Below are 56001 nucleotides of genomic sequence, written 5' to 3' on the forward strand. Positions count from 1 at the left end.
ATCACGCGGGACACGACGACCTGCGGGCGGCTGGTCTCCTCCGCGTACACCGGGGCCTGCTCGAAGCCGACGAACGCGGCGATGCAGAAGCAGAGCGCGGTGCCGAGGCCCGCCCCGGTGAGCGTCTCGGGGTTGAAGGCGTGCAGGGACAGGCCTTCCGGGCCCGGCTCGGCGACGGCGGCGATGTCGAAGATCACGACGAGGGCGCACTCGACGACGAGCAGCACGCCGAGGACCTTGGCGTTGAGGTCGATCTTCAGCCAGCCCAGTACGCCGACGAGGGCCACGGCGAACAGGGCCGGGATCCACCACGGGAGGTCGATGCCGAGGTAGGTGGCGAAGAGGCCCGACACCTCGAAGCCGAGGATGCCGTAGATGCCGACCTGCATGGCGCTGTAGGCGACCAGCGCGACGAGCGAGGCGCCGGCGCCGGCCGTGGGACCGAGGCCGCGGGCGATGTACGCGTAGAAGGCACCGGCGTTGTGGACGTGCCGGCTCATCTCCGCGTAGCCCACACCGAACAGCATGAGCACGATGCCGAGGATGACGTAGAGCAGGGGCTGTCCGACGATGCCCATCACGCCGAAGACCGTGGGCATCACGCCTGCGACGACCATCAGGGGGGCACTGGCGGCGAGGACGGACAGGAGCAGCCCCGGGGTGCCGAGCCGGTCGGCGCGCAGCGCGCGTTCCTCGCCCTTGTAGGTGTTGATCCCGCCGGTGTCGCCGGGCGTCCTGATCGTGCCGGTCCGGCTCGTGTCTGTTCTGCCCGTCGACATGGCGGGGGTGGTCCCTTCGTCGATAACAACGTGCTCAGGGGGCACCGAGCGCGAGGGTGCGCGCGGCGACGAATTCGGGGTACGGGTCACGGCCGGCGTACGACCACGGGGTCTCGGTGGCGTGGGGGCCGATGCGGTGGAAGAGCGCGGCGGCCTCGGCGGGGCGGCCTTCACAGATCTTGGCGTGGGCCAGGAAGTTCAGGTCGGCGCGGTGGCGGGGGTGGTCCTCGCGTTCCCATTCGAGCCACCAGTCGAAGGCGGCCTTCATCACCTGTCTCGCCCGGCGCCCCGACCAGTGCCCCGAGGCCGCCGGGTCGTCCGGCACGGCACCGGACGCGGCCAGGACGCGGTAGCGCTCGGCGTGGGCGACGACGGGGAGCACGGCGAGCGGCGAGTCGGCCGGCGCCTGTTCGGCGGCCCACGCGGCGAAGTCGTACACCTCGTGGAGCGGGTCGCTCTCGGGGTGCGTCTCGGCGAGTCCCGCTGTCATGAGGTGGTGGGCGTGGTGGTGCTCGGGATGGCGGGCGCGGATCTCCTCGAAGTGCCTGGCGGTCTCCTCCTGGGTTCCGTGCGTGCGCTCCAGCGCCATCAGGCCGAGCCAGGGGGTGGGATCGGCCGGGTCGAGTGCTGCTGCCGCCAGACACGCCTGACGTGCCCGGCCGGGTTCGCCGGCGTCGGCCTTGGGGCGCTGGGCACGGGCGACGGTGGCACAGGCGAGCAGAGTCGTGGCGTCGGAGCTGTCCGGTTCCGCGAGGAGCCAGTCGCGTGCCCAGCCGGCGGCGGAGGGGACGGCGGCGAGCGCGAGGAGACGATGGCCGCGACGGTCCCAGTCACTGCCTGTCGCTACGAGCAGGGAGCGGGCCCGGGTCCAGCGCCCCTGGGCGAACTGGCTCCGTACGTCGATGAGTTCACTGTCGTCGAGCGCCGGGTCGAAGGCGTGGTCCGAGCGTCCGGCTCTGCGGCGGGAACGCCCCAGGGGCGGCGGAGGCGGAGACATCCGCAGGTTTCCTTTTCGACTTCGACATGACACCAGCACATTCGGCTGCTGTGTGCGAGCAGACGATCGCGCACAGCAAAGCGGTAGGCAAGGCTCGCAGTCAAGGGCACCCCTGCCCCAACTGCGTTCATGCGCGACGGAGTTGGAAGTCGTCGCGGCATGGACTGAACCATTCACGCAGTTCGAGGGCCGCCTGCGGATGTGACTGATGAGGAAGAGGTGACGCGTGCCACACTGCAGCCATGGAGACCTCCGAGCCGCTCAAGCCCTTCCTCCTCGCGTTCCCCGGGCCGTTGCGCGACCGGCTGGTGGCCGCCGTCCTGTCGGGCGAGAAGGTCATGACGTCCGGACTGCTCATGGAGTACGAGGTGGAGCGAGAAGAGCTCCCGCCCGTGGGGGAACGCTCCGCGCTCATCGACTCGCACGGCCAGGAGGTCGCCGTGGTCGAACTGACGGAGGTACGGGTGCTTCCGCTGGGGTCGGTGGGGCTGCGGCACGTGCTCGACGAGGGGGAGGGTCACACGTCGGTGGCCGAATGGCGGGCGGGCCACGAGGCGTTCTGGCACAGCGAGGAGATGCGGGAGGCCCTGGGGGACCCGTCGTTCACCGTGGACGACGGCACGATGATCGTGGCGGAGCGCTTCCGGGTCGTGGAGCGGCTCGTCTGACACCGGACACCGGCCTGGAGCGGCCCGTCCGACACCGGCCTGGAGCGGCCCGTCCGACACCGGGCGCGGCGCGTCGACCTACGCCGCACGGGCCGCCTGACCCGGCCGGCCGCGCTCAGCCGATCGCCCTCGCCGCCGCGCGGCCCGCTGTCCGGCCCGAGAAGATGCACCCCCCGAGGAACGTTCCTTCCAGGGCACGGTATCCGTGGACCCCGCCGCCGCCGAAGCCCGCCGCCTCCCCCGCCGCGTACACCCCGGGCAGCGGGGCGCCGTCGTCGGTCAGGACACGGGAGGACAGGTCCGTCTCCAGCCCTCCGAGCGACTTGCGGGTCAGGATGTTCAGCCGTACGGCGATGAGGGGGCCCGCGGCCGGGTCGAGGATGCGGTGCGGCTTCGCCGTGCGGATCAGCTTGTCGCCCAGGTAGGAACGGGCGCCGTTGATCGCCGTGATCTGGAGGTCCTTGGTGAAGGGGTTGGCGATCTCACGGTCGCGCGCCGTGATCTCGCGGCGCAGGGCCTCCTCGTCGATGAGCCCTTCGCCGGTGAGGGCGTTCATCCCCCGCACGAGCGCGCCGAGGTCCTTCTCGACGACGAAGTCCACACCCTTGTCCATGAACGCCTTCACGGGTCCGGGGACGTCGGCCCGCGCCCTGCCGATCACGTCGCGCACCGACTTCCCCGTCAGGTCCGGGTTCTGCTCGGACCCGGAGAGCGCGAACTCCTTGCCGATGATCTTCTGGTCGAGGACGAACCACGTGTAGCCGTAGCCGGATCCCATGATGTGTTCGAGGGTGCCCAGCGTGTCGAAGCCCGGGAAGAGCGGGACCGGCAGCCGCTTGCCACGGGCGTCCAGCCAGAGCGAGGAGGGGCCGGGCAGGATCCTGATGCCGTGCTTGTCCCAGATCGGGTTCCAGTTCTCGATGCCCTCGGTGTAGTGCCACATCCGGTCGCGGTTGATGTGGTGGGCGCCGGCCTTCTCGGCGATGCCCAGCATCAGTCCGTCGACGTGCGCGGGGACCCCGGAGAGCATCTTCTCCGGCGGCGTGCCCAGCCGCTCGGGCCACTGGGCACGTACGAGGTCGTGGTTGCCTCCGATGCCTCCGGAGGTGACGACCACTGCTTGGGCCCTGAGCTCGAAGGCACCTGTCACCTCGCGGCTGCTCGCGGTGCCGCGCTCGGCCCCGCTCTCCTCGAGGATCTCACCCGTGACCGTGTCGACCGCTCCGGCCGAGCGGGCCAGGCCGGTCACCCGGTGCCGGAAGCGCGCCTGGACGAGGCCCTTCGCCATCCCTTCGCGGACCCGCCGTTCGAACGGGGCGACGACGCCTGGTCCGGTGCCCCAGGTGATGTGGAAGCGGGGGACGGAGTTGCCGTGGCCGTTCGCGTCGTAGCCGCCGCGTTCGGCCCAGCCGACGACGGGGAAGAACCGCATCCCCTGGGAACGCAGCCAGGACCGCTTCTCCCCTGCCGCGAAGTCGACGTACGCCTCCGCCCACTGCCGAGGCCAGTGGTCCTCGTCGCGGTCGAAGCCCGCCGTGCCGTACCAGTCCTGGAGGGCCAGGTCGTGGCTGTCCTTGATCCGCATACGGCGCTGCTCGGGCGAGTCGACGAGGAAGAGCCCGCCGAAGGACCAGTGCGCCTGGCCCCCCATGGACTGCTCGGGTTCCTGGTCGAGCAGGATCACCGTGCGGCCCGCGTCGACGAGCTCGGCGGTGGCCACCAGCCCCGCGAGCCCTGCCCCGATCACGATCACATCAGCGTCGTACGCCATGGGTTCCATCCTTCGGGGCGGTGCGGGCAGCGGCGGGCGGGGGCGGGCGAAGTTACTTGTCGGTCAGATCTTCGGTACGGGCCGCCCCCACGTCAACCGTCCGGTCGGTGGCGCCCTCACCGATCCCGGACGGCTGCCGGGCTATCGTCGGACCGTGTCGGTGCTGGTACTCCTGCTGTCCGTGGGCGCCGCCTGCTGCCTGGGCTTCGGATTCGTCCTCCAGCAGGACGCCGCCCGCCGCGCGCCCCTGAGCGATTTCCTCTCGCCCCGGCTGCTGCTCGACCTGATGCGGGTGCCGAGCTGGCTGGCCGGGCTCGGCCTGATGGTCTGCGGCATGGCCCTGGGGGCCCTGGCTCTCGGCCAGGGCGAGGTGTCGGTGGTGGAGCCGCTCCTGGCGACCAATCTGCTCTTCGCCATGGCACTTTCACGCCACCGCACGGGCCAGCGGCTGGGCCGGCAGGGCTGGGGAGGGCTCTGTCTGCTGGCGGGCGGCGTCACCGCGTTCCTGCTGGCCGGCGAGCCTCGCGGCGGTGAGGCGGTGACGGCGTCCCTGCGGCAGTGGCTGGTGATCGGTGTGGTGGCGGGACTCGCCGTGATCCTGACCGCGTCCGCCAGACACCCGCGGACCCGGGGGACCCCGGTACTGCTCGGTCTGGCGGCGGGGCTGCTCTACGGTCTGCAGGACGCTCTGACCAGGGTAAGCGGGGAGCGGCTGGCCGACCACGGCTGGGCGGCGCTGATGGCGAGCTGGCAGCCGTACACCGTCCTCGTCCTCGGAGTGACCGGGCTGCTTCTCGTCCAGAGCGCGTTCGAGGCGGGGCCGCTGCGGATGTCCCTGCCGGCGCTGACCGCCGCACAGCCGCTGGCGGGCATCGTGTGCGGGATCGGATTCCTCGGCGACCAGGTTCGCACCGACGCGGGCGCCCTGGCCTGGCAGAGCGTGGGGCTGGCGGCGATCGTGGCCGGAATCGTGCTGCTGGGGCTGCACCCGGCGATGCCGGAGGGGAAGGAACGACACGGATCCACGGCTGCCGACCGGTTGATGTTGGATGGGCCCCATGACTCCGGCTGACGAGATCCTGGACATCGTCGACGAGAACGACACGGTCGTCGGACAGGCACCCCGTGGCGAGGCCACCGCGCGCGGCCTGCGCCACCGCTGTGTCTTCATCGAGGCGAGGGATGCCGCCGGCCGGGTCTTCGTGCACCGCAGGACGGCCACGAAGCTGGTCTTCCCCTCGCACTACGACATGTTCGTCGGCGGGGTCGTGGGCACGGGCGAGTCGTACGACGAGGCCGCGCTGCGGGAGGCCGAGGAGGAGCTGGGTGTCTCCGGCCTCCCCCGCCCCACACCGCTCTTCAAGTTCCTCTACGAAGGTCCTGGGCACAGCTGGTGGTCGTACGTGTACGAGGTGCGCTGCGAACTGCCCGTACGGCCGCAGGCGGAGGAGGTCGACCGGCACGCCTTCCTGACCGGCGCCGAGCTGGAGGGGCGTCTGGCCGACTGGACGTGGGTGCCGGACGGCCTGGAGGCGTACCACCGGCTGCGGCAGTTCCGGGCGGGCCGTGGCACAGGGAGCGGCGCGTGAGCGAGTTCGTGCGCGGGCTGCGGCTGTGGTTCGCCCCGGAGCGGATACGCGAGGAGGGCGACACCCCGGACTACCGCTTCTCCCTCGCCAACGAGCGCACCTTCCTGGCCTGGATCCGGACGGCTCTCGCGCTCATCGGCGGCGGTTTCGCCGTCGACCAGTTCCTGCCGGGACTGGCCTGGGGCATCCGCGCCGGCCTGGCGCTCGGGCTGCTGGCGGCCGGGGTGCTCTGCGCGCTGCGAGCCGTCAACCACTGGGTGCGCTGCGAGCGTGCGATGCGGCGCGGGGAGGATCTGCCGTCGTCGCGCTTCCCCGCGCTGCTCAGCCTCGTGGTCGCCCTGGTGGCGCTCGCCATGGTGGTGGTGGTCCTGTTCGGCTGGGAGGGCCGGTGAGCGCCGCGGAGCGCGATCCCGGTCTCCAGCCCGAGCGGACACGGCTGGCCTGGCGCCGCACGACCCTGGCGTGCACGGTGGTGGCCCTGCTGGCGGTACGGCAGGCGCTCCACGGCGGGTCGACGGGGGCGGGGGTGCTCGCGGTGGCCCTGAGCCTGCTGGCCTGGCTGGGCTTCCTCGGGGTGGCCCACCGCCGGGTGACGGGCATGGGGGCCGCACGGCCCGACCCGCTGTCGCCGCGCCATGCTCTGACAGCTGCCGCGTGCACCGTCTTGCTCGCGGTGTTCGCCGTCGCGACGCTGTTCTGACCGGGCGTACGCCGTCAGTCCTGCCAGTCCACGGTGACGACGATCTTGCCCCGGGTGCGCCCCTCCTCGTTGAGCCGGTAGGCGTCGGCGGCCTGCTCCAGGGTGAAGACCCGGTCCACGTGGACGGAGACGATGCCTCGCTCGGCGAGTTCGGCGAGGTGGGCGAGGTCCGCGGCGTCGGGCCGCACGAATGCGTAGCGCCCGCCGTAGGAGAAGACCTCGGCGTCGGCGATGGACGCGAGCCGGCCGTCGGGCGCGAGTGTGTCGGCGGAGGCCCTGAGCGCTTCCCCGCCCACGGTGTCGAACGCCGCGTCGAAGCCGTCGGGGACCAGGGCTCGGAGCCGGGCGGCCAGCCCGTCGCCGTACTCCACGGGTTCGCCGCCCAGTTGGCGGACGTATTCGTGGTTGTGGGGCCCGGCCGTGCCGACGACCCGGCAGCCGGCGTGCCTGGCGAGCTGGACGGCGAGCGACCCGACCCCTCCGGCCGCCGCGTGGACGAGCACGGTCTCACCCTCCTGGACCTTCAGGGTGCGGTACAGCACCTGGTGTGCGGTGAGGCCGCACAGCGGGAGGCCCGCCGCCTCCTCGAAGCTCAGGCTCAGAGGCTTGCGGGCGAGGGTGCGCACGGGCGCTGCGACGTACTCGGCGAAGGTGCCGCGCGAGAGGAAGTCCTCGCGCACGTAGCCGATGACCTCGTCCCCCACCGCGAACTCGTCCACGGCGGCGCCGGGCTGGACCACGACACCGGAGACGTCCCAGCCGGGGATCACGGGGAACACGGCCTCCAGCCCCGCCTGGAGATAGCCCTCCCGGGCCTTCCAGTCGACGGGGTTCACCGCCGCGGCCCGCACCTTCACCAGGACCGAGTCCGGCCCGACCTTCGGGTCGGGCCGCTCGCCGTACTCCAGTACGTCGGCCGAGCCGTACCTGCTGTAGCTGATCGCCTTCATCCTCCGACGATCGGGGCGGTCGCGGGTCCCCGCAACTCAGGCCGTGACCACCTCGAAGGGCGGCAGCAGGGTCCTCGGGTCGTGCCCGGAGTGCCAGAGCCCGATGAGGAACGCGGTGGCCGCCGCCAGATAGGCGGCCCGGTCCAGCCCGCCCACCGTCAGCGGTACGCAGCCGAGGTCCCTCACCAGGGCGCCGACCGTGTCGAGCGCCGCCTCCTCGTCCCCGCACAGCGGGACGGCGACCGGACCGTCGGCGAAGGCGGGCGGGGTGAGCCGCCACACGGAATCGGGCAGGTGGTTGAAGGCCTTGACGACCCGTGCGCCGGTGGCATCGGCGATCGTACGGGCGGCTCCCGGGCCCGTCCCGGTGGTGAGCCGGAAGCCAGGCCCTACCGCGTTGGTGCAGTCCACGACGAGCCTGCCGCGCAGCGCCCCGTCCGCCGCACCGAGTGCCGCGAGGACTCCCGCCACGGCGTCGTACGGCACGGCGAGCAGGACCGCGTCGCCGAAGGCCGCCGCTTCCTGGAGCGTGCCGGCGCTCTGGCCGGTGCGGTCCGCGAGGGCCCCGGCCCTTTCCGGGGACCGGCCTCCGAAGAGGACGCGGTGCCCGGCTGCCGCCCACCGGCCGCCCAGTGCGTCCGCCATGTTCCCGGTCCCGATGATGCCGATGCGCATGTCTCTCCCCTGAACGCCCGTCACGTAGCGTCGTGCTGAAGGGGACGTTAGGGGACCCGTTACGCACCGTTCGGTGCCTGACGGACGGGAGAAGGGGAACTCATGGACCGGCTGCTCGCCGACTGCCGTGCACGGCTCGGCTTCGACCTGCTGGGGAACACGTGGAACCCCGTGGTCCTCTACGCACTCGGGCCGGGCCCGCGCCGGCCGGGCGATCTCCGGACGGAGATCGGCGGTATCAGCGCCAAGGTCCTGACCGAGACGCTGCGCAGGCTGGAGGCGTACGCGCTGGTGGAGCGCCGCGCGTACGCCGAGGCGCCGCCTCGCGTGGAGTACGCCCTGACCGGGCTCGGCCGGACACTGCTGGAACCGATCGAGGCGCTGGGGCGCTGGTCGGCCACGTACGGGGACGCGTTCGTGGAGGCGCAGGGGTGGCACGACTGACCGGGAGGCCGGGCGGGGACCAGGGGCACGGGGGCACGGGCGGCGAGCCCGAGATCACTTCTCGGATTCCGGAAGGACACTGGACGACATACCGACTGGTCGGCATCATGGTCCCGACCGTTCAACGCCCCGGAGGTGCGCCCCATGAGCCCAGTCCACCCGCCAGGTCTCGATCTCGACCTGCTGCGCGGCCATCTCGACCGGGAGCGGCCGGGGCTGGTGAACGGACCGCTCGACGCCCGGGTGATCGAGGGCGGCCGCTCGAACCTCACCTACATCGTCACCGACGGCTCCGGACAGTGGGTCGTGCGCAGGCCTCCGCTGGGCCACGTGCTCGCCACCGCGCACGACATGAAGCGCGAGCACCGGGTGATCAGCGCCCTGCACCCCACGGCGGTCCCGGTGCCGGAGACCCTCCTGCTCTGCGAGGACGAGGCGGTCGTCGGCTCGCCGTTCTACGTCATGGAGTACGTCGAGGGAACGCCGTACCGCACCGCCGAGCAGCTCGCCCCGCTCGGAGCCGAGCGCACCAGGGCGGTCGTCCTGGGCCTCGTGGACACCCTGGTGGACCTGCACGCCGTGGACCCCGCGACCGTCGGCCTCGGTGACTTCGGGCGCCCGGACGGCTTCCTGGACCGGCAGCTGCGGCGCTGGGGCAAGCAGCTGGACGCCTCCCGCAACCGTGAGCTCGCCGGCATCGACGAGCTGCACGCCGCGCTCGGCCGGGAGCTCCCCGTCTCCCCCGCGCCCACCGTCGTGCACGGCGACTACCGCTTGGACAACGTGCTGATCGGCCGGGACGACCGGATCAAGGCGGTCCTGGACTGGGAGATGTCCACGCTCGGCGACCCGCTCACCGACCTCGGTCTGCTCGTGATGTACAGCTCCGACCTGGACCTGCCCGAGTCTCCCGTCTCCACGACCAGCGGCGCCGCGGGCCACCCCAGCCCCGCCGAGCTCATCGAGCGCTACGCCGCCCGCTCCGGCCGCGACACCTCCGCCATCTCCTGGTACACGGCCTTCGCGTGGTTCAAGCTCGCCGTGATCCTCGAGGGCATCCACTACCGCTACACCCTGGGCCAGACCGTCGGCGCCGGCTTCGACCGCATCGGCGACCTGGTCCCCGTCTTCATCTCGCACGGCCTCACCACCCTCCAGGAAGGCTGATCACCCCGTGGACTTCGCATTCGACGCACGTACCGAAGAGCTGCGCACCAGGCTGCTCACGTTCATGGACGAGCACGTGTACCCCGCCGAGGCGGTCGCCGAGGAGCAGCGCGCGCAGCTGGCGTCCCCCTGGGACACCCCGCAGATCGTGGAGGACCTCAAGGCGGAGGCGAGCAGGCAGGGCCTGTGGAACCTCTTCCTCCCCGACGCCGAGTACGGCGCGGGACTGACCAACCTCCAGTACGCCCCGCTGGCCGAGATCACCGGCCGCAGCCCGCACCTGGCGCCGACCGCGCTGAACTGCGCGGCCCCGGACACCGGGAACATGGAGGTGCTCTCGCAGTTCGGGTCGGACGAGCAGAAGAAGCAGTGGCTCGAGCCGCTGCTGGCCGGGGAGATCCGCTCGGCCTTCGCGATGACGGAGCCCGAGGTGGCCTCGTCGGACGCGACGAACATCGAGACCCGGATCGCGAAGGACGGCGACTCCTACGTCGTCAACGGGCGCAAGTGGTACATCTCCGGGGCGATGAACCCGGACTGCGCGGTGTTCATCGTGATGGGCAAGACGGACCCGGACAGCGAGGACATCCGCCGCCAGCAGTCCATGATCCTGGTCCCGCGTGACACCCCCGGGGTGGAGGTGCGCCGGGCGATGCAGGTGTACGGCTACGAGGACCACTCCCACGGCGGCCACGCCGAGGTCGTCTTCCACGACGTCCGCGTGCCCGCTTCGCATCTGATCGGCGAGGAGGGCGGCGGCTTCGCCATCGCGCAGGCGCGTCTGGGACCGGGCCGGATCCACCACTGCATGCGGCTGATCGGGATGGCGGAGCGGGCGATCGAGCTGATGTGCAGGCGGGCCGTGGCCCGTACGGCCTTCGGCAAGCCGCTGGCCCAGCAGGGCGTCGTCCAGAACTGGATCGCGGACGCCCGGGTGACGGTGGAGCAGCTGCGGCTGCTGGTGCTGAAGACCGCCTGGCTGATGGACACGGTGGGCAACCGGGGGGCGCACACCGAGATCCAGTCGATCAAGATCGCGACTCCGCGCGCGGTGGTCGGCATCCTCGACCAGGCGGTGCAGCTGTACGGCGCCGGCGGCGTCAGCCAGGACTTCCCGCTGGCCGAACTCTGGTCGTCGGCGCGGACGCTGCGGCTGGCGGACGGTCCGGACGAGGTGCACCAGCGGTCGCTGGCACGGCGGGAGATCAAGAAGTACCTCTGAGCACCCGATACGGGGAGGCGTCCGGGCGGCCGCCTCCCCGGCGGGGTCAGAAGGTGAGCTGCCAGCTGTCGATGTAGCCGGTGTCCTGCGCGGCGACGTCCCGCACCTGGAGCTTCCAGGTGCCGTTGGCGGTCTCGCTCGACGCGTTGACCGTGTAGGTCGCGATCACGTTGTCCGCGGAGTCGCTGCTGCTGGAGTTCTTCAGGCGGTAGGCGGTGCCGTCGGGGGCGAGCAGGTCGACGACGAGGTCGCCGCGGTAGGTGTGCTTGATGTCGACCCCCACCTTGAGCGCGGACGGGGCGTTGCCCGTGCGGCCGGTGACCGGGACCGAGGAGGTCACCGCGGCGCCGCTGTCGGGCACGGAGACGTTGTCGGCGTTGCTGAAGACGGTCCCGGTGGGCGGGGTGACCGTCCCGGCGGACAGCGTCCAGACGGCGTGGGCGACGGCGTCGCTGTTGCGGTCCAGGGCCGTGTCGTTGATGTTCGCCGTCGTGTCGCACGACGAGTGGTAGCAGCGGTCGAAGGACTGGCCCGCCGTGCCGCCCCACTTCTGTGCCTGGGCGCTGGACTTGGTGTTGCTCGCCCCCGTGAACAGGCCGCCGACGGGCACGCCCGCGCTCTTGAAGGGGGCGTGGTCGGAGCGGCCGTCACCCTCGGTCTCTATCTCGGTGGGTACCGACAGACCCGCGAAGTAGTTCTTGAAGGTCTGCTCGATGACCGGGTCGTCGTCGTAGACGAAGTAGCCGGCGTTCGGCGAGCCGATCATGTCGAAGTTGAGGTACCCGGCGAGCTTGGAACGTTCGGCCGTGGCCAGGTTGTTGACGTAGTACTTCGAGCCGACGAGACCCAGTTCCTCGGCCCCCCACCAGGCGAAGCGCAGGTGCTTGTCCGGTGCGAGCTGCGCCCGTGAGACCGCGAGGGCGGTCTCCAGCACGGCGGCCGATCCTGAGCCGTTGTCGTTGATGCCCGCGCCGGAGCTCACCGAGTCGAGATGGGAGCCGGCCATGAGCACCTGGTTGGGGTCGCCGCCCGGCCAGTCGGCGATCAGGTTGTACCCGGTGGCACCGCCGGAGGTGAACTGCTGGAGCGTGGTGGTGTATCCGGCCGCGTCCAGCTTGGCCTTCACGTAGTCGACGGATGCCTTGTAACCGGCCCTGCCGTGGGCCCGGTTGCCTCCGTTGGCGGTGGCTATCGACTGGAGCTGGGTGAGGTGCGCCCTGACGTTGGCGAGCGGGATGTCGGGGGCCGCGGCGGCTGCTGTGGGCGCGGCCTGGACGGCGGGTGCGGCGGTCGCCAGCAGGGCTGCGACGGCGAGCGCGGCGGCGGGCAGGAGTCTGCGTCGGGCAGGTCTCATGAGGGGCTCCGGATTCCGTTCGGGGACTGACGGAACGTGCGGGGGTCCCGAGGGCCGTGCCCGGCCCTGGGCCTGGAGCGGTGGGGCTGGAAGTGCGCCCCCGATGCTCGGGTAGATGACTGAGTACCGTCAAGAGTGGAATCCGGACAGGCGTGTTCGCTGACCGGACGGCCAGGAGGAGGGGCAGGTCCCATGCGCCCAGGGAGCCGTCCCCTTTCCGCAGCACAGCGGCCGGCACCGCCGGGGAGCCTGCTTCCGCGTGTGCCGGAGCACAGGGTGGCCGGCCGCACGCCGGGGGCGCCCGTTCGCGGCGTTCTGCCTGTTCAGCGCACCTCGCGCGCCGTGGTCCGGCCTCTTGGCGGGGTGCCCCGGGCGCCGCACACTCCCAGTGGGCTCCCGGCCGGGAGCCCCGCCCTTGGCGTCACGTGCACCGAGAGGTCCTCCATGCGCCCGCTCCGCCGGCCCGCCGCCCTGTCCGCCGCCGCCCTCTCCACCGCGGCCCTCCTGCTGACCGCCCCTTCCACCGCTTCGGCCCACCCGCACGACGCGACGCACACCACCCCGGCCATCGCCGACGGAGGCTTCGAGACGCCGGTCGTCCCGGTGCCGGCCCCCTTCACCACCTACCTCGGCGGGCAGACCGCGGGACCCTGGGCGGTCGGCGGCGACAGCGTCGACGTGACCTCCGACCGCCTCTGGGACACGGCTGAGGGCAGCCAGTCGCTGGATCTGAACGGCACCACGTCCGGCAGCGTCTCGCAGGAGATATCGACGCACCCCCTGACCTCGTACGTCGTCAGCTTCGAACTGGCCGGCAACCCGGCCTGGGCCCCCGCCCTGAAGACGGGTGAGCTCAGAGTCGACGGCGTCCCCGTGAAGACCTTCAGCTTCGACGTCACCGGCCGCGGTTTCCGGAACATGGGCTACACCCGGCAGACCGCCGTCTTCTCCAGCCTGCTGAAGAACAGCGTCACCCTCACCTTCGCCAGCACCAGCCCCGGCCCCGGCGGCCCGGTCATCGACGACGTCCGGATCCGGAGCTGCCTGCTGGTGCTCTGCCCGCCCGCCTGAACCGGCGGGTGACCGGGGAGGCCGTCAGGGGCGCAGGGCCCTCAGCAGCAGGTCCGCCAGGTGGTCGGCGACCTCCTGCTGACTGAGCGGGCCGTCCGGGCTGTACCACGTGGACAGGTGGTGGACCGAGCCGAAGTGGTAGTCGACGACCAGGTCGGCCGGGGTCGCCACGGAGAACACCCCGGCCCGCTGGCCCTCCTCGATGAGCGCCCGGAAGCGCTCGTGGTACCGGCGGCGCTCGATCCGTACCTGCTTGTTCTTCTCCGGGCTCAGGTGATGCATGGAGCGGAAGAAGATCGAGGCGTCGTCGAGGTTCTCGATGGTCGTGACGACCACGTCCGCCGCAGCGTCACGCAGCCGCCGCTCGACCGGCGCCTCCGCGTCCGCGAAGGCGTCGAGACGCTCCTGCTGGAGGCGCAGCACCCGGGCGTAGACCTCCTGGAGGAGGTCCTCCTTGGACCCGAAGTAGTGGTACAGCGCCCCCTTCGTGACACCCGCGGCCTCGACGATCTCCTGGACGGAGGTGCGGTCGTAGCCGCGCTCCGCGAAGAGCCGGGTGGCGGCGGCCAGCAGCCTCTGGGGGACGGGCGTACCGTCCCCGTCCGTAGCCTTGGCCATTGCCGCCACCTGCCCTCTCGTACCACGCGTGAACTGTTCTAACGGGGGGAACGCAGTTCCCGCCTGAGGATCTTCCCACTCGCCGTCTTCGGGAGTTCGGTCAGGATCTCCACTTCGCGGGGGTACTTGTAGGCGGCCAGCCGCTCCTTGCAGTACGCGCTGAGCTCGCCCGGTTCCGTCTCGGCACCCGGCCGCAGGCTCACGTAGGCCCGGACGGTCTCCCCGCGGTAGGCGTCGGGGACGCCCACCACGGCCGCCTCACGGACGGCGGGGTGGGTGTAGAGGACGTCCTCCACCTCCCGGGGCCAGACCTTGAAGCCGGAGGCGTTGATCATGTCCTTCTTGCGGTCCACGACGTAGAGCCAGCCGGCGGTGTCCATGAAGCCGATGTCCCCGGTGCGCAGCTCCCCGTCGGGGAAGGCCGCCTCGGTGGCCTCGGGCAGATTCCAGTACCCGGAGACGACCTGCGGTCCGCGTACGGCGATCTCACCCTGGTCGCCGAAGGGGACGTCGTCGCCCTTCTCGTCGATGATCCGGACCACGGTGTCGGGGCCGGGCAGACCGACCGAGAGGGTGCCGGAGACGGGGTCGACGGGCGCCTCGTGCTCCGGCGGTACGGACGCGCAGGGCGCGGTGCACTCGGTGAGTCCGTAGCCGTTGCGGATGTACGGGCCGAAGCCGTCGCGGAACTTCTCGACCAGCGCGGGCGGCAGCGGCGCGCCGCCCGAGGAGATCACCTTGAAGGAGGAGAAGTGGTCCCGGGTGACCTCCGGGTGCGCGGCGAGCGCCATGAAGGCGGTCGACGGGCCCACGGTGTAGGCGGGGCGGTGCTCGGCGAAGGCCTCCAGCACGACGCTCGCCTCGAAGCGGTAGGCGAGGACCAGGGTGCCTGCGTTGGCGATACAGGCGGCGAGCTGGCACACCATGCCGGTGATGTGGAAGAGCGGGGCGAGCGCGAAGTAGGCCGCACCCTCGTCGATGGGGTGGCCGGCGCGCTGCCGCTCGGCGTTGACCATGATGTTGCCATGGGAGTTCATGGCTCCCTTGGGGCTCCCGCTCGTCCCGGAGGTGTAGCTGATCAGCGCGGTGTCCGCAGCACTGAGCTCCCGGCCGTCGGGGGCGGCCAGGCCTCGGCGGGCCACGGCCACCAGGTCGGATGCCCGGTCGTCGGCGCCGGGGGCGGGGAGGCGCTCGAAGCCGAGCACGCGCGGGTCGTCGGCCGACTGGAGGTCGAGCTCGCAGGCCGTGACGGCGATCCGTACGCTCGGGGCGGCCTCGGCGGTGGCCCGGAGATAGGACTCCCAGGCACGGTCGGAGCAGATCAGCGCGGTCACCTCCGCGTCCTTCAGCACATGCCCGACCTCGCCGGACTTGTACATCGGGTTGAGCGGGACGACGGTCGCGCCGGCCTTCCAGGCCCCGAGCAGCGCGAGGACGAAGTGCGGGGTGTTCTGCAGCATGATCGCGACCCGGTCGCCGTGCTCCAACCCCTCGGCGGCGAGGTGCCCCGCCACGGAGTCGGACAGCTCGTCGGCCTCCCGGTAGCTGAGGCGTCCGTCGAAGTAGGCGAGGGCGGTGTGGTCCGGGGCCCGCCCGGCGGCCGCACGGAAGGCGTGCACCATGGTCTCGGCCGGATGGACGGGGGCGAGCTGGGCCTCGCTGAGCAGGGCGGTCCACGGCTTCGCCGCGTAGATCGACTCGGTCATGCGCCGGCGCCCTCCCACTTCTGCTGCAGGTGGTTCATGTTCCCGATCCACTGGTCGGGGTCCTTGGCGCGGGCGCGGTAGTAACCGGCCACCTCGGGGTGCGGCAGCACCAGGAAGCGGTCCTGCTCCATGGCGTCGAACAGGGCGTCGGCGACGGCCTCCGGCTCGATCGCGGTGGGCGCGAGCACGAGGTCGCCCGCGGATCCGGCAGCCGTGAGCATGTCCGTGCGTACGCCCTGGGGGCAGATCGTGTGGACCTTGACGCCCCGGTGCCGGTAGGTCAGCGACAGCCATTCGGCGAAGGCGACGGCACCGTGCTTGGTCACGCTGTACGGGGCGGCGCCGATCATCGTCAGCAGGCCCGCCGCCGACGCGGTGGACACGAAGCGGCCGCTGCCGCGCTCCAGCCAGTCCGGGAGCAGCGCCTTGGCCGCGCGGACGTGCGCCATCACGTTGACGTCCCAGGCCCGGGCCCAGACGTCCTCCTCGGCGAAGGCGTCGCCGCCCGAGGCGAGGCCGGCGTTGGCGCAGTAGACGTCCACCGTGCCGTCGAGCGCGTCGCGCGCGGCGTCCACGATGCCGGAGGCGTCGCCTGCCACCACGGTGCCGCCGATCTCCTCGGCGAGCGCCTTGATCCGGTCGGCATCGAGGTCGTTGACGACGACCCGCGCGCCCTCCGCGGCGAATCTGCGGGCAAGGGCGGCCCCGATGCCGCCTCCGGCTCCCGTCACCACTACGCCAGCGCCCTGCACCGTACTCATCGGTCCCGCCTCTCTCAGCCGTCTTCCCCGGCAGACTAACCAGTCGGTATGTGATCGGGGAAGGGGTTCGGGGCAGGACTGGGAATCTGCCCAGTCGTGGCCGTTCCGTGTGGCCCGCACCCGCGCTAGCGTGCGTGGCCATGACAGTCGACGCGATCACGGAGGTAGCCCGATGACCCTGTCCAGGCGTGGATTGCTGGCTGTCGGCGGAGCGGTGGGAGCCCTCGCGACGACCGCCGCCGGACCGGGGACGGCCCTGGCCGCCGGCCGGGAGCACGGGACCGGGCGGGCCGGCGTCCGCACCGGTTTCGAGCGGCTGGCCGCCGACGGGTACCGGCTGCTGGCCGGGCAGAAGGTGGGTGTCGTCACCAACCCGACGGGGATCACGGCCGACGTACGGCACATCGTCGACGTGATGCACCCCGACGACCGGGTGAACCTGACCGCCGTCTTCGGCCCCGAGCACGGCTTCCGGGGGACCGCGCAGGCGGGCGGCTCGGAGGGGCGGTACGAGGACCCCGCCACCGGCCTTCCGGTCTACGACACGTACCTGAAGAGCGGGCAGCCGCTGGCCGACGTCTTCACGGCGTCGGGCGTCGACACGGTGGTCTTCGACATCCAGGACGCGGGCGCCCGGTTCTACACGTACATCTGGACCCTGTACGACTGCATGGAGGCGGCCGCGCTCGCCGGCAAGCGGCTCGTCGTCCTGGACCGGCCGAATCCGGTCACCGGGAGGGCGGCACTGGGGCCCGTGCTCGACCCGGCGTTCGCGACCTTCGTGGGACGCAGGGAGATCGCGCAGGCGCACGGGATGACGGTGGCGGAGCTCGCGCTGCTCTTCAACTCCGAGTTCCTGGCGGCCGGGCCGGTGGAGCTGGACGTCGTGAAGATGTCCGGGTGGCGCCGCAAGGACTTCTTCGACGTGACGGGCCTTCCGTGGGTGCCGCCGAGCCCCAACATGCCGACGCCGGAGACCGCGGTGGTCTACTCCGGGACGTGCCTGTTCGAGGGGACGAACCTCTCCGAGGGCCGGGGGACGACACGGCCGTTCGAGCTGCTGGGAGCGGAGGGGATCGACCACCGCTGGGCGGCCGCCGCGAACGGTCTGGAGCTGCCCGGGGTCGCCTTCCGTGAGGCGTACTTCGCGCCGACGTTCTCCAAGTTCCAGGGGAGGACGGTGGGCGGGGTGCAGGTGCACGTCCAGGACCGGGACGCCTTCGACCCCGTACGCACCGGCATCGCGCTGCTGGTCACGGCGAAGCGGACGTGGAGCGGGTTCGCGTGGCGGCCCGACAACTGGATCGACAAGCTCACGGGTAACACCCGGGTCCGCACGATGATCGACGCCGGGGCGGACACGGACGAGGTGGCTGGTGCCTGGGCGGCCGACCTCGCCGCCTTCCGGAAGGTGCGGCGGGAGTACCTGCTGTACCGGTGACCGCCGGGACGCCGTGAGCCCGTTCCCCGTCCGGCCGGACGGGGAACGGGCCCGGTCACGTCCTCGCGCGCGTTCAGCGGTGCGAGGGGAACTCCACGACCAGCTGGTAGGTCGGCCGGTTCTGCCAGTGGACCGACTTCTGGGAGATCCCGCCCAGCGGGCGGTGGATGATCGCGTCGGTGCACCACTGCTCACCGGCCTTGCAGCTGTCGTCACCCGGGTAGACCTCGGCGGCCGGCACCGCCGCCGCCTCCTTCAGGGTGCTGAGCAGCGCGGACCGGCAGGCGCTCAGGTCGCCGTCGCCGCAGTACGTCTTCGCCAGCGGCCCCTTGACGGGCTGTCCGAGGACCTGGCGCAGGTCCTTGTCGGCGAAGCCCCACCAGCCGTACTGGAAGGCGCTGCCGCTGTGCGCACCGCTCGGCCCGTGGCTGGCGGCCGGGGACTCGTCCGTGGCCAGGCTCGCGGTCAGTGCCGTGTAGAGGCCGTCACCCAGCCCGGGGCGGAACTCCGCCTCGACCAGCCTCGGCCACCACGCGTCCATGATCCGTACCGCGTCCGCGTGCGTGTACGTGTGCGATCCCGGAGCGGTCTCCTTGCGCTGTGCGCCTGCCGCCCGCCAGGAATCCAGCTGCTGCACCACCGCGTCGAGCGCCGGGTCCGTGACCGGCTGGGAGCGCAGCACCTTCAGGAGCTCCGGCAGCAGCTGCTCGCCCCGGAGGTCGGTGAGGGCCGCCTCCTCCATGGCGCGGGTGAGGGAGGCCCGGGTCACCCCGCCCTCCTCGACGAGGTCGGACACCCGGTCGTCGAGCAGGTCACCCCGGTGCACCGCGCCGAAGCCGAACGCGGCGGTGGAGTAGTCCTCGGCCTGGCGGTTGTTCCAGGAGATGTAGTAGTCCTGGCCGCTGGAGTGCGGGTGCTCGGCGAACGGGGTGTAGTCGGTGGTGTTGGCCGCCGGGTCGTACCCCTGCCACTCGTACGCCTTCTCGGCCTTGACCGGCAGCGCCGCGTCCACCCCGGCCGCGCGCACGGGGTTCATCCCGCTGTTGTAGTAGGCCGTGGTGCGAGAGTCCGCGTAGAACCAGTTGAAGGCGTAGTCGATGTGGCTCGCCGCCTGCTGGAAGGAGGCCGCGTCCGTCACGTACGCCGGGTCGTTGAGCAGCTGGAAGCCGATGATCGAGTCGGCCTCGTGCCGGTAGGTGGTGCGCAGCGAGGTGTAGGCGACGGGCTTGCCGTCCATCGTCGCGCGGTGGGTGACGATGCCGTAGTCCGTGCGCCACACCTGCATCCGGTAGGAGCCCTTGGCGGTGGAGTCGGCGACGGTGGGCTTCCAGGCGTTGGTGCGCTCCAGCTTCTCCATGGCCGTGCAGGCGCCGTCGTTGCGGTAGTGCGTGGAGTCCTTGGTGGGCGCGGAGCCGTCGGGTTCGCAGAGTTCGACGGCGTACGTGTCGGTGATGTCCTGGGCCGCCGAGGTGGCGCTCCAGGCGTAGTCCTGGCCACGCCCCATCTGGATGTACATGCCGACTCCGGCGAAGGAGACGCCTCGGGCGCTGATGCCGGGGCCCTGGAGTTCCTGGAGCATCATCAGCTGCGGCGCGAAGTAGCCGGTCTGCGGGCCCATGACGGCGACCGGGTTCCCGCTCGCGGTGTGCTTGCCGGACACCAGGAGGGCGTTGGACATCCCGCGCTTCTGGGCGCCGTCACCGGATCCGGGCAGCGAGCCCTCCGGTATGACCCCGTCGTCGTACATGCCCTGCAGCGGCTCGAGCGCGGCCGGCGCCTTCACCGGAGCCTTCCTGTTCGTGCCCGCCGAACCGGTGCGGTCGTATATCAGCGGTTCCGGGGTGACGGAGCCCGCGTCGGGAAGGGCGGTACCCCGGGCCTTGTCGGGCTTGCCGGCGTACGGGAACGAGGTGCCGTCGTGGACGGTGAGGACCGCTTCGGGGTCGTTGCGCTGCCGGAAGGACTCCCAGACCCGGGTGCCCTCCTCGACGCCGTACTTCTGCTGGGCGGCGAGCAGCGAGAGCGCGGCCTGGACCTCACCCCCTCCTCCCCCGCCGAACTGGCCGCCGACGACCGAGGCGATCGAGATCAGGTCGGTCAGCTTGAACGGCTGGATCTCGCCGATGTTCGTGATGGAGTCGATCTTCCCGGTGAGGACGTACTCGCCCGGGAAGTAGCGGCCCTTCTTCGACTTCACCCGGTAGGCGTTGATCCCGTCGACGTAGGCCTGTGCGTCGGCCATCGCCTGCTCGCCGCGTGCACCCTCGGTAGTCCTGATGCGTTCGACCTGGGCCTCGAGATCCGCCTCGGTGTACGGGGCCTGCGGCCAGAACTGCTGTTCCAGGCCCTGGTTGGCCAGTGCGCCACCTGCGAAGGAGGTGAGCTCGCCACGCCCGATGTGGCGGAAGAGGTCCATCAGCCACAGCCGGTCCTGTCCGGCGGCGAAGCCGGCGCCGAACTCGGTGCCGTAGCGGGTGGTGCCCTTGATGTGAGGGACACCGCTCTTCTTGTCCCGGGTGATCGTGACGTCCTCGCGCGGTTTCGTCACGGACTCCACCTGGTCGGCGGCGACCCCGAAGGAGGCGTCGTTGAAGAAGTCCGTCAGCTTCTGGTCGGTGAGGCTCGTATGACCCGCGACCAGGCCGTTGTAGCGGTCCAGCTGGTCGTCGCTGTGCGCGGGGTGCGTACCGAACGCCTTGTTGCCGAGAATCTCGACGAGCGTGGCGTTGCCGTTCGCACCGGGCGGCAGGATGTCCGCGCATTGGTTGTGGCAGTGGTCGGTGACGGCGACGGGTTCCGGTTCCGCCGCTCCGGCGCCGGGAGCCGAGAGCAGGGACGTGCCGAGAGCGAGAACGGCCGCGACTGTGGCGGCTCCGAGCGTGCGGGTGCGTGGGGGCATGCGTGCTCCTCCGGGTGGCCGATGGGCCGGAGGTTACTTGCGGTACCCCCCGCCGGTAAGGTGAACATCAGTCACTTTTTCTGAATCACCACACGCCTGCACGTGACCTCACGTGGACCGTCTCGATCCGTGGACGCTTTTCGCCTTTCGATGGAGCCGAATCGGGCACTCGTACGTCCATCCCTTGACGCCGAAGTACGAGTGACGGAGGTGGCAGTGCAATGGCCGGTTTCCGGAGTCTTGCGAGACAGGTCCGCGATCCGCGGGGCGATCTGGCTCTGCGGCGGTACTCGCTGCGCAAGTGCCTGGAACGATTCGCCCCCTATGGTCACCGGGCGACCTGGGATCATCTGTGCGCCCGGCACGGGATCGAGCCCGAGGACAGGGCCCCCGAACCGGTGCGCCTGATGCGCGCGCTGGAGGAACTGGAGGAGGCGCGGGCCGTGTGGCTCGCGTACGAGGCGGGCTTCGCCGAACGGCGGCGCCGCGAGAAACACGACGGGCTGCGGCGGCCCGGCGCATTCGACGACTGGCACCGGCGGACCTGGGGCGGCTACGGGATCGCCCACTGCGAGGATCCGGAGGTCCACCCCGGCGCACCCCTGGCCGAGGTCCTGGGGCGGCTGATCGCGGCCCTGGGCACGAAACCCGGCGCCGCCTGCCCGGTGTGCGCGGGGACCGGGATCATCTGGCGGCAGGACCTGGACCGCGAACCGTGGTCCGGTCCGGTCTGCACGGCGTGCGGCATCGTGGTCCCCCGGCCCGTCCTGACGGCGGGCGCGCTGGCCAGGGCCAGGGGAGCACGGACGAGGGACCTGACGGCGTCGGCCGCCTGAGGCGGACGTGACATCTGGGGACCCGCCGGAGCGGGAGCGCGTTCAGGAACGCCTGGCCGCGCCCCGCTCGGGCATGAGCCGCGAACCGGCCATCCGGTCACCGATGACGTCGTCAGGGTTGGACAGCACGCAGGTCTCCAGCGACAGGCAGCCGCAGCCGATGCAGTCGGTGAGATGGTCACGCAGCCGTCCCAGCTGCTTGATCCGCTCGTCGAGTTCCGAGCGCCACGCCCGGGAGAGCCGGGCCCAGTCCTCGTGGGTCGGCGTGCGCTCCTCCGGCAGCTCGGCGAGCGCGTCCCGGATCGTGGCGAGCGGGATACCCACGCGCTGGGCGGCGCGTACGAACGCGACCCGGCGCAGCGCGTCCCTGGTGTAGCGGCGCTGATTGCCACTCGTGCGACTGCTGCTGATCAGGCCCTTGGACTCGTAGAAGTGCAGGGCGGACACCGCGGCGCCGCTACGGGCGGAGAGCTGGCCGACGGTGAGTTCTTGGCATGACTGCGGGATCTGTGGCACTCCTCGAACCCTAATGGGCGCACCTCCGCCTCCGCCCCCGCTTCGAAAACCCGGCCGGTCCGTCGTTGACAGGGAGGCGCGCCCCAACCATGCTGAGCAAGCGCTTAGACACCGCCCGGGGAGGGCGACCGACAGCCGGAAGGCAGGGACCAGGAACATGGCAGAGCCGAAGATCTTCACGTCCGCGCAGGAGCTGCGGGACGCCGTGGGCGAGGAGCTCGGGCACAGCGACTGGCTGGAGGTCGACCAGAAGAGGATCGACCTGTTCGCCGAGGCCACGGGCGACCACCAGTGGATCCATGTGGACCCGGAGCGCTCGGCGACCGGCCCCTTCGGGACGACGATCGCGCACGGCTACCTCACGCTGTCGCTGCTGCCGGTGCTCGTGCCGCAGATCCTGCGGGTCGAGGGCGCCAAGATGGGCATCAACTACGGCACCAACAAGGTCCGCTTCCCCTCGACCGTCCCGGTGGGCTCACGGCTGCGTGCCACCGCCGTGCTCAAGAGCGTCGAGGAGGCGGGCGGCGGCGTACAGGTGACCGCCCTCGTCACGGTCGAGCGCGAGGGCGGCGACAAGCCGGCCTGCGTCGCCGAGTCGGTGTCGCGCTACTACTTCTGAGCCGCGCCGCGGCTTCCGGTCGGTGCGGAGTCCGCCGGGCCCTGCGCACGCCGCGTCCGCCCGGTCCCGTCCGGGGGGCGTGGCCCGCTCGCCGCCGCGGGCGCGGTCGTCACTTCCGGGCGCCCACCATGCGCAGGACGAGGTCGGCGTAGAGGGTGCCGACCTCCTCCGGCGTCCGGCTGCCCTGTGCGTTGAACCAGCGCGCCACGTCGATGCAGAGGGACAGCACGGCGAGCGTGGTGCCCGGAACGTCCGGGACGTCGAACTCACCCGCCCGGACACCGTCGCCGATGATCCGGCGCACCACGGCGTCGGTCCGCCTCCGCAGGGCGACGATCTCCACGCGGTGCTCGTCGCCGAGGGCCTCCAGCTCGTACTGCACGACCCGGGCCGTGGTGTGCCGCTCGGCGTGCCAGCTGACGAAGGACCGGACCGCGTCGGCGAGCCGCTCGGCCGCCGTGCCGTCCCTGCCGGCCGCCGTCTCCAGGAGGAGCAGGGCCCGGTCGTGGCCGATCCTGCTGATCCTGTGGAGCAGCTCTTCCTTCGTCTTGTAGTGGATGTAGAGCGCGGCCGGGCTCATACCGGCCCGTCCGGCGATGTCCCGGGTGGTGGTCGCGTGGTAGCCGCGCTCGGCGAAGGCCTCGACGGCCGCGACGAGCAGCCGCCTCGCCGCCTCGGGCGTGACCTCACCCCACGGCGTGCTGTCGCCGTCGGTCTCCTCCGCCGTGCTCATCGCCACGTGCCCCTTTCCGCTGGCAGGACGAACACCATACCGCGAACCTGAGCAAGCGCTTAGAGCGCTCGGGAGGTGAGATCGTCAGAGCTTCTGGAAGGGATCGTGCTCGGCGAGGATCTTCTCCAGCCTGGCCTGGTCCACCCGGCTGACGATCTGCCCCGCCTCCTGCCGGTCCCTGATGACCTTGGCGAGGGTGAAGCAGGAGGTGACGAGATAGAGGACGCCGATGGCGAGGAAGGCCCGCACCCAGGCGTCGGCGTCGAGGAAGAAGATGCCGAGGGCCACCGCGCCCATCGCCACCCCGAAGGAGAGGACGGCCTGTCCGTAGAAGGCGGCGGTGTTCTGCTGCTTGACCGATGTTGTCTCACTCATGTCGCACAGCATCCGGCGCGGTCGCGTACGCCGGTATCCGTCGGCGTACTCACCCGGTACTCAGACGGCGGTGCGGTCAGGGCACGGGACACAGCGGCGCGTCCGCCGAACTCCAGTGCGGCGCCGTCGAAGAACTCCCCGGCCTCCTCCGCCGCCAGGGGTCCCCGGCGGGTGCCGGCGGGGACCTCGCCCGAGTCGTCGCGCCCGGGACCGAACCCCCATGCCGGCCCGCCGGCCGCGAGCGCCAGGACGGGCGCTCCCGCGGTTGCCTTGCTCCCTCGACGCCCCCGTGGCCTCTCCCCCGCCGTGCCGGCCGAGGACGCCATCGGAGCGGGAACGCTCCGGTGCCGCCTCCCCCGGCGGGCGGAGTCCGCCGGGAGGGTGCTAGAAGGCGGAGACTCCCGTCAGTGCGCGGCCGATGATCAGCTTCTGGATCTGGCTGGTGCCCTCGTACAGGGTCATCACCCGGGCGTCCCTGACCAGCTTGCCGACGGGGTACTCGTCGATGTAGCCGTAGCCGCCGAACACCTGCAGGGCGTTGTTCGCGGCACGGACCGCGGCCTCGGAGGCGAAGAGCTTCGCCGTCGACGCGGCGGTGGCGAAGTCCTGTCCGCGGTCGATGAGATCGGCGACGCGCCAGGTCAGCATGCGGGCGGCGTCGACGTCCACGGAGATGTCGCTGATGAGTTCCTGGACGAGCTGGTAGCCCGCGATGGACTTGCCGAACTGCTCACGCTCGCCCGCGTAGCGCACGGCGGCGTCCAGCGCGGCCTGCGCGATGCCGACGCAGCCGGCCGCGACCGACATCCGGCCCTTGGCCAGGGCGGACATGGCGATGGAGAAGCCCTTGCCTTCCGGGCCCATGAGGGTGGAGGCGGGGACCCGGACGTCCTCCAGCACCAGTTCGGCCGTGGCCTGGCCGCGCAGCCCCAGCTTGCCGTGGACGGTGCGCCGGGTCAGGCCGGGGGCGTCGGCGGGTACCAGGAAGGCGGAGACGCCCCGGTGACCCGGGGTGTCGTTCGTGCGGGCGAACAGCAGGACCACATCGGCCCAGGTTCCGTTGGTGATGAACATCTTGGAGCCGTTGATGACGTAGTCTCCCCCACTCTCGGCTCCGCTCGAGCGGGAGGTGCCCCCACCGTCCCGCACGGCCCTGGTGGTCAGGTTTCCGGCGTCGGAGCCGGTACCCGGCTCGGTGAGGCCGAAGCAGCCGACGGCCTCGCCCGCGGTGAGGTCCGGCAGCCACTGCCGCTTCTGCTCCTCGCTCCCCCAGGACGCGATCGTCTTGGCGACCAGGCCGAGCGAGACGGACACGATGCCCCGCACCGAGGAGTCGCCGCGGCCGAGCTCCTCGGTCACCAGGCAGTACGCGAGGTGGTCCCCGCCGGATCCGCCGTACTCCTCCGGGATCGTCAGCCCGAGGAACCCGAGGGCACCCAGCTTCTTCACGATCGACTTGTCGACACTCTCGGCACGGTCCCACTCGACCACGTGCGGGGTGATCTCCCGCGCGACGAAGTCCTCGGCGAGCTGCCGGACGGCGTCCTGCTCCTCGCTCAGCTCCAGGTTCATCCTGCGACACCCCACTTTTAATTAGCACTGCTAGTTTTCCGCTTGCAGGCCCTACTATGTGCCGCATGGCCCGACCGCGCAAGCCCCTCCTCAGCAGAGACCGCATCGTCGAGGCGGCGGGCGTGCTCGTCGACGCCGAAGGGCTGGCCGCCGTCTCCACCCGCCGCCTCGCCGCCGAGCTGGGGGTGAGCGGACCCTCGCTCTACAACCACTTCCGGAACAAGGACGAGATTCTCGACGCGGTCGCCGACGCCGTGTCCGCACAGGTCGACCTGTCGATGTTCGAGGAGGCCGACCCGCGCGACTGGCCCGCCGCCCTGCACGACTGGGCCGTCTCCTACCGCGCGGCGCTCGCCGCGCACCCGCACATCGTGCCCGTGCTGGCCCAGGGGCCCGGCCGGCGTCCGGCCGGCCTGCGCGTCGCCGACGCGGTCTTCGGCGCCATGGTCCGGGCCGGCTGGCCCCCCGCCCAGGCCACCTACATCGGCGCACTGATGCGCTACTTCATCACCGGGTCGGCGCTCGGTTCCTTCGCCCGCGGCTTCGTCGACGACGAGACGGCGTACGACCCCGCCGACTACCCCCACCTCGGCCAGGCCCACCTGCTGGCCGACCGTCGGCAGCAGGTCGACGAGGGGGCCTTCGAGACCGGGCTGCGCGCCCTGCTGGACGGCCTCACGCTCCAGTACGAGCAGACGGTCACCGGACGCACGGTTCGGCCCGCGCCGAACGGTGCCTGACGCATCCTGGACGCATGGCCCGTACGACACCCCGTGACCCGGCCGCGCCCCGGCTCGCCGCGCTGGCGGCCCTGCTCGCCGACGAGACCCGCGCCTCCTTCTGCCTGGCCCTGCTCGACGGCAGGGCGTGGACGGCGGGTGAGCTGGCTCGCGCCGCCGGAGTCGCCGCCTCGACGGCCAGTGAGCATCTGGACAGGCTGGTCGAGGGCGGGCTGCTGGCCGAGGAGCGCCAGGGCCGCCACCGCTATCTGCGGCTGGCCGACGGGCGGATCGCCCAGCTGGTCGAGGAGCTGGCCGCGCACGCCCACCCCGGCGCCCCGGTACCGCCGCGAACCCTGCGCGAGTCGAGCCTCCACCACGCACTGGCCCGTGGGCGCACCTGCTACGACCATCTCGCCGGGCGGCTCGGCATCCGGATCACCGACGCGATGACCGAGCGCGGGCTCCTGCGGCAGGACACCGGTTTCGCGCTGACCGACGCAGGCCTGGAATGGTTCGGCGCGCTGGGTGTCCCCCTCGACACCGCCTCGCGGAGACCCCTGGCGCGGGGCTGCCTGGACTGGACCGAGCGGCGGCCGCATCTGGCGGGCACCTCGGGCGCCGCCCTGTGCCGCCACGTGCTGGACGCCGGATGGTGCGAACGGGTCGGGACGGGCAGAGCGGTCCGGACGACCTCCGCCGGACTGCGGGCCCTGTCCGAGCACCTGGGCATCGAGCCCGCGACCGTCGACACGGCCGGCGGTTCGGCGGGACCCGAAGGGTCCGCGGCCTAACGTCGTGGCCATGACGACGACACCGACAGCGCACGACACAGCGCCGGCCGCATCCGGAGGCGGCTGGCGCGCTCCCGCCGCCGCGGGCACCACGGTCATCCTGTGGGCCTCCGCATTCGTCTCCATCCGCAGCGCGGGCGAGGCGTACTCTCCCGGGGCGCTGGCGCTGGGCCGCCTCCTCGCGGGCACCCTGACGCTCGGCGCGATCCTGCTCGTGCGTCGCGAGGGGCTGCCCTCCCGGGCCGCGTGGCCGGGCGTCATCGGGTCCGGGCTCCTCTGGTTCGGGCTCTACATGGTCGTGCTCAACTGGGGTGAGCAGCAGGTCGACGCGGGAACGGCGGCCATGATCGTCAATGTCGGGCCGATCCTCATGGCGCTGCTGGGTGCCTGGCTGCTCGGGGAAGGGCTGCCGCGCCGGCTCCTGACGGGCATGGCGGTCTCGTTCGCGGGCGCCGTCGTCGTCGGTCTCTCCATGTCGGGCCACGGAAGTTCCTCGGTGCTCGGTGTGCTCCTGTGCCTGCTGGCCGCACTGGCGTACGCCGGTGGGGTGGTCATCCAGAAGCCCGCCCTGCGGCACGGATCCCCGCTCCAGATCACCACGTTCGGCTGTCTCATCGGCACGGTCGCCTGCCTGCCGTTCACCGGCGTGCTGGTCTCCGAGGCGGCCGACGCTCCCGTTTCCGCCACCCTGAACATGATCTATCTCGGTGTGTTCCCCACGGCCCTGGCCTTCACCACCTGGGCCTACGCGCTGGCCCGGACCACCGCGGGCCGGATGGGAGCGACGACGTACGCGGTCCCCGCGGTGGTGGTGCTGATGTCCTGGCTGCTGCTCGACGAGGTGCCGGCGCCGCTCACCGTCGTGGGCGGGCTGATCTGCCTGGCCGGGGTCGCGGTCTCGCGGACCCGCGCCCGGAGCCGTGGCGCGGTCGACGGCCCGGCGGTGGCGGCGGACCCGCCCGAGGGAGGCCTCCGGTGAATCCCGCCCGGCCCTGAGCAGCGCGCGTCCGCACCGCTGCCGTACCGGGCGCCTGGGTGCCGGCCCGCCTCCCGGCGCCGGTCCGGGGCGGGGCCGCTGCGGCCGGGTGGCGGGGCCGTGCCCCGCACGGCCCCGCACCTGCGCGCCGGCCCTAGAACACCACCAGCGCGCGTCCGCCCTTGCCCGCGATCATGTTGTCGAAGGCCGCCGGGATGCCGTCCAGCCCGATCCGCTCCGTCACCAGCATGGAGAGGTCGAACCGCCCTGCGCGGATGTGTTCGGCGAGCACCGGCAGGTCGCGTGCCGGGTCACTGTTCCCGTAGACGCAGCCGGTGAGGGAGCGGCCCCAGTGGAAGATCTCCAGGGCGTTGAAGGTCACCTGCTGGTCCTTGCCGCCGATGCCCACGACCGTGGTGCGGCCTCCGCGGCGGGTGGACTCCCACGCCCCGCGGATCGTGGCGGGGCGGCCCACGCACTCCACGGCGACGTCCGCGCCCTGGCCGCCGGTGAGCTTGCGGATGGCGCGCGGCGTGGTGTCGGACGCGACGACGTAGTCGGTGGCACCCGCCCGGCGGGCGAGTTCCTCCTTCTCCGGTGAGACGTCCACGGCGATGATCTTCGATGCTCCGGCGATGCGGGCGGCCTGCAGGACGGCGAGACCGACCCCGCCGATCCCGAAGACGACGACGCTCTCGCCCTCGCGCACCCGGGCGGAGTGGTGGATCGCTCCGTACCCGGTCAGGACAGCGCAGCCGAGCAGGGCCGCGTCGTCGAGCGGGATGCCGGCCGGGGCGGGCAGCACGCAGTTCGCGGCGACGACGGTCTCCTGGGCGAAGGCCGCGACGTTCAGGCCCGGGTGGAGTTCGGTGCCGTCGGCCGTACGGGCGTGGATGTTCGCCGCACCCTTGAGGGCGTCGGCGCAGAGCCAGACCTCACCGATGCCGCAGTGGAAGCACGCTCCGCAGGACGGCGCCCAGTTGAGGACGACGGGGTCGCCCGCGGCGACGTGGGTGACGCCCTCGCCGACGGCGCGGACCGTACCGGCGCCCTCGTGGCCGAGGACGGCGGGGACGGGCAACCGCATGGTGCCGTTGGACAGGGACAGGTCGGAGTGACAGACACCGGCGGCGGCGAGAGAGACGCTCACCTGGCCGGGGCCCGGCTCCGGGAGTTCGATGTCGGTGATCTCCAGCGGAGCTCCGACGGCGGGAAGTACAGCGGCGCGGACCACGAACAGACTCCTCGGTGGATCGGCGTGGGGATCAGAACTGGAGGGACTTGGTCTGGAGGTACTCGGAGAGGCCGTGCGGACCGAGCTCGCGTCCCACGCCCGACTGCTTGTAACCGCCGAAGGGAGCGAGCGGGTTGAAGCGTCCGCCGTTGATGTCGACCTGTCCGGTGTCCATGCGGCGGGCGAAGGCCACGGCCTCCTCGTCGTCCGCGCCCCAGACCGCTCCGGCCAGCCCGTACACGGTGTCGTTGGCGATCCGCAGGGCGTCGTCCACGTCCTCGTAGCGCAGGATCGAGAGCACCGGGCCGAAGATCTCCTCCTGGGCGATGGTCATTTCCGGCGTCACGTCGGCGAACACGGTGGGGCTGACGTAGTAGCCCTGGTCCTTGGGCGCCTCGGGGCCTCCCGCGACGAGGCGGGCGCCCTCTTCGATGCCCTTCTCGATGTAACCCCGCACCCGGGCCTGCTGCTTGGCGTTGACGACCGGGCCGACCCGCTCGCCGGGCACGTACTTGGCGACGGCCGTGGCGGCGAGGCTCACGGCCTCCTCGTACCGCTCGGCGTCGACCAGCATCCGGGTCCAGGCGCTGCACGTCTGGCCGGAGTTGGACATCACGTTGGCGACACCGACGTTGACGGCCTTGGCGAGGTCCGCGCCCGGGAGGATCACGTTGGCGGACTTGCCGCCGAGCTCCAGGGCGAGGCGCTTGACGGCCGCCCCCGCCGTGGCACCGATCTGCTTGCCGACGGCCGTGGATCCGGTGAAGGAGACCAGGTCGACGTCCTCGTGCTCGGCGAGGGCCTGCCCGGCGACCGTCCCGATACCGGTGACCAGGTTGAAGACGCCGGCCGGCAGGCCCGCCTCCTGGGTGGCCTCGGCGAAGAGCTGCGCGGTGAGCGGGGTGTCCTCGGCGGGCTTCAGGACCACGGTGCAGCCGGCGGCCAGCGCCGGGGCGACCTTGGCGACGATCTGGTGGAGCGGGTAGTTCCAGGGCGTGATCGCGCCGACGACCCCGACGGGCTCCAGCAGGACGGTGGAGTTTCCGAGCTTCTCCTCGAAGGAGTACGAGGCGGCCAGCTCGGCGTACGAACCGGCGACCAGCACCGGCACACCCGCGTGCACCATCTGGGACAGTGGCAGCGGGGAGCCGAGCTCGGCGGTGACCGTCTCGGCGATCTCGTCCTTGCGGGCGGCGAGCACGTCACGCAGCGCGGCGATCCTCGCGGCGCGCTCGGCGGGCGGGGTGGCCGCCCAGCCGGGGAACGCGGCGCGTGCGGCGCGCACCGCCGCGTCGACGTCCTCCGCGGTGCCCGCCGGGACGTGGTCGATGACCTGCTCGTCCGCCGGGTTCACGACCGCGATCGTGTCCTGGCCCGAGGCGGGCCGCCACTCCCCGCCGATGTACATCCCGTCATGCGCCTTCATGGCTGTTCCTCCCGGGCTCGCTGTGCCTGCCGCCGAAGCCGTGCGTCGTACGGACGGATGCCGTCCCGGCCCCAAACTAGCGCTGTTAGTTTTTCGGCGCCAGGGAACCGCTGGAGACACAGGTCACGCACGGCCGGTGCCACACTCGCACGCCGGGGCGGGGAATGCCCCGGGCAGGGGCGGTCACTGCGCGCGCGGTGGCCGGGGAGCGCCGCCGTCCGGCCGCGTCAGGTGGAGTTCCGCCTGGCGCGAGGGCGTTCGCGCCGGGGTGTGCGTGCCGCGGGCGCCGGTCCGGCACCCGCCGTCCCGGCCCCGGCTCCGCCGCCCCTGAGTCCGAGCCCCGCCGCCCCCACGAGCAGGACCCCCAGCATCACGAACGGCGCGCCGGTGCCCGCGACTCCCGCGGTCAGTCCTGCCGAGGCGGGGGCCGCGACCTGGCCGAGCCGGTTGCCGGTGAGCCTGAGGGCGAGGGCGGTGGAGCGGGCCGCCGCGGGGGCCGCCTGGACGACGGTGGTCATCGACAGCGGTTGGCCGAACCCCAGGCAGAAGCCCAGCACGGCGAGCATCACGGCGAGCCCCCACACCGGGACGGGCAGGGCGACGGCCGCACAGAGGAGGCCGCCGAGCAGACAGGTCGTGGAGAGCAGAGCGGCTCGGCCGACGATGCGCAGCACGGGTGACATGACGAGCCGGCAGGCGATGGTCGCGGCGGCCCGCAGGCTGAGCAGCAGGCCGACGGTGGCGGGTGGGATGCCCCGGTCCTCGCCGACCACCGGCAGGTAGGCGGTGAGGATGTCGGTGGCGCTGAGCACGGCGAGGCTGATGAAGATGCCGGCCGGGACTCCCCGGGCGCGCAGGATGCTGCCCACCGGCACCTTCTCGGCTGCCTGCCGGTGCGCACCAGGGGTCCTGGGGTGCTCGATGCGCCACAGCGAGGTGAAGGAGACGGCGGCGACGGCCGCCGAGACGAGCAGGGCGAGGGTGCTCGTACGGGCCATCTCGCCGTCCTGCTCGGAGATGAGGTAGCCCGCGGCGATCGGTCCGACGAGCTGGCCGAGGGAGGCGCCGATGGTGAAGTGGCCGAAATTGCGGTCCTGCTCGGCGGGCGGCGACTGCCGGGCGACGAGCGACTGGGCGCCGATCACGAAGCAGAGGTGGCCGAGACCCATGAGCCCGCTCCAGGCGGCCAGCACCGGGAGGGAGCCCGAGGTGCCGCTGAGCGCGCAGCCGCCGCCGATCAGGACGACCCCGACGGGCAGCAGCGGTGCGCAGCGGCCGTGATCGGTCCGCCGGCCCAGCGGTACGGCGGCGAAGAGCGGCAGCAGCGCGTACACACCGGCTATGACACCGATCGCGCGCTCGTCGGCACCCAGCGAGAGAGCCCGGTAGGAGACGGCTGGCCGCGCCATCGACACCGCCCCCTGCGCGAAGGCGAAGGCGATGACGAGGCGCAGCAGCCAGCCCCTGCCGGGCCGTGGTTCCGGAGGCATCAGATGATTCCGAAGAGGATCCCGGCGCCGAGGACCACCAGGGAGGTGAGCACGGCCCACTTGACCGTGAAGCGGGTGTGGTCGCCGAACTCGACCTTGGCCATGCCGACCAGGACGTAGACGGCGGGCACGAGCGGGGACGACATGTGCAGCGGCTGCCCCACGATGGAGGCACGCGCGATCTCCAGGGGGGAGACGCCGTGGGCGGCGCCGGCCTCGGCGAGCACGGGCAGCACTCCGAAGTAGAAGCCGTCGTTGGACATGAAGTAGGTGAGGGGGAGGCTCAGCAGGCCGGTGACGAGGGCCATGTGCGGACCCATCGCCTCGGGAATCGCCCCGACGAGCCAGTCCGCCATGTGTTCGACCATGCCGGTGCCGGTGAGTACGCCGGTGAAGACGGCTGCGGCGAAGACCATGCCGGAGACGTTGAGCACGTTGTCGGCGTGGGCCGCGATCCTGGCCCGCTGGTCGGGCATGTGGGGGAAGTTGACGGTGAGGGCGAGGGCCGCGCCGAGCAGGAAGAGCACCGGGATCGGCATGAGTTCCATGATCATGGCGGTCAGCAGGGCGATGGTGAGGCCGGCGTTGAACCAGTACAGCCGGGGACGCAGCGTCGGCCTGTCGGGGTCGAGCCCCTTGAACTCCTCCTCCGCGTCACCGTCCTGCGCGTCGCCGTCCTCGGCGGCGTCCGCACCGCCCGCACCACCGGCGCCGGCACCCTTCGGGCCCTTCGTGAGCCTGTCACCGCCGCCCGCACCGACGAGCACGGTCTCGGGCTCGGTCACCAGCACCTCGTCGAGGGTGAGCACGCCGAGCCGCTTGCGCTCACGGCGGCCCAGGACGCAGGCGAGGAGGATGACGGCGAGCAGTCCGACGGCCAGGGCCGGGATCATCGGGACGAAGATGTCGGCCGCGTCCACCTTGAGCGCGGTGGCCGCCCGGGCGGTGGGACCGCCCCAGGGCAGGGTGTTCATGACCCCGTTCGCGGTGGCCGCGACACCGGTCATGACGACCAGGCTCATCTTCAGCCGCTTGTAGAGCGGATACATCGCCGAGACGGTGATCATGAAGGTGGTGGAACCGTCGCCGTCCAGCGAGACGATCGCGGCGAGCAGGGCCGTACCGATGACGATCCGCATCGGGTCGGCCTTGCAGAAACGCAGGATGGCCCGGACGATCGGGTCGAAGAGACCGACGTCGATCATCACGCCGAAGTAGACGATGGCGAACATGAGCATCGCCGCGGTCGGCGCGAGGGTGCCGACCCCTTCGATGACGTAGTCACCGAGGTTCGCGCCCTGTCCGACGGCCACGCAGAACAGGGCGGGGATCAGGACCAGCGCCGCGATCGGCGACATCTTCTTCGTCATGATCAGGACCAGGAAGGTCGCGATCATGGCGAAGCCGAGGATTGTCAACATATGGGATACCTAACGTTCACCTTTGAACTTCACCGGTGCCGGCGGTCCGGACGACGTTAGGGGCCCCGAAGCAGCGTTAACAAGATGTTGACGTGTGAGCAATACGAGCAAAACCCCAGGTCAGCGAGTCGGTGTTACGGAGACAGGGACGGCGTTGAGCACCGCGGTACCGGACAGCGGGTCCAGGAGGGTGCCGTCCAGGAGCTGGTTCACGTTGACGCCGGGCTCCGCCCCGGCGACCGACATGCGGGTGCCCGGGCGGCTGTGGCCCCATCCGTGCGGGAGGCTCACGACCCCGGGCCGCACGGAGTCGGTGATCTCGGCGGGCGCGTCGACCTCACCGCCCGCCGCGGTGATCCGGGCCGTCTCGCCTTCGGCGAGTCCGATCCGGGCCGCGTCGTCGGGGTGGATCTGCAGGGTGCAGACGTTCGAGCCGCCGCGCAGCGCGGCGACGTTGTGCATCCAGCTGTTGTTGGACCGCAGGTGGCGGCGGCCGACGAGGACGAGTCCAGCGGGCCGCGCGCCGATCGACGCGCGGAGCCGGGGCAGGTCGGCGGCGATCGGCGCCGGGAACAGCTCGATGCGGCCGCTGCGGGTCCTGAGCACCTGCGGGATGCGCGGCTTCAGCGGGCCGAGGTCTATCCCGTGCGGACGCGCGAGGAGCTGCTCCAGCGTGAGGTCGTACGGGCCGAGCCGCAGCATCAGGTCGAGACGGCGCTCGGCGCCGGTGCGGCCGGTCAGGTTGCCGGCGAGCTCCTCGGGGAGTCCGGCCCTGGCGAGCGTCGTCGTGATGACCAGGTCGTCGACCGTCTCGGGCGGAGCACCGTGGTTGCCGCCGACGGCGAGGACCAGCCGGGCGAGGATCTCGCCCTCGTCCATCCGGCCCTCCTGCAGCGGCACGGCCGGGCGGCTGTACCGGACCTGGTTGCGGACGGCGAAGGAGTTGAACGCGAAGTCGAAGTGGGCGCTCTGCGAGGGCGGGGGCGGGGGCAGTACGACGTCCGCGTGGCGCGCGGTCTCGTTGAGATACGGATCGACGCTGACCATGAAGTCGAGGCCGTGCGCGAGCGCCCGGTCCAGGCGGTCCCCGTCGGGCGCGGAGAGCACCGGGTTGCCCGCGATGACGATCAGCGCCCGGATCCGGCCCTCCCCCGGTGTCTCGATCTCCTCGGCGAGTGCGGCGGCGGGCAGTTCGCCCTTGGCCTCGGGATGCCCGGAGACCCGGCTCCTCCAGCGGCCGAGGTCGAAGCCCTTGCCCGGCGCGGCGGCGCGCGGTGCGCGGGCGGTCGCGGAGAGGGGGAAGAGCGCACCGCCGGGCCGGTCGAGGTTGCCGGTCAGGATGTTGAGTACGTCGATGAGCCAGCTGGCCAGGGTTCCGTGCTCGACGGTGCAGCTGCCGATGCGCCCGTAGACGGCGGCGGCGGGGGCGGCGGCCAGCTCGCGGGCGATCTCCCGGATGGTGTCCGCGTCCACGTCACAGGCCGCGGCCACCGCCTCGGGGGTGAAGTCCGCAATGGCTTCGGCCAGTTCGTCGTATCCGTCCAGGTGCCCGGCGAGCGCGCCGGGGTCGGCGAGCTTCTCCTCGACGACGACCTGGGTGAGTGCGGCGAGCAGCAGGGCGTCGGTGCCGGGCCTGATGGCGGCGTGCCGGTCGGCCAGCCGCGCGGTGCGGGTGCGGCGCGGGTCGATGACGGTGAGGGTGCCACCGCGCCGCCTGAGCGCCTTGAGCTTCCCCGGGAAGTCGGGGGCGGTGCACAGGCTGCCGTTGGACTCCAGCGGGTTGGCGCCGATCAGCAGCAGATGAGCGGTGTGGTCGAGGTCGGGTACGGGGATGGCGTGGGCGTCGCCGAAGAGCAGTCCGCTGGAGACGTGCTTGGGCATCTGGTCGAGGGTGCCGGCGGTGAAGACGTTGCGGGTGCCGAGCGCGGACAGCAGCAGCGGCGGATAGAGCCCGCCGGCCATCGTGTGCACGTTGGGGTTGCCGAGGAACACCCCGACGGCCTGCTTGCCGTGCTCCTCGATCAGGGCCGGGATCTTCGCCGCGATCGCGTCGAACGCCTCGGTCCAGGTCGCCTCGCGCAGGACGCCGTCCTTGCGGACGAGCGGTGTGCGCAGCCGGTCCGGGTCGGCGTCGAGGCCCCCGAAGGAGGCGCCCTTGGGGCAGATGAAGCCCCGGCTGAAGACGTCCTCGCGGTCACCCCGGGCACCGGTGACCGAAGTCCCCTCGATGGTGAGGGTGAGTCCGCAGGTGGCTTCGCAGAGCGGGCAGACACGCAGAGCGGTACGGGTTTCGTGGGACACGGGCCCTCCCCGGGGCGGCGGCAGCGGTGGCGCGCGGGCGTGATCCGGCGTCCCACGGCGCGCTCGGCGGGCGTGGACTCCCGGCGGACCGAGCATACCGACCGGTACGGATGGTGGCGAGGTCTCGGCGCGACCGGTTGTCCCGTCCGCCCCGGCCCCTTCAGTCGAGGATCCGCGAGAGATAGGCCTGGAGCAGGACCCTGGTCTCCGCTATCAGGTCCGGGTCGCCCGCCGGGTCGGCACGGAAGGCGAGCTGGAGGAGGGCGTCGGCGGCCTGCACGCAGACCAGGACCGTACGGAGCAGCCGGGCATCGGCGGGGGCGCCGTCGCGCCCCCGGCCGAGATGGCCGGAGAGGAGCTCCGTCAGGCGTCCCGCGACCAGCCGGTTCACCTCCTCGTCGAGCGGACCCGCGGCCGGCACGGGCGGGCCGAAGTCGACGAGGGCGAAGCCGGGGACGGAGCGCTTCATCGCCAGGTACTCGTCGAGCACCGCGTCGATGGCCGCACGCCATTCCCGCTCCGGTATCCCCTCGAGCCTGGCGACCACCCGCCGGGCGTAGGCCTCCAGGTTGCGCTCGGCCAGGGCGTCGACCAGCGCCCTCTTGTTGGGGAAGAAGCGGTAGACGGAACCTATGGGCACTCCGGCCCTGTCGGCCACCGCCCGGGTGGAGAGCTGCTCGTAACCGGCCTCGTCGAGCAGGGCGGCACCGGCGTCGAGGATGCGGGCGAGACGGTCGGCGCTCCGTTGCTGCACGGGGACGCGTCGGAGGTTCGTATGAGCGTGGGACACGGTCCCATCATGCCCGTATGCCGTTGACGGGCCACGTTTCGATTCCTACGGTGATGCATAGGATTCTTCGTCAGGGGATCCACGGGATTCCTCATCCACCGGGAGCGCAAGATGAGCGGCATCGAACAGGCGAGGAAAGCGGCGGAGAATCCGGGCCACAGTTCCGGCTTCGGCAACGAGCACAGCTCGGAGGCCGTCCCGGGCGCCCTGCCGCACGGCCGCAACTCGCCCCAGCGTGCCCCCCTCGGGCTGTACGCCGAGCAGCTCAGCGGCTCGGCCTTCACCGAACCCCGCGCCCGCAACCGCCGGTCCTGGCTCTACCGGATCCGCCCCTCGGCCGCCCATCCCGCCTTCGTCCGCATCGACAACGGCACCTTGCGCACCGCCCCCTTCACCGAGACCGCCCCCGACCCCAACCGGCTTCGCTGGGACCCGCTCCCCGACCCGGCACCCGGTACGGACTTCCTCGACGGCCTGTGGACGCTGGGCGGCAACGGAGACGCCACGCAGCGCACCGGCATGGCGGTGCACCTGTACAGCGCGAACTCCTCCATGACGGACCGCGTGTTCAGCGACTCCGACGGCGAGCTCCTGATCGTTCCCGAGCGCGGCGGCCTGCTGCTCCGCACGGAACTGGGGCTGCTGGCGGCCCGGCCGGGCCAGATCGCGCTGATCCCCCGGGGGGTGCGCTTCCGCGTCGAGCTGCTGGACCCCACGGCCCGGGGCTACGTCTGCGAGAACTACGGCCAGCCCTTCGTCCTGCCCGACCTGGGTCCGATCGGTGCCAACGGCCTGGCGAACGCGCGGGACTTCCTGGCTCCCGTCGCGGCGTTCGAGGACCACGAAGGCCCGGTCGAGGTGGTCAACAAGTTCTGCGGGAACCTCTGGTCGGCGACGTACGGGCACTCGCCCCTCGACGTGGTCGCCTGGCACGGCAACCACACGCCGTACGTCTACGACCTGCGCCGCTTCAACGTCCTCGGCACGATCAGCTACGACCACCCGGACCCGTCGATCTTCACCGTGCTGACCTCGCCGTCCGACACCCCGGGGCTGGCGGGCGTCGACTTCGTCGTCTTCGCCCCGCGCTGGCTGGTCGGCGAGGACACCTTCCGCCCGCCCTACTTCCACCGCAACGTGATGAGCGAGTACATGGGGCTGATCGAGGGCGCGTACGACGCCAAGGCGGGCGGCTTCGTGCCGGGCGGCGGCTCGCTGCACAACATGATGTCGGCGCACGGCCCGGACCGTGAGACCTTCGACCGGGCGAGCGCGGCGGAGCTGAAGCCGCAGAGGATCGACGACGGTCTGGCGTTCATGTTCGAGACCCGCTGGCCGGTCACGGCGACCGCGCAGGCGGCGGGCGCGGGCCATCTCCAGCGCGGGTACGACGACGTGTGGCAGGGTCTGAGCCGCAACTTCCGGCCGTGAGACCGCACCGCCGGCCGCACCGCAGAGAGATCGGGTGAACCGGATGAATCAGGTGAACGAGGCGGGCCGGACGCCCGGGTTCGCCCCCGACTCCCTGCTGCTGAACCGGAAGCTGCCCCTCTGGTACCAGGTGTCGCAGTCCCTGCGGGCCTCCATACTGGGCCGCCCCCAGGACGCCTCGACGCGGCTGCCCACGGAGGAACAGCTCGCCGTGCACTACGGCGTCAGCGTCCTCACCATGCGCCAGGCCCTGAAGGAGCTGGAGGGCGAAGGGCTGATCAGCAGGCACCGGCGGCGCGGCACGTTCATCGAACCGCGCGCCCGGCGGGTGTCGCCGGTCCGGCTGCTGGGCTCGATCGACGCGATCGTCGCCCAGCAGTCGGGCGAGCGGACGACGGTTCTCGGCCACGGCCGGGCGCCCGTCCCCGGTGATCTCTCGGAGTTCTTCCCGGACTGCTCCGAGGTGGTCAGCTACCGGCGGCTCCGCTGCGACGACGGCACGGGCGAGCCCACCAACTGGGCGGAGAACGCGGTACGCCCGGAGATCGCGGCCCGGCTCGACGTGGCCGATCTGGAACGGTGGCCGATGACCAAGGTGCTGCGCGACGCCGTCGGCGTACGGATCTCCCGGATCACGGACACCGTCGAGGCACGCCTCGCCGACCCCGGCACGGCCGAGCTGCTCCAGGTCCCGTTGCTCAGCCCGATCCTGCACTACACCGGCGTGACGTACGACGAGGACGGCACGGTGGTGGACGTGGCGCGCATCCGCTACCGGGGAGACCGCTTCTCCTTCTCCGTGACCGTCGACGCGCACTGACGGCGGGGCCGCGGACGGACGGTCGCGGCGATAGTCCGGCAGACGGTCGTCACGCGGGCGGGCGGACGGTCGTCACGCGGGCGGGCGGTCGTTACGATGCCGGAAGTGGCGGACGTGCCGACGGGGAGGACCGACACGGTGGCAGCACGGGTGGCGGCCGGATCCGGCGGAGGCGATGCGCTTCCGCTCCTGGACGACCTCATGCCCTGGTCGGTGCGGCCCTTGAGGACGGGGCGCCCCTGGGTGACGGCCCCCGACGCCTCCTCGCTCCGGACCCGCTGGGACCTGCTGGTCCGCGCCGAGGGCGACGAGCAGGAACGGCTGTTCCGGCCCAGCCGCTCCCGGACACCGCTGACCCCGGCCTCGGCCCTGCCGGGCAGGTCCACCGGAACGAGCGCGTTCGCCCGGGACCCGGGCCCGTACCCCGAACCGGTCCGCGTCCTGCACGGGCCCTTCGACGAACAGTGGCTGATTCCCGACCACAGGCTGCTCGACGCGGCACGCCCCGAGCTCTGGCGGGTCGCCGACGGGCACCAGCTCTTCGCCGTCGAGCACGGATACGTACCCCAGGACAGAGGTCCCGCCCTGTCGGCGACCGCACTGCTGCCCGACGGACACTCACCGGCCGGCCGGCCCGGCCGGATACGCCCGCTCTACCGGCGGCCCGGCGGACGGGAGCCCAATCTCGCACCGGGTCTGGCCGCTCTGCTGGCTGCCCGGTACGGTGCGCCGGCCACCGTCGAATCCGTCCTGGCGTGGGCCCTCGCCACCGCTTCCCCCTCCCCCGGCGGGCCCCGCGTGCCGCTGCCCGCCGACGGCGCCCTGTGGGCGGAGGGTGTGGAACTCGGCCGGGAACTGCTGCGCGTCCAGCTGCGCGGGGCCCGAGGCGGAGGACGTCCGCGGCTGCCCGGCGGGCGGCGGCCGTACGTGAGGGCCGCGATCCCTCCCCGGCCCGACGCCCTGAGCTACGACGCCGACGACGAGACGGTCGCTCTCGGTGCGGGACGTGTCTCGCCCGTTCCCGTCGGTGCCTGGGACTTCCGGGTCTGCGGGGTGCGAGTGCTGGAGCTCTGGTTCGAGCGCCGCACGGCGACGGCGGAGGGGCTGGCGGGCGTAGGGCCGCGTGCCTGGCCGCAGGAGCGGACCTCGGAACTGCTGGAGCTGATCACCGTCCTGGCGCTGCTCGCAGAACTGCGGCCCCGGCAGCAGGCACTGCGGGAACGGCTCGAGCACGCGGAGACCCTGGCCCGGGACGGCCTGTGCTCGGCCGGGGTGCTTCCCGTCCCCGCCTCGGCCCGGCGCCCCGCGTCCGTACTGGATCACCAGGAGGAGGGCCCGGAAGGGCAGTTCGCGCTGCTGTGAGGCGCGATGCGCCGGCACGCGGGAGAGCCGCCGGTGGGTGAGGGTGTTCTTCCGCACTGCTCGCCGTCGGACGGGGTACGCCGCAGCCGAGGCGCGGGAGACGTCCTGGCGCGGGACCGGCGGCGGGAAGCGGCCATCCGTGTCGGGCCTGTGTGCGGGTCCTGCTGTGGGGCGCGCTGCCGGGCGGGGCGTCGGCGGGGGTGGGTGCCGTGCCGGCGCCGGGGAACACACCGACGCAACGCTGCCGGCCCTGGGGATGACGGATGGGCGGACAGCAGCACTGCGCCGGGACGGAGTGATCGTGGCACGGCCCTGAGCGGAGGGCCGGTACCGGTCGTGACAGCCGTCGGTCAGCGGCGGCTGCCGAAGAGCGAGCGCCGCAGCCGCCGCAGCGGGGCGAAGAGCGAGACACGCGCGCTCCTGCTCCTGCGGGTGTGCGCGGCGTCGCGCGAGGTGAGCTCGAGCATCAGCAGCGTCGCTTCCGCCGACTCGCGCTGCGGGACGGCGGGGCCGCCCAGCACTGCGAGATGGCGGTCGAGGCGCGAACTGGTCGCTCCGCTCCCACATGTAATGGCAGGCACACGCGGCCTGCTGCGCATCGTTATCTGTTCCATGTCACTCCCCACCCGTACGAGGGCACCCGGCCCGGGCAGGTTAACCCTATCGTCCCGCGGTCACACCCGTGTATCCCGGCCGCAGGATTGCACACCTGTGTACGGGGGTTGACGTGCCGTTACCGGATCCTGTCGGTTCCTGGACGGGTTGGGTTAGCTTGGAGGGGATTCGTCCGTACTGCGCAACGCTGCTGATGGAGGGTCACCGATGAGCGAAGTCCCGGACACCGGTCGTGTGGTCGCGGATCGTTACCGCCTCCTGGACCCTCTGGGCGAGGGAACGGCGAGCATCGTGTGGCGAGCCCGCGACGAGGTGCTGGGGCGCGAGGTGGCCGTGAAGGAGGTGCGGCCCCCGGCGGCCCTGCCCGCCGCCGACGCCCAGTGGCTGCACTCCCGCCTGGAGCGGGAGGCCTGGGCGGCGGCCCGCGTCTCGCACCGCAACGTCGTCGCCGTCCACGACGTGGTCACCGAGGATTCCCGGCCCTGGATCGTGATGGAGCTGATCCGCGGGCTCGCCCTGTCCGACGTGCTGGACGCCGATGGCACGCTGCCCCCTCGGCGTGCGGCACGGATCGGCGCGGAGGTGCTCACGGCCCTGCGCGGCGGCCACGGAGCGGGCCTGCTGCACCGCGACGTGAAGCCGGGCAACGTGCTGATGGCCAACGACGGGAGGGTGATGCTGAAGGACTTCGGCCTCACCACGCCCGAGGGGTCCTCCGCACTCACCGTGGCAGGTGAGGCGATCGGCTCGCCCGAATACCTCGCGCCCGAGCGTGTGCTGGGGCGTACACCTGGGCCCGAATCCGACCTCTGGTCGCTCGGAGTGCTTCTGTACACCGCCACCGAGGGGCGGTCACCGTTCGGCCGCCGCACTCCGGCGGACACCCTCCGGGCGGTGGTCGAAGAGGAGTTGCCACCACTTCGACGGGCCGGCGTGCTCACGCCCGTCGTCGAGGGGCTGCTCCGCAAGGACCCGGCCGAGCGGCTCACCTCCGGGGAGGCGGAACGCCGGCTGCGCATCCTGGCCGCGGGCGGGACCGGAGCGGCCCTCGGCGGCCCAGCAGGACCGCAGCTCAAGCCGCCGACGGACGACACCGGCGCGACGGCCGGAGAAGCGGGGGCCGGGGAAGCGGGGGCCGGGGAAGCGGGGGCCGCCACGGGCCCGCCGGAACCCGTCGGCCGCACGAAGCGCACCGGCGTCCTGGTGGCCGTCGGGGCGATCCTCGCGCTGCTCATCGCGGGAGGCCTCGCATGGGCGCTGTCGGACGACGACGACACCGACCGGGGAGGCGGCGGGAAGGCCTCGGCGGGGACGTCGGCGAGCGCACCGGCCGCGGGACCGGCGGAGGCCACGCCCGGAGCCACCGGGCACAGGCCGGTGGACGTGGTGGGACCGGCGTGACGCACGGGGAGGGGACTCCGCGGGGCGGAGCCCCCTCCTCGGCGGACGGCCGGGCCGACAAGCCACGCCGAAGCGGTGCGGTCAGGCCTTGGAGCTGAGGACGGGCAGGTAGCCACCGGACTGTCCGGCGGCGGTCGGGTGGTACGACTCGCCGATGTTGAGCCAGTTCACGCTGTGCAGCCAGGCACTGCCCGAGCAGATCTCGTGGCCGGTGAAGGTCGAGGTGACGTCGCCGAAGGTGAAGCCGTGATCGGCCGCACGCTTGGCGGTGGCGTCGTTGAGGTAGTCGGCGGCGCCGTTGATGGCTGCGCGTTCCTTCTCGCTCAGGCCGGCGATGCAGTTGCCGCCGAGCTTGTAGAAGCGGGGGTAGCCCAGGACGACGACGCGGGCCGAGGGTGCTTTGGCAGTGATCGCCGCGTACACGGAGTCCAGTCTGCCGGGGAGGGTCGAGTCGACGTAGGCGCGGGCGGTGGTGATCCGGCTGAGACAGGTGGCCTCGGACTGCAGGACACAGGTGGTCATGACGTCGGCGAAGCCCGCGTCGTTGCCGCCCACGGAGATCGAGACGAGGTCGGTCGCGGAGCTGAGAGGGCCGAGCTGACCGGCCGTGACATCGCTGGTCCGGGCACCCGAGCACGCGGTGAAGGCGAACGAGGCGGGGTTGTTGGCGGCCTTCCAGAGGGCGGGGTAGGCGCGGGTGCTCCGCTTGCAGTTGCCGCTCGCACTGTCGTAGCTGCCGGCACCGACACCCGACGAGTACGAGTCACCCAGGGCGACGTAGTCGACGGCCTCGACGGACTGTGCGGATTCCTGGGCCTGGGCGACTCCCGCGCCGGTCAGCGCGAGAACGGTGCCGAGCAGGAGAGAGGACGAGAACGCCACGAGTCTGGACATTTTCATGGGACCTCCTTGGGCAGGATCTCTGCCTGCTCCGTGGTAGCAGTACCGATGGGAATCGCGGTAGTGGGCATGCCAAAAAAGCTTCGCCACGGTCCCTCTGCCGGCCCCCTGGCGCCGCGTCACATCGAAGTCCACCGTCCGGCGCCCAGGAGGACGAAATCGCCGGTGCGCCCACCGGCGCCGAGACAGGCGCAGCCGGGGCCGCACGCGCCGCCCGTTCCGGCGGGCAGCGGGTCCGCGACTGCGGGGGCGGTCGTCAACTCCGTTGCACACGGGCTCAGTTCACCTCTACGCGCCCCGTTCGCACCCTTTCACCTCTTCGCGACTCCGGCCACCGCGTTCACCCCTTCGCAACCCGGACCGCCGTGTTCACCTCTTCGCAACCCGGCCGCCGCATTCCACTCCCGGCAGCCGGAGCCGCCACGACCGTGCGGCCACCGCCCCGGCCACCGGAGAGCGCACAGCCGGACGTCCGGCGGCATGCGCGCCGCCGGCACCGGACAGCAGGTCAGCGCGGAATTGCGCTCTGATCATTTCTGCCGCGGTGCTGATCCATTTCCGTCGGCACCTCCCCCTGGAGCAGGAACGCGCCGGAGAATAGGAGGTGTCAATTCCGCAGCCGAATATGACAGTTCCGCCGAAGTCTGAAAAGGGCGAGACGTCCATGCATGTCTTGCCATACAGTTCCAACCGCTAATACCGTCGTAGATCAACCCGCAACGGCCCATCACGCAGGCGGCTCCAGGGGAGGGCTCAGGCAGCCGCGGTGGACACCGGAGCGGGGCGCGGTAGGGGGGTGCCGTGCCCAGCGGCCGTACTCGGACGAGTCGGTCGCCGTGCGGCCAGTTGTGCCAGCTCATCCAGCCAGCTCGGAGTGGTATGCCGTCATGGCCGGGGTGAGAGCCCCCCTTTCGAACCGGACCTTTATCCGGACAGCCCGGGGGCGGGCCGTCCACCGGACGAGAGGGAAAGACTCATGAGTTCAGTTCTGCCTTCCTCGATCAGACCTGCCGTCGAAGAGACCGAAGCCGCTCGAATGAAGAGCGAATACCGTCCGATCTCTTCCCACCTCGCGATAGCGCCGCCGGTAAGTGTCGTGATCCCCGCCATGAACGAGGCGGAGAATCTTCCCCACGTGTTCAGGACGCTGCCCGACTGGATTCATGAAGTCGTCCTCGTCGACGGGAATTCGACCGACGAGACCGTCCGTGTCGCCCGTGAGCTACGGCCGGACGTCGTGGTCGTCAGGCAGGTCGGCAAGGGCAAGGGGGACGCCCTGATCAGTGGGTTCGCCGCCTGCACCGGCGAGATCATCGTGATGGTCGACGCGGACGGCTCGGCGGACGGCGAGGAGATCGTCAGCTACGTCTCCGCGCTGGTGGGCGGCGCCGACTTCGCCAAGGGTTCGCGCTTCGCCAACGGCGGCGGCACGGACGACATGACGCCCGTCCGCAAGCTCGGCAACCGGGCGTTGTGCACCGTGGTCAACCGCAAGTTCGGAGCCCGCTACACCGACCTCTGCTACGGCTACAACGCCTTCTGGAAGCACTGCCTGGACAGGATCACCCTGGACTGCACCGGCTTCGAGATAGAGACCCTGATGAACATCCGGGTGGTCAAGGCCGGCCTCCGGGTCCAGGAGGTACCGAGCCACGAGTACAACCGCATCCACGGCGTCAGCAATCTCAGCGCCGTGCGGGACGGGCTCCGGGTGCTGAGAGTGATCCTCAAGGAGAAGCGCGTGCGCCGCGGCGGTCGACGGCCGGCCGCCGTCCCCGCCGTCATCGGCCAGGGGCGGGGGCTGTGAGCCTCCGCGACTTCTCCGTCGTCATCTGCGTCTACACCGAGGAGCGCTGGGAGGACATCCTCGAGGCCGTCGCCTCGGTCCGCGCGCAGTCCCTGCCGGCGGAGGAGGTCCTCCTGGTGGTCGACCACAATCCCGCGCTGCTGCGTCGCCTGGCCGGGGAGTACACGGACTGCCCGGGTGTGCGGGTGCTCGCGAACGGCGGCCCCCGTGGTCTGTCCGCGGGCCGGAACACGGGCATCTCCGCCGCCCGTGGCTCGATAGTGGCCTTCCTCGACGACGACGCGGTGGCCGAGCCGGACTGGCTGCGCCACTTCGACAAGGGTTACGACGATCCGGCGGTGATGGCCGTCGGCGGCCGGACCCTGCCGTCGTGGGCCTCCGGCCGCAGGCCGGTCTGGTTCCCCGAGGAGTTCGACTGGGTCGTCGGATGCACCTACCTGGGGCTGCCACCCGGGCGGGTCCGGGTCCGCAACGTCCTCGGCGGCAACGCCTCGTTCCGCCGTGCGGCGTTCGACGCGGCGGGCGGCTTCGCCACCGGGATCGGGCGGGACGGCGACAGGCGCCCCCTGGGCGGCGAGGAGACCGAGCTGTGCATCCGGCTGAGCCGGGCACTCCCCCGGGCCGTCCTGCTGATCGACGACCGGGCCGTGATCCACCACAAGGTCACCGAGGCACGGGAGCGATTCGGCTACTTCCGGACCCGCACGTACGCCGAGGGGCTCTCCAAGGCGCTCGTCGCCCGGAGTGTCGGGGCGCACAGGGGCCTGGAGTCCGAGCGCCGCTACACCACCCGGGTGCTCCCGGCCGGGGTGCTGCGGGGACTACGGGACTTCCTCCTCGGCCGCCCCGGCGGAGCGGGACGCGCCGGCGCCGTCGTGACGGGGGCACTGGCGGCCGCGGCCGGCTACGCGGTGGGGAGCGTGCGGGTCCGGCGCGACGCATCGTCCTTCGCCGTACCGTCGGTCGAACCCGTGGCGGGCGCGCGTGAGGAGGTGCGGTGAGCGACGGGGGTGCGGCGAGCGGTGCCGTGCCGATCCTGATGTACCACGCTGTAGGCGACCGTCCGGCCGACGGTGTGTACGGCCTCTCCGTGTCGCCGGCCTCGTTCCGTACGCAGATGGAGATCCTCGCCCGGCGCGGCTTCACCCCGCTCACCACGGCCGCGCTCGGCGAGAGCTGGCGGACGGGGCGGCCGCTGCCGCCCCGTCCGGTGCTGATCACCTTCGACGACGGCTACGAGGGAGTGCACCGGCATGCCCTGCCGGTACTGGCCGAGTACGGATTCGCGGCCACCGTGTTCGTCACCACCGGCTGGCTGCGGGGAGCGCACGACGAGGGCGGCGCCCTGGACACGATGCTCGACTGGAGCCAGGTCCGCGAACTCGCCGCCACGGGTGTGGAGATAGGCGGCCACAGCCACACCCACCCGCAACTGGACCAGCTCGACGCGGCGGCGATGCGGGCCGAGACCGTGCGCTGCCGGGAGATCGTCACCGCTGAACTGGACACTCCTCCGGTGTCCTTCGCCTATCCCTACGGCTACTCCACCCGCCGGGTCCGGCAGTCGGTGCGGGCGGCGGGCTTCGCGCAGTCCCTCGCCGTGGGCAACGCTCTGGCGCGCCGCCGCCAGGGGCCGTACGCCCTGGAGCGGGTGACCGTCCGCCGGGGCACCGGCGCCGCCGAGTTCGCCCGGCTGGCCGACGGCAGGGCGGTCGCCCGGACGTTCGCGGTGGACCGGGCGCTCACCAAGGGGTTCGCCGTCGTACGCGGCGCACGACGGGCCCGCCGCCGGCTCGGGCGTCCGGGGCCGGCCGGCGCACCGGACTGAACCGGGTGCCCCCGGGTGGCCGCGCTTGGGCGCCGCCACCCGGGGGCAGCTGCCGAAACCTGGGTGCGCGGGATGCCACCGTGCCAGATCATGGGCGCATGTCTGCCAACCCCGAGTCCGCCCTGCCGATCCGGCTCAACGTCGACGACAGCGATTCGCCGTCCGACGTCGTGGACGCGCTGTTCCTGGGCCGCTTCGCGACGGGCGAGCAGCCTTACTCGCACAGTTCCTCCCTTGACCGGGTGAAGTCGGGGGCGACCCTGCTCCCCCCGGCGGCCAAGGTGCTGAGGGCCGCCCGTGACGACGACCGCAGTGCGACCCTCGCCGAGGGCGACGGGTGGACGCTGCTGGTCTCGCGGTGGAACCGGGGTGCCGACGTCACGGTCACGGCCACCTCCGCCGAGCTGGCCCGGAAGATCCTCTCCGAGGCGACCGACGGGGCCGAGGACGAGCCGGAGCCGCAGCCCGAGCACGTGACCATGGGCTTCTGGTACGTGTCCCCGCGCCGCGGCCCGCACCGGACCACCCGGCAGATCGCCGCCGGCACCTGGGACGAGGTCCGGGCCAACTACACGGCCCCCGTGGCCGACGCGATGGACCGGCTGATGAAGGTGACGCCCGACGACATCGCCGGCCGGCTGCTCCTGCTGCACGGCCCGCCCGGCACCGGCAAGACATCGGCGCTGCGCACCCTCGCCCGTTCCTGGCGCGACTGGTGCCAGGTCGACTGCGTGCTGGATCCGGAGCGGCTCTTCAACGATGTCGGCTATCTGATGGACATCGCCATCGGTGAGGACGACGGTTCGGCGAAGGGCCGGTGGCGGCTGCTGCTCCTGGAGGACTGCGACGAGCTGATTCGCGGAGAGGCGAAGCACACGGCGGGGCAGGCGCTGTCCCGACTGCTCAACCTGACGGACGGTCTCCTGGGACAGGGCCGCAACGTCCTGGTGGGGGTGACGACCAACGAGGACCTGGAGCGGCTGCACCCGGCGGTCGTCAGGCCGGGCCGCTGTCTGGCACGCATCGAGGTGGGCTCGCTGACCCGTGCGGAGTCGGTGGCCTGGCTGGGCACGGAGGAAGGGCTGGGCCGCGAGGGCACGACGCTCGCCGAGCTGTACGCCCTGCGACGGGGCAGCGGCCCCGCGTCCGTGCCGAAGCAGGACGCGGGGGCGGACGCGGGGCTGTACCTCTGAGCGGCCGGTTTCCCGTGCGCTACCGCGTGTACGCCGCCCGCACCGCGTCCTCGGCCAGGGCCAGGGCGTCGGCCCGGGACAGGCCGAGGCGCTGCGCCTGCTCGGCGTACTCCCGCGCCGCCGTCGCCGCGTGGCGGGTCGCCGCGTCGCCCGCGGCGGCGACGAACGTCCCGTTGCGGCCCCGGGTCTCGATCACCCCGTCGGTCTCCAGCGCGCGGTAGGCCTTGGCCACGGTGTTGGCGGCGAGGCCCAGCTCCCCGGCCAGGCCGCGTACGGTCGGGAGCCGGTAGCCGACGGGCAGGGCCCCGGACCGGGCCTGCTCCGACAGCTGGGCGCGCAGCTGCTCGTACGGGGCGGTGGCGGAGTCCGGGTCAACGGCGATCTTCAGGGTCACGCGCCGATTCTCCCGCACCCCGGGTCCCGTCACCGACGACAGCGCGGGGAAATTCGCAAGCGGCCGTGCCGGGCTCCGCGTTAGCGTCCGCCCATGACAGTTCTCGTACGCGACTTCCTGCCCGCCGACGCCGACGCCTGGGTACGGGTGCGGCGGGCCGCGCTGCCGTACATGGTGACGACTCCGGAGCAGGTCCTGAGCGACCTGGCCGAAGCGCATCCCGACCGGCACTACCGGCTGCTGGTCGCCGAGGAGGACGGCGAGGTGATCGGCACCGCGCAGGTGGGCATCTCCCACGAGAGCACGAAGCCGGACCAGGGGTTCTGCAATCCGTACGTACATCCGGACAGGAGGGGCCGAGGAGCGGGATCGCTGCTGGTGCGGGCCGGCGAGGAGCATCTGACCGGCGTGGGCGCGACCGTCGTCTACACCTGGGTGCTCGATGACGGGCCGGCCAACCTCGCCTTCGCCGGGAAGCGCGGATACGCGGCGCGCCGGCCGGCGCACTTCCTCCGTCTCGGCCTGGCGGACGGCACGCTGCCGCCGCTCCAGGAGCTCCCCGCCGGGGTCGGGCTGCTCACCGCCGCGGACTTCGAGGACGATCCGCGCCCGCTGTTCGAGGCCGACACGGAGACGACCTCGGACGAACCCAGCGACACCCCGGTGCGGTTCACCGACTACGAGAACTGGCTGGCCACGACGTGGCGCCGGCCCGGATTCGACCACGCGCTCACGTCTGTCGTCACGGTGGACGGGCGGATCGCGGCGTTCAGCGCGGCGGAGACGGACGGTCTGACCCGCTACTCGTCCGCCATGACCGGCACCCTGCGCGCCTACCGGGGCAGAGGCCTGGCGAAGCTCGCCAAGAACGACTCGCTGCACCGGGCGCGCGCCGCCGGGTACACCGACGCCTACACCGGCAACGACGCCGGCAACGGCCCGATGCTGGCGGTCAACCGCTGGTTCGGCTACGAGATCTGCGCCACGGAGGTACGTCATGTCCGCGAGATCGGCTGATTCCGGCCCCACGATGACCGTGGCGCTGGTCAAGGCGGGCCGCACCAAGATCCGTTACCCGGCCGAGCCGGTCGGCGACGACGGGAACCGGATCACCGTCCGGGCCCCGTGGGCGGCCCCAGGGGTCCGGGACTTCGGCTTCGTACGGTTCGAGCCGGGTGACGTCTTCACCGAGCACTACTGGCGCGACCGGTGGTACGCGGTGAAGGAGGTCCGCACGGGCGAGGGGCGGCTGAAGGGCTGGTACTGCGACATCACCCGGCCCGCGGTGCTCCGGGGCACCGAGCTCGTGGTCGAGGATCTGGATCTCGATCTGTGGGTGTCGGCGGACGGCTCCTCCGTACTGCGCCTGGACGAGGACGAGTTCGAGGAGAGCGGCCTCGCCGGCCGTGACCCTTCGGCGGCGGACGCGGCCGTCCGGGCACTGGACGAGCTGGAGGACCTGGCCCGCGCCGGAGGGCTGGCGGGCCTGGTCTCGTGAGGGGTCCGCCCTCTCACGCGGCGCGCGGTGTGCCGAGGATGCCGGTCATCACGTCGTGTACCGCCTCGCCGCCGAGGAGTGCGGCGAGTTCCTCGACACCGTGCTGTCGCTGCGGTGGGGTGAGCGAGACGTAGTGCTCGATGCGCTCGTTGAAGGTCCGCCGGTATCTCGCGTAGAGCTCCTCGTCGTTCCGGATGCGGCCGGCCAGCTCCACGAGGGCCACCGTCCCTGCGAGGTCGTCCTCCGGCAGCGGGTGGCCCGGAACCACGTCCGAGAACCTGCTCCCCATCCGCCCGAACCGCGTGCCGTGCAGGGCGCGCATGGTGAAGACATGGGCGTAGTGCTGTTCGTGGATCGCCAGGGGCAGCCGTCCCAGAGCGATCGATTCGTGGAGTGCCGTGAGCCCCGGAGCCAGCAGTTGGTCCGGAGTGCTCGCCGCCACCTGGAGCAGTTCACGCTGGCGCAGGAGCCGGCAGTCGGCCGTCCCCCCTGCGGCCGAGACCGTCTGCTCCCGGCCCTCGCCGAACGGGCCGCCACAGACGAGGACGCGACGGAACCGGGGCCAGTCGCGAAGCAGGTCCGGAAGCCACCGGTGCAGCAGGCGCATGTAGTCGTCGTTGACGCCGAAGTCCAGCAGGAAGTTCTTGAACCCGCCGACGTTGACGAGCAGGTCGTGTTCCGGTGCGGGGACGCACGCGACGGCCCGCAGCCCCTCGCTGTCGGTGATCGAACCGGTCCGGTGCATACGGGGGCCCACGCCCAGAGCGGCGAACTCCCTCGCGCGCTCGGCGACACCGGGGAAGTTCTGTACGACGCTGTGGGTGGCGAGCAGGTGGGCGGCGACGACCCGCTCGTGAGGCGAAAGGCCGCCCAGGTGCTGGTCGGCGGCCGGAAAGCCGGAGAGGGGCAGGGTCGCGCAGCGTTCGTGGATGCCGGCCAGTGGTTGTGTGAGCTGCCAGAAACTGAAGAGGCTGTCCACCATGGTCACGGGCCGCCGGGCCACGACCGACCGGAGTACCAGCTCGGCGTCCATCACGGAGATCACATGGTCGCTTCCCCGCACCAGGTCGTCGGTCACCTCCGCCGCGGCCTTCCGGGTCATGCCTCCGGTGTCGTGGACGGTGTCGAAGGCATCAGCGTTGCGCCGGGCGAACACAGCGGCCACACCGTCGCCGACGAACACCCGCTCGTGCCCGCCGAGCGGCCGGGAGACCGCGACGAGCTCGGAGACGGGGCCGAAACCACAGTTCTGTGCCCCCATCACGATCCGCATGTCACAGCCCTCCGCCGGTCGTCCCATGCGGACGGCCTGCCCCGCCGGGTGGGACGGCGGCGAGGACCTCGACGAGGCGCTCCGCGAAGTCGGCGGGGTATCTCGCGTAGCCGACGTGCCCGCCGGGGAACAGTTCCACCGTGCGGCCGAGCCGCTCGGCGAGGAAGAGCGCGGGGCGGTGCACGAGGTCCCCTCGCGAGGCGTGGCCACCCGCCCACACCACCTTCTCCGAGATCTCTCCGAGTGCGGTGAGGTCCGGCACGAAGCGTGTGAACGGCCGGACGAAGTGGCGCAGGAAGAAGTCGGTGTTGTTGTGCTCCTCGGGGAGGGCCGGCGCGGGCCGGCCGCCGTGGAGGGCCTGCAGCTTGACGAGGGCCGGCGCCATGCCCTCACTGCGGTACGTCCGGCAGATGTCGTCGAGGAGCGCCATGTGGCGTCCGGCGTCCGGGAGGACGCTCAGGGCGGGCGGTTCGTGGACGACGGCCAGCCGGATCCTGTCCGGGTGCCTGACCGTCACCTCCAGTGCGATGAGCCCACCGGAGCAGCTTCCGAAGACGCACACGGGCGCGTTCGGACCGGCGAGGTGGCGGATGAGGCGGTATGCGTCGTCGGCGTGCTCTTCGACCCTCTGGTCCACCTGCGGACCGACGAGCACACTGCGTGAGTTGCCGCGCGGATCGTAGGTGACGACACGGTGCCCGGCGGCCAGGACCGTGGCCAGGCGCTTGTAGACGGCGGCGTCGGAGTTGCCTCCTCCGATGAGCAGCAGCAGAGGCCCTTCGCCCCGTACTTCGAAGTAGATCTCCGCGCCTGGTACCGCGAGTGTTCCGCTGGTCGACGGGTCCATCACACTCCCATGCCGAAACCGGTGTCACTCCACAGCGTCACACGGCCGTCACGCGCTGTGCAGGGCGTGCGCGGTTCGCCGCCGCCCACTTCGGACGCCTCCCTGGCCCTGAGTGCTTCCCGTGGCTTCCGCGCGCCCGTCTCCTTCCCCTGCGCACCGGGCATACCGTCCGGATGACGGGCATCGAAGCAGTGCGAAGAATCCTCCGTGACCTCGGAATCGGTGAAGAGCTGCTGCACGACGACGCACGGTTGCGCGCACACCTCGCGCTCGACTCGGTCGACCTCACCCAGATCCAGGTGGAGCTGGCCGACCGGTTCGCCACCTCGATCGATCTCTGGACCGAACTGGACTACACCGTGCGACAACTCGGCGAGGTCCTCGACGAACGCGGGACCGGCGCGGAAGCCGGTGCCGGCCGGGACGCCGGTGCGGAGTACCGGGACCGCGGCTGGTGGCGCCCGGAGTTCGTGGACGACCTCGTGCTGAGCACCCGCCTCCACGCGGGGCACGGTGCGGCACTGGCCGGCGCCGGCCGCACCTTCACCAGGGCCGAGCTCGACGCGGCGGTGTCGGGCTGCGCTGCCAGGCTGGCGCACTCCGGCGTCCGGACCGGCGAGACGGTACTCGTGCAACTGCCGAACCAGGTGCGGTCCGTCGTTCTCGTACTCGCTCTGATCAGGCTCGGGGCACGCCCCGCTCTCGCCCTTCCCGCCCTGCGCGAGCACGAACTGGACCCGGTGATCGCCGCGTTGGAGCCGGCCGCGCTCGCCGTACCGGCCCGGCACCGGCGCTTCGACCACCTGGGGCTCGCCGAGCGGCTCCGCGAGCGGCACCCGTCCGTCCGGACCCTCCTCGTCTCGGGCCTCACCGGCGCGGCCGGGGGCCACGTGGACGTCGACCGTCTCGTCGAGGCCTGTGGCCCACCTCCCGCGGACACGGAGCGACGCCCCTCGGACACCGCCCTCTTCCTGCTGTCGAGCGGGACCACCGGCGCGCCCAAACCCATCGCCCGCACCCATGAGGCACTCGGACACGTGATCCGTGCCGCGGCGGCGGTCTCCGCGCTGACGCCGGACTCGGTGTTCCTCGCCGTCCTGCCCGTGGCACACGGTTTCGCCTTCTCCGCTCCGGGGATGCTCGGCACGCTCGCCTGCGGCGGAAAGGTCGTACTCGCGGCACCGGACGACGCGGCCGCGGCGCTGGCGCTGATCGAGCGGGAACGTGTCACCCACTGCGCGCTCACTCCGGCGCTCGCCCTGCAGTGGCTCGCCGCCCGGGCCGCGGCAGGCGGCCGTGACCTGTCGAGCCTGCGGGTCCTGCAGGTCGGCGGGGCGCGCCTGGACGCGGACACGGCCGCCCGGCTGGCGGACGCCTTCGACTGCCGGATCCAGCAGGTGTACGGCATGAGTGAGGGCCAGCTGAACTTCACCCGGCTCGACGATCCGCCCGAGGTGGCGTTCACCACGCAGGGACGGCCCTCCTCGCCGGGTGACGAAACGCTCGTGGTGGACGAGGAGGGCCGGCGCGTGGCCGACGGTGACGTCGGCGAACTCCTGGTCAGGGGTCCTGGAGTGATCACGCGGTACCACGGCGACGCGGCGGCCGCGTCGTTCACCGCCGACGGCTTCTACCGCACCGGCGATCTCGTCCGCCGCCACCCGTCCGGGAACTTCGTGGTCGCCGGGCGTCTGAAGGACGTGATCAACCGCGGAGGGGAGAAGATCCCGGCGGACGAGCTGGAGGCACTGGCCCTGGAGCACCCGGGTGTACGAGCCGCCGCTGCCGTCGCGATGCCGCATCGGGGCCTGGGCGAAGCCGTCTGCCTCTACATCGTGGCTGCCGGCGAGGCCGCGCCGCCGCTCCGGGAGATCCGCAGGCACTTGGAGGACAGCGGGCTCGCCCGGTTCAAGCTGCCGGAACGCCTCGTCGATGTCCCCGCGCTCCCCCTGACCGCGGTCGGCAAGACGGACAAGGCACTGCTGCGGGAGGACATCGCCGCCCGGCTGGAGAGGGAGGGCTGACGCACCCGGCTCCGGGGGCGCCCGCCGCCTGGATGCCGCGTGCGGGGACGTGCGTACGGCCTCACGGAGCGACGAGCTCCACCACGGACCCCGCCGTGTTCTCCAGGTACGCCACGTCCCCGGCGCCGGTGTGCCCGGGGAGCTCCGGCGGGAGCGGCCGCCAGCCGTGTCCCGGGGCGTGGGCCACCAGGACGTCGAGTGTGGCCCGGTCCTGGACGTGGAACGCCAGCCGGCTGACGCCGGGGCGCAGTCCCTCGTGCGCGCGTCCGGGCAGGTCGGGCGTGTGTTCGACCGCCACATGGCTGTCGCCGCGCCGCCAGCTCCGGCCGTGTGCCCAGCGCTGGTACGGGACATGGCCCAGTTCGCCGAGCAGCCAGCCCCACTCCGCCTCGGCCTCGGCCAGGTCGGGTACCCACAGGTCGATGTGGTGCAGCCGGCCTGTGGGGCTCGCCGCCACCGGCAGCGGGACGGCGCGCCGCGCCCCCTGCGGTGCGTAGGCGATGGTGTCGGCGTCCTCGTGCCAGTGGATCAGGAAGCGCTGTCCCGCGCGGTAACCGTCGAGGCCGGCACGGCAGTACGCCACCATGTCGTCGGGCAGCGCGTCCAGGGGGAACCAGCCCAGCTCGGAGCACTTGTCCGGCTCCGCGTTGCGAGGCGGACGGGCCGGGTCGTGGTCCGCCTCGAAGAACCAGCCCATCCTGGGGTTGCCGCCCGGCCCCCTGTGCTGCATGACCAGTGCCACCCGGAGCTCGTCCGGACGCAGCTCGACGCCGATCTCCTCCGCTGTCTCCCGGATCATGGCCGCCGGCACGTCCTCGCCGTCCTCCGCGTGGCCGGAGGGGGCGTGGAGGAGCCCGTCCGCGTATCCCGTGCCGGCCCTCCGGGCGAGCAGCACTTCGGAACCCCTGCGCAGGATCAGGTGGACGTCGACGACCTCGCTGTGCCGGTGCGGTGGCTCGGCGCGGGCCACCAGGGCGTACCTCTCGTCGTCGACCTCCTTGCCCCACAGCCGGGAGTCCGCGGAGAGCGGCTCGTGGTGGACTCGCTCGGTGTGCTCGGCGAGGAGAGCGGTGAGGCGGGCCGCGGGGAGGCCCGCGCCGTCCCACACGCCTTCGATCAGAACCAGCCGGCCGCCCGGCCGCAGCAGCGAGAACCAGTGCCGCAGGGCGGCCTCGGGGTCGGGCAGCAGCCACACCGTGTGCCGGGCCAGGACCACGTCGAAGCGCTGCGTGCCCACCGGGGGACGCGCCGCGTCCCCGACGAGCACCTCGGTGCCGGTCCCCGCGAGCTTGGCCCGCGCCCGCTCCACCATGCGCGTCGACCGGTCGACCGCGGTGACCCGGTGCCCCTGGCCCGCGACGAGAAGGGCCAGGCTGCCCGTACCGCATCCGAGGTCGAGCACCTCGGAGCGTCTGGCGGGCAGCCACGTCTCCATGCGCCGCGCCCAGGCGCTGCGGACCACCGGGTCGAGGAGCCCGTGGTCGGGCTCCTCGTCGAAGGTGCCGGCCGCAGCGTCCCAGTCGATCGTGGTCATACGGCCCATCCTCGCAGCCGCCACCGACAGCGCGTCACGCCCGATTCCTGCCCAGCACCTTCCTCACCAGGGGCCACACCAGGATCAGCGCGACGATGACGTAGACGGTCACGGAGAACGGGGTGTCGACCAGGCCCGTGACGCTGCCATCGCTGATCTGGAGGGCGCGCCGCAGCTGCTGTTCGGCGGACGGCCCGAGGATGACCGCGATGATCGCGGGCAGGATCGGCAGTCCGTACCGCCGCATGCCGAAGCCGATCAGGCCGATCACCAGGAGGATCACCAGGTCGACCGCCTCCCCGCCGACCGCGTACGCGCCAACGGCGGCGAAGAACAGGATGCCCGCGTAGAGGTAGGGGCGCGGGATCCGCAGCAGCTTCGCCCAGAGCGGCGCGAGGGGCAGGTTCAGTGCGAGCAGCAGCACCATGCCGACGAAGAGCGAGGCGATCAGGCCCCAGAC

52 protein-coding genes and 1 pseudogene (2 of these 53 only partly in view) are annotated in these 56001 nt (G+C 72.0%); 26 read left to right on the top strand and 27 right to left on the bottom strand.

Going from position 1 to position 56001, the window contains the following annotated elements; translation table 11 throughout:
• Both OO67_RS28535 and OO67_RS28540 read right to left on the bottom strand, forming a co-directional pair.
• Positions 1-779 carry the start of an APC family permease gene (locus OO67_RS28535; RefSeq protein ID WP_033304609.1) on the bottom strand. 793 nt of this gene lie to the left of the window's left edge, so the window shows 779 of its 1572 coding nt (coding positions 1-779); it begins with the start codon at positions 777-779; the stop codon falls past the left edge of the window.
• Positions 780-813: 34 nt separating this feature from the next.
• A complete protein-coding gene (locus OO67_RS28540; RefSeq protein ID WP_033304611.1) occupies positions 814-1776 on the bottom strand; it encodes a hypothetical protein in 963 nt (320 codons plus the stop codon).
• 242 nt (positions 1777-2018) lie between these two features.
• Between OO67_RS28540 and OO67_RS28545 the strand changes: the two genes are divergently transcribed.
• Positions 2019-2444, top strand: a complete 426-nt coding sequence (locus OO67_RS28545; protein WP_033304612.1) for an ASCH domain-containing protein — start codon at positions 2019-2021, stop codon at positions 2442-2444.
• Between the two features lie 115 nt (positions 2445-2559).
• Here the strand turns inward: OO67_RS28545 and OO67_RS28550 are convergent, their stop codons facing one another.
• Positions 2560-4215, bottom strand: a complete 1656-nt coding sequence (locus OO67_RS28550) for an FAD-binding dehydrogenase (RefSeq protein WP_033304613.1) — start codon at positions 4213-4215, stop codon at positions 2560-2562.
• Between the two features lie 154 nt (positions 4216-4369).
• On the opposite strand from OO67_RS28550, the gene OO67_RS28555 reads away from it, so the two are divergent.
• Genes OO67_RS28555 through OO67_RS28570 form a run of 4 tightly spaced genes read left to right on the top strand, consistent with a single transcriptional unit; the run spans position 4370 to position 6504 of the window.
• Positions 4370-5287 carry a DMT family transporter gene (locus OO67_RS28555; protein WP_033304614.1) on the top strand — a complete coding sequence of 306 codons (918 nt, stop codon included), beginning with the start codon at positions 4370-4372 and terminating at the stop codon, positions 5285-5287.
• Positions 5274-5804, top strand: a complete 531-nt coding sequence (locus tag OO67_RS28560; protein ID WP_033304616.1) for an NUDIX hydrolase — start codon at positions 5274-5276, stop codon at positions 5802-5804. Before OO67_RS28555 ends, OO67_RS28560 begins: the two co-directional genes overlap by 14 nt.
• Positions 5801-6196 (top strand): YidH family protein, encoded by a 396-nt coding sequence (locus OO67_RS28565; protein ID WP_033304618.1) that lies wholly within the window; start codon positions 5801-5803, stop codon positions 6194-6196. Before OO67_RS28560 ends, OO67_RS28565 begins: the two co-directional genes overlap by 4 nt.
• Positions 6193-6504, top strand: coding sequence for a DUF202 domain-containing protein (locus OO67_RS28570; RefSeq protein WP_033304619.1), 312 nt, complete (start codon positions 6193-6195; stop codon positions 6502-6504). Before OO67_RS28565 ends, OO67_RS28570 begins: the two co-directional genes overlap by 4 nt.
• A 14-nt stretch (positions 6505-6518) precedes the next feature.
• Here the strand turns inward: OO67_RS28570 and OO67_RS28575 are convergent, their stop codons facing one another.
• Positions 6519-7454, bottom strand: a complete 936-nt coding sequence (locus OO67_RS28575) for an NADP-dependent oxidoreductase (protein WP_033304620.1) — start codon at positions 7452-7454, stop codon at positions 6519-6521.
• Between the two features lie 36 nt (positions 7455-7490).
• A complete protein-coding gene (locus tag OO67_RS28580) occupies positions 7491-8129 on the bottom strand; it encodes an NADPH-dependent F420 reductase (RefSeq protein WP_033304621.1) in 639 nt (212 codons plus the stop codon).
• 102 nt (positions 8130-8231) lie between these two features.
• On the opposite strand from OO67_RS28580, the gene OO67_RS28585 reads away from it, so the two are divergent.
• The 3 genes from OO67_RS28585 (at position 8232) to OO67_RS28595 (ending at position 10962) form a co-directional block, all read left to right on the top strand.
• Positions 8232-8573, top strand: coding sequence for a winged helix-turn-helix transcriptional regulator (locus tag OO67_RS28585; RefSeq protein WP_033304623.1), 342 nt, complete (start codon positions 8232-8234; stop codon positions 8571-8573).
• 144 nt (positions 8574-8717) lie between these two features.
• Complete coding sequence (locus OO67_RS28590) at positions 8718-9740, top strand: phosphotransferase family protein (protein WP_033304625.1); 1023 nt, start codon at positions 8718-8720, stop codon at positions 9738-9740.
• A 7-nt stretch (positions 9741-9747) separates the two neighbouring features.
• On the top strand, positions 9748-10962 hold the full coding sequence (locus OO67_RS28595; RefSeq protein WP_033304627.1) for an acyl-CoA dehydrogenase family protein: 1215 nt from the start codon (positions 9748-9750) through the stop codon (positions 10960-10962).
• Between the two features lie 46 nt (positions 10963-11008).
• Here the strand turns inward: OO67_RS28595 and OO67_RS28600 are convergent, their stop codons facing one another.
• Positions 11009-12316, bottom strand: a complete 1308-nt coding sequence (locus OO67_RS28600; protein ID WP_033304628.1) for a M28 family metallopeptidase — start codon at positions 12314-12316, stop codon at positions 11009-11011.
• Between the two features lie 444 nt (positions 12317-12760).
• On the opposite strand from OO67_RS28600, the gene OO67_RS28605 reads away from it, so the two are divergent.
• Complete coding sequence (locus tag OO67_RS28605) at positions 12761-13387, top strand: DUF642 domain-containing protein (protein WP_033304630.1); 627 nt, start codon at positions 12761-12763, stop codon at positions 13385-13387.
• A gap of 24 nt (positions 13388-13411) precedes the next feature.
• On the opposite strand, the gene OO67_RS28610 is transcribed toward OO67_RS28605, so the two are convergent.
• From OO67_RS28610 to OO67_RS28620, 3 genes are read right to left on the bottom strand one after another with little or no spacing between them, the layout of a single operon-like run.
• Positions 13412-14005 (bottom strand): TetR/AcrR family transcriptional regulator, encoded by a 594-nt coding sequence (locus tag OO67_RS28610; RefSeq protein WP_033304631.1) that lies wholly within the window; start codon positions 14003-14005, stop codon positions 13412-13414.
• A gap of 38 nt (positions 14006-14043) precedes the next feature.
• Entirely contained in the window at positions 14044-15711 is a 1668-nt protein-coding gene (locus OO67_RS28615; protein WP_033304632.1) for a class I adenylate-forming enzyme family protein, read from the bottom strand.
• Positions 15708-16472, bottom strand: coding sequence for an SDR family oxidoreductase (locus OO67_RS28620; protein ID WP_033304634.1), 765 nt, complete (start codon positions 16470-16472; stop codon positions 15708-15710). Before OO67_RS28620 ends, OO67_RS28615 begins: the two co-directional genes overlap by 4 nt.
• 172 nt (positions 16473-16644) lie before the next feature.
• Between OO67_RS28620 and OO67_RS28625 the strand changes: the two genes are divergently transcribed.
• On the top strand, positions 16645-17913 hold the full coding sequence (locus OO67_RS28625) for an exo-beta-N-acetylmuramidase NamZ family protein (protein WP_033304635.1): 1269 nt from the start codon (positions 16645-16647) through the stop codon (positions 17911-17913).
• A gap of 73 nt (positions 17914-17986) precedes the next feature.
• On the opposite strand, the gene OO67_RS28630 is transcribed toward OO67_RS28625, so the two are convergent.
• Positions 17987-20812, bottom strand: a complete 2826-nt coding sequence (locus tag OO67_RS28630) for a penicillin acylase family protein (protein ID WP_033304636.1) — start codon at positions 20810-20812, stop codon at positions 17987-17989.
• A 221-nt stretch (positions 20813-21033) separates the two neighbouring features.
• Here OO67_RS28630 and OO67_RS28635 point away from each other — a divergent pair, with 221 nt between their 5' ends.
• A complete protein-coding gene (locus OO67_RS28635; RefSeq protein ID WP_033304637.1) occupies positions 21034-21648 on the top strand; it encodes a hypothetical protein in 615 nt (204 codons plus the stop codon).
• Positions 21649-21690: 42 nt separating this feature from the next.
• Here the strand turns inward: OO67_RS28635 and soxR are convergent, their stop codons facing one another.
• A complete protein-coding gene (soxR, locus tag OO67_RS28640; RefSeq protein WP_033304638.1) occupies positions 21691-22164 on the bottom strand; it encodes a redox-sensitive transcriptional activator SoxR in 474 nt (157 codons plus the stop codon).
• 157 nt (positions 22165-22321) lie between these two features.
• On the opposite strand from soxR, the gene OO67_RS28645 reads away from it, so the two are divergent.
• Positions 22322-22783, top strand: a complete 462-nt coding sequence (locus OO67_RS28645) for a MaoC family dehydratase (RefSeq protein ID WP_033304639.1) — start codon at positions 22322-22324, stop codon at positions 22781-22783.
• Between the two features lie 109 nt (positions 22784-22892).
• On the opposite strand, the gene OO67_RS28650 is transcribed toward OO67_RS28645, so the two are convergent.
• From OO67_RS28650 to OO67_RS28660, 3 genes are all read right to left on the bottom strand, one after another.
• Positions 22893-23516: a TetR/AcrR family transcriptional regulator gene (locus OO67_RS28650; RefSeq protein ID WP_033304696.1), complete on the bottom strand. Its 624-nt coding sequence runs from the start codon at positions 23514-23516 to the stop codon at positions 22893-22895.
• 84 nt (positions 23517-23600) lie between these two features.
• Positions 23601-23891 (bottom strand): YiaA/YiaB family inner membrane protein, encoded by a 291-nt coding sequence (locus tag OO67_RS28655; protein WP_033304697.1) that lies wholly within the window; start codon positions 23889-23891, stop codon positions 23601-23603.
• A gap of 384 nt (positions 23892-24275) precedes the next feature.
• Positions 24276-25463, bottom strand: a complete 1188-nt coding sequence (locus OO67_RS28660; RefSeq protein ID WP_033304641.1) for an acyl-CoA dehydrogenase family protein — start codon at positions 25461-25463, stop codon at positions 24276-24278.
• A gap of 65 nt (positions 25464-25528) precedes the next feature.
• On the opposite strand from OO67_RS28660, the gene OO67_RS28665 reads away from it, so the two are divergent.
• From OO67_RS28665 to OO67_RS28675, 3 genes are read left to right on the top strand one after another with little or no spacing between them, the layout of a single operon-like run.
• Positions 25529-26203, top strand: coding sequence for a TetR/AcrR family transcriptional regulator (locus tag OO67_RS28665; protein WP_033304642.1), 675 nt, complete (start codon positions 25529-25531; stop codon positions 26201-26203).
• A gap of 14 nt (positions 26204-26217) precedes the next feature.
• The gene (locus OO67_RS28670) at positions 26218-26976 is read left to right on the top strand and encodes an ArsR/SmtB family transcription factor (RefSeq protein WP_051709918.1); all 759 of its coding nucleotides are present in this window, start codon (positions 26218-26220) and stop codon (positions 26974-26976) included.
• Positions 26977-26986: 10 nt separating this feature from the next.
• Entirely contained in the window at positions 26987-27955 is a 969-nt protein-coding gene (locus OO67_RS28675) for a DMT family transporter (protein ID WP_033304643.1), read from the top strand.
• A 151-nt stretch (positions 27956-28106) separates the two neighbouring features.
• On the opposite strand, the gene OO67_RS28680 is transcribed toward OO67_RS28675, so the two are convergent.
• From OO67_RS28680 to OO67_RS28705, 6 genes are all read right to left on the bottom strand, one after another.
• On the bottom strand, positions 28107-29186 hold the full coding sequence (locus tag OO67_RS28680; protein WP_033304645.1) for a Zn-dependent alcohol dehydrogenase: 1080 nt from the start codon (positions 29184-29186) through the stop codon (positions 28107-28109).
• A gap of 31 nt (positions 29187-29217) precedes the next feature.
• Entirely contained in the window at positions 29218-30612 is a 1395-nt protein-coding gene (locus OO67_RS28685; protein WP_033304646.1) for an aldehyde dehydrogenase family protein, read from the bottom strand.
• A gap of 227 nt (positions 30613-30839) precedes the next feature.
• Complete coding sequence (locus OO67_RS28690; protein ID WP_033304647.1) at positions 30840-32102, bottom strand: MFS transporter; 1263 nt, start codon at positions 32100-32102, stop codon at positions 30840-30842.
• Entirely contained in the window at positions 32102-33523 is a 1422-nt protein-coding gene (locus OO67_RS28695) for a CitMHS family transporter (protein WP_033304649.1), read from the bottom strand. Before OO67_RS28695 ends, OO67_RS28690 begins: the two co-directional genes overlap by 1 nt.
• Before the next feature lie 120 nt (positions 33524-33643).
• Positions 33644-35824, bottom strand: a complete 2181-nt coding sequence (locus OO67_RS28700) for a molybdopterin oxidoreductase family protein (protein ID WP_033304650.1) — start codon at positions 35822-35824, stop codon at positions 33644-33646.
• A 160-nt stretch (positions 35825-35984) separates the two neighbouring features.
• A complete protein-coding gene (locus OO67_RS28705; RefSeq protein WP_033304651.1) occupies positions 35985-36614 on the bottom strand; it encodes a TetR/AcrR family transcriptional regulator in 630 nt (209 codons plus the stop codon).
• Positions 36615-36725: 111 nt separating this feature from the next.
• Here OO67_RS28705 and hmgA point away from each other — a divergent pair, with 111 nt between their 5' ends.
• From hmgA to OO67_RS28720, 3 genes are all read left to right on the top strand, one after another.
• The gene (gene hmgA / locus OO67_RS28710) at positions 36726-38045 is read left to right on the top strand and encodes a homogentisate 1,2-dioxygenase (RefSeq protein ID WP_033304652.1); all 1320 of its coding nucleotides are present in this window, start codon (positions 36726-36728) and stop codon (positions 38043-38045) included.
• A gap of 43 nt (positions 38046-38088) precedes the next feature.
• Complete coding sequence (locus OO67_RS28715) at positions 38089-38865, top strand: GntR family transcriptional regulator (RefSeq protein WP_244300335.1); 777 nt, start codon at positions 38089-38091, stop codon at positions 38863-38865.
• A 138-nt stretch (positions 38866-39003) separates the two neighbouring features.
• Positions 39004-40227: a type ISP restriction/modification enzyme gene (locus OO67_RS28720; protein WP_033304699.1), complete on the top strand. Its 1224-nt coding sequence runs from the start codon at positions 39004-39006 to the stop codon at positions 40225-40227.
• 350 nt (positions 40228-40577) lie between these two features.
• On the opposite strand, the gene OO67_RS28725 is transcribed toward OO67_RS28720, so the two are convergent.
• Positions 40578-40841, bottom strand: a complete 264-nt coding sequence (locus OO67_RS28725) for a hypothetical protein (protein WP_078598324.1) — start codon at positions 40839-40841, stop codon at positions 40578-40580.
• A gap of 208 nt (positions 40842-41049) precedes the next feature.
• On the opposite strand from OO67_RS28725, the pseudogene OO67_RS28730 reads away from it, so the two are divergent.
• Positions 41050-42084, top strand: a pseudogene (locus tag OO67_RS28730) (serine/threonine-protein kinase); the annotation flags it as partial.
• 240 nt (positions 42085-42324) lie between these two features.
• On the opposite strand, the gene OO67_RS28735 reads toward OO67_RS28730, so the two are convergent.
• Positions 42325-43143 carry an SGNH/GDSL hydrolase family protein gene (locus OO67_RS28735; protein WP_033304655.1) on the bottom strand — a complete coding sequence of 273 codons (819 nt, stop codon included), beginning with the start codon at positions 43141-43143 and terminating at the stop codon, positions 42325-42327.
• A 1036-nt stretch (positions 43144-44179) separates the two neighbouring features.
• Here OO67_RS28735 and OO67_RS28740 point away from each other — a divergent pair.
• From OO67_RS28740 to OO67_RS28755, 4 genes are all read left to right on the top strand, one after another.
• Positions 44180-44950, top strand: coding sequence for a glycosyltransferase family 2 protein (locus OO67_RS28740; protein WP_106972836.1), 771 nt, complete (start codon positions 44180-44182; stop codon positions 44948-44950).
• The gene (locus OO67_RS28745; protein ID WP_033304657.1) at positions 44947-45951 is read left to right on the top strand and encodes a glycosyltransferase family 2 protein; all 1005 of its coding nucleotides are present in this window, start codon (positions 44947-44949) and stop codon (positions 45949-45951) included. Before OO67_RS28740 ends, OO67_RS28745 begins: the two co-directional genes overlap by 4 nt.
• 38 nt (positions 45952-45989) lie before the next feature.
• Positions 45990-46778, top strand: a complete 789-nt coding sequence (locus OO67_RS28750; RefSeq protein ID WP_033304702.1) for a polysaccharide deacetylase family protein — start codon at positions 45990-45992, stop codon at positions 46776-46778.
• 98 nt (positions 46779-46876) lie between these two features.
• Positions 46877-47971: a DUF5925 domain-containing protein gene (locus OO67_RS28755; protein ID WP_033304658.1), complete on the top strand. Its 1095-nt coding sequence runs from the start codon at positions 46877-46879 to the stop codon at positions 47969-47971.
• Between the two features lie 19 nt (positions 47972-47990).
• Here OO67_RS28755 and OO67_RS28760 read toward each other — a convergent pair whose 3' ends face one another.
• Positions 47991-48365 carry a GntR family transcriptional regulator gene (locus OO67_RS28760; protein ID WP_033304659.1) on the bottom strand — a complete coding sequence of 125 codons (375 nt, stop codon included), beginning with the start codon at positions 48363-48365 and terminating at the stop codon, positions 47991-47993.
• A gap of 93 nt (positions 48366-48458) precedes the next feature.
• On the opposite strand from OO67_RS28760, the gene OO67_RS28765 reads away from it, so the two are divergent.
• Together OO67_RS28765 and OO67_RS28770 are read left to right on the top strand one after the other, a co-directional pair.
• Complete coding sequence (locus OO67_RS28765) at positions 48459-49382, top strand: GNAT family N-acetyltransferase (RefSeq protein WP_033304661.1); 924 nt, start codon at positions 48459-48461, stop codon at positions 49380-49382.
• Positions 49363-49863 carry a ribonuclease FAU-1 family protein gene (locus tag OO67_RS28770; protein ID WP_033304662.1) on the top strand — a complete coding sequence of 167 codons (501 nt, stop codon included), beginning with the start codon at positions 49363-49365 and terminating at the stop codon, positions 49861-49863. Before OO67_RS28765 ends, OO67_RS28770 begins: the two co-directional genes overlap by 20 nt.
• 13 nt (positions 49864-49876) lie before the next feature.
• On the opposite strand, the gene OO67_RS28775 is transcribed toward OO67_RS28770, so the two are convergent.
• Entirely contained in the window at positions 49877-51163 is a 1287-nt protein-coding gene (locus tag OO67_RS28775) for a hypothetical protein (protein WP_244300336.1), read from the bottom strand.
• Entirely contained in the window at positions 51138-51983 is an 846-nt protein-coding gene (locus OO67_RS28780; RefSeq protein ID WP_051709928.1) for an alpha/beta fold hydrolase, read from the bottom strand. Before OO67_RS28780 ends, OO67_RS28775 begins: the two co-directional genes overlap by 26 nt.
• A 173-nt stretch (positions 51984-52156) precedes the next feature.
• Here OO67_RS28780 and OO67_RS28785 point away from each other — a divergent pair, with 173 nt between their 5' ends.
• Entirely contained in the window at positions 52157-54007 is a 1851-nt protein-coding gene (locus OO67_RS28785; protein ID WP_244300337.1) for an AMP-binding protein, read from the top strand.
• Positions 54008-54068: 61 nt separating this feature from the next.
• Here OO67_RS28785 and OO67_RS28790 read toward each other — a convergent pair whose 3' ends face one another.
• Positions 54069-55541: a trifunctional class I SAM-dependent methyltransferase/NUDIX hydrolase/VOC family protein gene (locus OO67_RS28790; RefSeq protein ID WP_078598326.1), complete on the bottom strand. Its 1473-nt coding sequence runs from the start codon at positions 55539-55541 to the stop codon at positions 54069-54071.
• A 34-nt stretch (positions 55542-55575) separates the two neighbouring features.
• A protein-coding gene (locus tag OO67_RS28795; RefSeq protein WP_033304665.1) for a tripartite tricarboxylate transporter permease crosses the window boundary here: on the bottom strand, positions 55576-56001 show its 3' portion. It continues 1062 nt past the right edge of the window; only the last 426 of its 1488 coding nucleotides appear in the window; the start codon falls outside the window, past its right edge; its stop codon occupies positions 55576-55578.

It is taken from the genome of Streptomyces atroolivaceus, assembly GCF_000717025.1.
In the GTDB taxonomy this organism is placed as follows: Bacteria; Actinomycetota; Actinomycetes; order Streptomycetales; family Streptomycetaceae; genus Streptomyces; species Streptomyces atroolivaceus.

Bases quoted from the DNA above. Each gene is read 5' to 3' on its own strand.
- OO67_RS28540 (WP_033304611.1), bottom strand. From the start codon at position 1,776: ATGTCTCCGCCTCCGCCGCCCCTGGGGCGTTCCCGCCGCAGAGCCGGA.
- OO67_RS28545 (WP_033304612.1), top strand. From the start codon at position 2,019: ATGGAGACCTCCGAGCCGCTCAAGCCCTTCCTCCTCGCGTTCCCCGGG.
- OO67_RS28550 (WP_033304613.1), bottom strand. From the start codon at position 4,215: ATGGCGTACGACGCTGATGTGATCGTGATCGGGGCAGGGCTCGCGGGG.
- OO67_RS28560 (WP_033304616.1), top strand. From the start codon at position 5,274: ATGACTCCGGCTGACGAGATCCTGGACATCGTCGACGAGAACGACACG.
- OO67_RS28575 (WP_033304620.1), bottom strand. From the start codon at position 7,454: ATGAAGGCGATCAGCTACAGCAGGTACGGCTCGGCCGACGTACTGGAG.
- OO67_RS28580 (WP_033304621.1), bottom strand. From the start codon at position 8,129: ATGCGCATCGGCATCATCGGGACCGGGAACATGGCGGACGCACTGGGC.
- OO67_RS28585 (WP_033304623.1), top strand. From the start codon at position 8,232: ATGGACCGGCTGCTCGCCGACTGCCGTGCACGGCTCGGCTTCGACCTG.
- OO67_RS28590 (WP_033304625.1), top strand. From the start codon at position 8,718: ATGAGCCCAGTCCACCCGCCAGGTCTCGATCTCGACCTGCTGCGCGGC.
- OO67_RS28600 (WP_033304628.1), bottom strand. From the start codon at position 12,316: ATGAGACCTGCCCGACGCAGACTCCTGCCCGCCGCCGCGCTCGCCGTC.
- OO67_RS28605 (WP_033304630.1), top strand. From the start codon at position 12,761: ATGCGCCCGCTCCGCCGGCCCGCCGCCCTGTCCGCCGCCGCCCTCTCC.
- OO67_RS28610 (WP_033304631.1), bottom strand. From the start codon at position 14,005: ATGGCCAAGGCTACGGACGGGGACGGTACGCCCGTCCCCCAGAGGCTG.
- OO67_RS28615 (WP_033304632.1), bottom strand. From the start codon at position 15,711: ATGACCGAGTCGATCTACGCGGCGAAGCCGTGGACCGCCCTGCTCAGC.
- OO67_RS28620 (WP_033304634.1), bottom strand. From the start codon at position 16,472: ATGAGTACGGTGCAGGGCGCTGGCGTAGTGGTGACGGGAGCCGGAGGC.
- OO67_RS28625 (WP_033304635.1), top strand. From the start codon at position 16,645: ATGACCCTGTCCAGGCGTGGATTGCTGGCTGTCGGCGGAGCGGTGGGA.
- OO67_RS28630 (WP_033304636.1), bottom strand. From the start codon at position 20,812: ATGCCCCCACGCACCCGCACGCTCGGAGCCGCCACAGTCGCGGCCGTT.
- OO67_RS28635 (WP_033304637.1), top strand. From the start codon at position 21,034: ATGGCCGGTTTCCGGAGTCTTGCGAGACAGGTCCGCGATCCGCGGGGC.
- OO67_RS28645 (WP_033304639.1), top strand. From the start codon at position 22,322: ATGGCAGAGCCGAAGATCTTCACGTCCGCGCAGGAGCTGCGGGACGCC.
- OO67_RS28650 (WP_033304696.1), bottom strand. From the start codon at position 23,516: ATGAGCACGGCGGAGGAGACCGACGGCGACAGCACGCCGTGGGGTGAG.
- OO67_RS28655 (WP_033304697.1), bottom strand. From the start codon at position 23,891: ATGAGTGAGACAACATCGGTCAAGCAGCAGAACACCGCCGCCTTCTAC.
- OO67_RS28660 (WP_033304641.1), bottom strand. From the start codon at position 25,463: ATGAACCTGGAGCTGAGCGAGGAGCAGGACGCCGTCCGGCAGCTCGCC.
- OO67_RS28665 (WP_033304642.1), top strand. From the start codon at position 25,529: ATGGCCCGACCGCGCAAGCCCCTCCTCAGCAGAGACCGCATCGTCGAG.
- OO67_RS28670 (WP_051709918.1), top strand. From the start codon at position 26,218: ATGGCCCGTACGACACCCCGTGACCCGGCCGCGCCCCGGCTCGCCGCG.
- OO67_RS28675 (WP_033304643.1), top strand. From the start codon at position 26,987: ATGACGACGACACCGACAGCGCACGACACAGCGCCGGCCGCATCCGGA.
- OO67_RS28685 (WP_033304646.1), bottom strand. From the start codon at position 30,612: ATGAAGGCGCATGACGGGATGTACATCGGCGGGGAGTGGCGGCCCGCC.
- OO67_RS28690 (WP_033304647.1), bottom strand. From the start codon at position 32,102: ATGCCTCCGGAACCACGGCCCGGCAGGGGCTGGCTGCTGCGCCTCGTC.
- OO67_RS28695 (WP_033304649.1), bottom strand. From the start codon at position 33,523: ATGTTGACAATCCTCGGCTTCGCCATGATCGCGACCTTCCTGGTCCTG.
- hmgA (WP_033304652.1), top strand. From the start codon at position 36,726: ATGAGCGGCATCGAACAGGCGAGGAAAGCGGCGGAGAATCCGGGCCAC.
- OO67_RS28715 (WP_244300335.1), top strand. From the start codon at position 38,089: ATGAATCAGGTGAACGAGGCGGGCCGGACGCCCGGGTTCGCCCCCGAC.
- OO67_RS28725 (WP_078598324.1), bottom strand. From the start codon at position 40,841: ATGGAACAGATAACGATGCGCAGCAGGCCGCGTGTGCCTGCCATTACA.
- OO67_RS28735 (WP_033304655.1), bottom strand. From the start codon at position 43,143: ATGAAAATGTCCAGACTCGTGGCGTTCTCGTCCTCTCTCCTGCTCGGC.
- OO67_RS28740 (WP_106972836.1), top strand. From the start codon at position 44,180: ATGAAGAGCGAATACCGTCCGATCTCTTCCCACCTCGCGATAGCGCCG.
- OO67_RS28750 (WP_033304702.1), top strand. From the start codon at position 45,990: ATGTACCACGCTGTAGGCGACCGTCCGGCCGACGGTGTGTACGGCCTC.
- OO67_RS28755 (WP_033304658.1), top strand. From the start codon at position 46,877: ATGTCTGCCAACCCCGAGTCCGCCCTGCCGATCCGGCTCAACGTCGAC.
- OO67_RS28765 (WP_033304661.1), top strand. From the start codon at position 48,459: ATGACAGTTCTCGTACGCGACTTCCTGCCCGCCGACGCCGACGCCTGG.
- OO67_RS28770 (WP_033304662.1), top strand. From the start codon at position 49,363: ATGTCCGCGAGATCGGCTGATTCCGGCCCCACGATGACCGTGGCGCTG.
- OO67_RS28775 (WP_244300336.1), bottom strand. From the start codon at position 51,163: ATGGGACGACCGGCGGAGGGCTGTGACATGCGGATCGTGATGGGGGCA.
- OO67_RS28780 (WP_051709928.1), bottom strand. From the start codon at position 51,983: ATGGACCCGTCGACCAGCGGAACACTCGCGGTACCAGGCGCGGAGATC.
- OO67_RS28785 (WP_244300337.1), top strand. From the start codon at position 52,157: ATGACGGGCATCGAAGCAGTGCGAAGAATCCTCCGTGACCTCGGAATC.
- OO67_RS28790 (WP_078598326.1), bottom strand. From the start codon at position 55,541: ATGACCACGATCGACTGGGACGCTGCGGCCGGCACCTTCGACGAGGAG.